Raw genomic sequence first — 57,671 nt, 5'->3', positions numbered from 1 at the left:
TTGGCACCGGGGTCGATGGATTTTATATCCTTAAGTGCTGCAATACCGTCTTTCTCAGGCATTGTGATATCCATCGTGACCAAATCAGGCTGCAATTCTTTATACTTCTCCACTGCTTGTGCTCCGTCTGCTGCTTCACCCACTACCTCAAACCCATTCTTTGTAAGAATGTCCTTGATCATCATTCTCATAAATGCTGCATCATCCACTATTAAAATTTTGTTCGCCATCGACGTCATCCTCCATCTATTAATATATTTATCTAAGTTTATTTAAACGATCACTCGGACTCACGATATCAGTGATTCTGACTCCAAAGTTTTCATCGATTACTACTACTTCACCTTTTGCAATCAATCTGCTGTTCACTAAGATATCCACTGGTTCACCGGCTAACTTGTCAAGTTCGATGATCGAACCGGATGACAATTCAAGGATGTCCTTGACTGAGCGGTTCGTCCTGCCAAGTTCAACCGTCACCTGTAAGGGGATATCAAGAAGCATATCAAGATTCTTGGTTTCCTGCTGGCCCATCGGAGCCGGCTCAAAGCTTGAAAATGATGCTGGTTGCACATTCACTGGCTGCTGTCCAGCATATTGATGTCCTCCATAGTGCTGAGGTGTTGCCTCTGTTTGCTGTGCATTCGATGAAGCCATCGACTGTCTCCCATCAACATGAGTGGGATGATGTTCCTGATGATTGCTGACAGGTACTGATTCAGGCTGCTTTACATCTTCCGGATACGGAACTACTTGTTCTTCTTCCTTCGTTGTATCAGTGCTTCCATTCATTAATTCGTCAACCAAGCTTTTCGCAAAGTTTAACGGAAGCAACTGCATGATGTTTGAATCAATCAGCGTACCGATCTTCAACGAGAAAGAAACCTTCACGAGTAAATCCTGATCTGGAATATTCTCTTGTCCCTCACCTTGTGGGATGTACATTAAATCAACAGATGGCGGAGAAATATCCACTTTCTTGCTAAAAACCGTCGACATCGATGTGGCTGCTGATCCCATCATTTGATTCATGGCTTCCTGGACTGCACTCAGTTGGATTTCACCAAGTTCGCCTGATGGATTCAATCCGTCTCCCCCAAGCATTAAATCTGCGATGATTGATGCATCCGATTGTTTGATGACCAGAAGGTTGGCACCCGAGAATCCTTCCGTATATTGCACTTCTATTGCCACATAAGGATGTGGAAATTCTTCCTCTAAGGAATTTTTATTCACAATGGATACTTTGGGCGTTGTAATTTCAACTTTTTGATTCAGTAAAGTTGACAGTGCTGTTGCGGAACTCCCAAAAGAGATATTACCGATTTCCCCTAAGGCATCCTGCTCCATGGAGCCGATATAATCTTCAATGTTCATCTCATTTAAGGTCTCTTCATCGGGTTCAGCAGAACCTCTCAGAAGAGCATCGATTTCATCTTGTGATAACATGTCATCACTCATCATCATCGTCTCCCCCCTTCATTGAGTCTAAAATTTGTATGGCCATTTTATTGTTGGATTTCCCTGGTTGTGCAATGAATTTAGGAATCTCACCGACCTTGATGATCAGTGGTTCATGGAGTGCTGTATTCAATTGAATGACATCACCTTCATCAAGCATCAGAAAATCTTCAATCGAAATTTCAGAGCTTCCGAGTTCCGCGACAACCGGGACAAATGCTTTTTTAATCCTTTTTTCTAAGTTCTCAGCTTCTTCCGGCTTGATGTCTTTTTTCTTGGACTCCATCCAGTAACTACCTGATAACTTGGGCAGTATCGGCTCGAGCACAACATGAGGAATACAGATATTGATCATTCCGCTTGTTTCCCCGATTGTTGTATTCAAGGAGATGACCACCACGGTTTCATTTGGAGAAACCATTTGAAGGAACTGCGGATTGACTTCAAATTCGGCAAAAACCGGTTCGATATCAACGACCGAGCTCCAAGCTTCCGTTAAGTTCTCGAATGCTCTTTCAAATAATTGAGACATGATGGTCGTCTCAATTTCTGTGAGATTGTCCACTTTGTTGACACTTATTCCCCTCCCGCCCATGACGCGGTCCATCATGGAGTAAGCGATATTAGGGTTGATTTCCATCAGGATCCTACCATCCAACGGGGGAAGTTCATAGACATTCAATATTGTCATCTTGGGTACTGAACGTATGAATTCTTCATACGGTATCTGGTCTGCAGAAGCAACATTAATCTGAACATATGTACGAAGCTGCGCTGAAAAATACGTTGTCAAAATCCTTGCAAAGTTCTCATGAATGCGAGTCAGGCTGCGAATCTGGTCTTTTGAGAACCGCAGGGCCCTTTTGAAATCATAAACTTTTACTTTTCTTTCTTCTTCTTCTTTCTTGAAATCATCCGCACTCATCTCACCTGTATTCAATGCCGACAACAAAGCATCAATTTCACTCTGTGATAATACATCTGCCATTACTTCACCTCCAGCACTTCCCGATTACCTACTGTTATTGAATCATCATAGAGGTGATGTACACTTTTTCCACCATGCCCTCTTGCATCAGGCCATTCACCTTTTCCTTGACCTTGCCTTCAATCAATTCTTTCCCTTTCTTTCCCTGCAGGTCTGCTGCTTTCATTTCCGAAAGCTCTTCAATGATGATGTTATTCACCTGAAAATCTCTTTTCTCCAATTCTTCTTTTGCTTTCTTGCTGTCTGTCTGGATTTTAAAAGAAATACGAATATAATCATTGCTCAATAGATTTGTTGTGATCTCTGGAATATCAACCGATGCTTCAATCACTTCTTCAATGGAAGGAGCCTTTTCTTCCCCTTCGTCATTGAATTTCAAGATGACGACCAAAGCAATGACACCCACAAGTGTGATCGTTACAAGCAAGATAAGCATGATCGTCAAAAATTTGTTCTTCAATCTGCGCTCCCCCCTTTCATCGCAGGATCGAGAAGGTTAACGTTACGAAAGAAAGAGAGGGATCTTTCCGTAACCTGTTCAACCGATTCTTTTACAACATATCGGCGTCCATTCGTTAGTAAAATTGTCGTATCTGGAAATGCCTCGACTGTTTCAATATATAGGGCATTGATGATGAAAGATTTTCCGTTCAACCTTGTTAACGTGATCATTCATTTACAGGGCTGACCATATCTTTTGGGATCTCTCCTCAGGTCAGCCCCCGACCTCCCTTAAATAAAATTATCTCTTTAAGTTAACCAGTTCCTGCAAGATCTCATCCGATGTGGTAATGATCCTTGTGTTTGCCTGGAATCCACGTTGAGCGGTGATCATTTCGGTGAATTCTTCGGATAGATCAACGTTGGACATTTCAAGTGAACCAGCTGCAAGAGTACCTCTGCCTTGCCCAGCTACATTAATATTTGCCGTACCTGAGTTAACAGACTCTTGAAAGGAATTCCCACCCATTTTACTCAACCCAGATGGATTACTAAATTTAGCTAATGCTAAACTACCGAGTGTTCTAATCTGGCCATTTGAATAGACTCCGTTGACTTCACCTAAAGATCCGATGTTGAAACTTTCTAATGCACCCTCTAAATTCCCATCAGGATTTACTAACCCTGTAATTGAGTCTCCGTCTAATTTCAAGTCTTCAACATTTAACTGAACAGCCGTGTTACCATCACTAATGCCTAAGTCTGTTAAGTTCAAAGTAGATGGAGTAGTAAATTCATCATCTGTACTATTATATGGAAGATTGATAGTAACAGGGTTTGTTGTCAAGCTTGGGTCAGCAGTTTGATTTGTGATTGTTAGTTGCCAACCAGTATTTCCTGTATTTGGAGAGTATTGAACGTCAAGCACATGCTCAATTCCATTATTGTCAACTATCTTCATTTGTTGAACGGCACCAGAAGTTCCATTTGTTAATCCAGCAGGATCCGGAAGGCTCCCTGCTAATTTCAAGTTTGATGTTGGTACAGAAGGTAAAGTAGCATTAACATTCACTACGATATCTTTCAATACTCCATTTTCATACTGTTGAACTTTCATTCCATCACTATTAACTAAAGTGCCATTATCATCTAAATAAAAGTTACCCGCTCGTGTGTATGCTTGAACATTTCCCTGTTTAACCACAAAATACCCATCACCACTTATAGCTAAATCTAATGACCTTCCAGTAGTCTGTAGACTTGATTGAGTATGGATTGTGTCTATAGAAGCAATTGTAGAACCCAATCCAACTTGCATAGGGTTTCTTCCTCCACGGTTATCCTGAGCAGCCGAAGCACCAGAGATTGTCTGGTTCATCGTGTCCTTAAACGTTACTCGGCCCTTCTTATACCCATACGTATTGACATTTGCAATGTTGTTTCCGATCACGTCCAGCTTTGTTTGAAAGTTTTTCATTCCACTGATACCCGAATACATTGAACGTAGCATGAATCATTTCCCCTTTCGTAATTGGCTGCTTCTCTCATTCCACAGCATGTAGGCCTCCTGTAAAGGTCCAGCCTATGAATCAATAATGATAGTCCCGTTAATATTGGTGAAAATCTGCGAATTTGCTTCTTGCCTGTCGAGCGCCGTGATGACTGTCTGATTTTTTGCACTGACGATCAAAGCTGCATCCTTCAAGAGTATGAGTGATTCCTTAACCCCTTTTTCTTTTGCTTCACTTACCTTTTCACCGATTGTCTCCCAAACCTGAGGCGGTATCGATATCCCCCTCTGCTCCATCCTTGCGCGGGCATGTTTACTCACCTGAATATCAACCGGACTATTCACTGCTCTTTTCAGTTGATCTGCAAAGGACGTGCCTGTATTTGAATGGCGCCTCCCCATCGGTTTAATAGAAGTTGCCATCGGCTGCTGAGGTAGTCGATGCAAGAATGTTTTATCCATTCAACCGCTCCTTGTCATGACTCAATTTTCATTAAGAGATCGCTCAATACCTTTACACCGGTATCAGTGTGTACATAGATACGTGAATCCTTAGTCGACACAGATTGGACAATACCACTCTGCTCTCCATCTCCTTCTTGATCTTCCCAAGTCACTTTTTTCCCGATTAACATCGATGCATTTACCAAGGAAATACCAGAATCTTTGTTTTCATTTACTTGTGAAATGTTGCCTGGTTCCAGAATTGTTCCATCTTCCAGGATGAACTCAACACGATCCGATTTAAAACGGATCCCGCTGACCATCCCTTGACCTTCTACAATCTCTGGCGTATCACCGGATTCTGCAATTTTATGCCATGTCACTTGTTTTCCAACGAATTGGTTATAAGAAATCATTTGGGCTTGATTTTGATTGTCAACGAATGTCTCCATTGTTTTGGTTAGATTGGTCATCTGCTCCAATGATGAAAAAGTAGCCATTTGAGCAATGAAGTCTTTATCCTGCATCGGATTCATTGGATCCTGATTCTGAAGTTGCGTCATCAGGATTTTCAAAAAATCATCTTTACCTAAGATGTCCTTACCCCCTTCACGGTTCTTGGACTGTAAGGTCGAATAGAGTAAAGTAGGATCTATTTTGGTCATTCCGGTACATCTCCCTCTGGATTCATGAAATATTCCCTAAAGGATGTCGGAACATCCCCCTCATCATCTTTAGAGCTTTCTTGATGACGATGTTCAGGTTGATCATTGGATTGTTGTTGTGATTGACCTTTGTTCTGCCGATCCGGATCGGATATCGCCTGTGAGACCTCAATCTTATCAACTTGAATGTTCTGAGCATTGAATGCATGCTTCAAGCCTTGAAGCTGTGAATCGATTAATTCCTTGGCAGTGGATGTCGCAGCCAGAATCTTCGCAGTCATGACGCCATTTTGCTGCAGCAATTCGATACGCAGCGAGCCTAACTGTTCAGGGTACAACTTGATCAACAACTTACTCATGTTGGGTTGGGTCTGCATTTGGGATTTACCCAGAATTTTTTGCAGTTCTTTGACAAATTGTTCAGTTCTAAGATGACCATCATCAACAGCTAAATTGATTGAAAATGATTCTGTTCTTGGTAACGTAAATTGTTGAGCCCCCAATATGGTCTGCAAGGGTTTTGATCCTTCTGAAGGCTTCATTTCAGCTGGAGCTTCCGGTTGTGTCCCTCGGTAGTATGCTGCCCTGACAATTCCATCCCATTTGGGTGCTTTATCAGTGACGGCGGTCATTGTCATCTCCGTTTTATGTAGAAGATCTTTCAACTCAAAGACCTTCTGAGCTTCCTTATGATGCATGTCTATTTGATTGGAGAGTAAATCAATCACTTTAGAAATTTTCAATAGATCTTTAAATTGTTTTAAGTGCTCAGATGGTAAGGTTCTTTTCCAAAGTCTTTCTTGCATTAGATGTATCATCACTCCCAGTGTATCAAGCGATGGTTCGTTTTTCCCTTTGTCCGATTCTTCCATTGTTAGTTTGGAACTCTGAGTCGTTAGCTCATTGTCAAGGTTCGGAATCTGAGTGGTGAGCTCCTTGTCAAGGTTCGGAATCTGAATCGTTAGCTCATTATGGAGGTCTATGATTTCAGAAAGGTCAATCCCCATTATCTCAGCAATCTCCTCCAGGTCTAACGCATCGATCTCCTGAAGTGCATTTATTGCTTCTTCCGAAAGACCCAACCCCTCAAGGTCCACGGCATTTAAAAGAAGCATTAAATCCCCGGAAACAGAAGTCCCGCCACTTTCTGTTACAGGAACATCTGGATTTCCGCTGCCGATGCTCCCCAATAAATGAAGTGAAAATGACGGATTAGAAGAATTACTCTGAGAAGAACCTGTCTGGCCCATCCCCTTTGGTTGAATGGTTTTTATTGATCCAATGTCCATTCCTTCACCTCCTCCCCCCGATTAAAATTATTGGTCATCCGCGGATAATAACCCCGTTAAACGCGCTGCATCTTCAGGCGGCATTTTCTCCAATATATCGGCAAGTTGATCGGGTTTGATATTGGATAAAATCTTGACTGCATCTTGACTTTCCATTTTCAGAAGAACCGGTGCAGCACTTTTTGCCGACATTGATTCAAATGTACTGACCACTTCTTTAAATGCACGTTTATTTTCCTCACCGATCTGCCTTAACTCTTCCATTTCGAGCTTCTGCTGATCAATCGTAGCCTGTAACTTTTCATTCTCTTCCTGGCTCGCATCCATTTCATTCTGAAGCTGAGAGATAGTACTTTCCTTATCTTCAATCGAAGCTTGCAAAGATGTTATTCGACTTTGAAGCTGCTCTTGCTCTTGCTTATGATCACTTGGCAGTACCTTTGCAACAATCGGGATGGACTGTGCTTTTTCGAAAACATTAATCCCCGCCACCGTCATGACGATCAACGCGATGGTGATGGCAAACAACAAGGGGATGAAGATAACGAATACAATCCACTGCAGCCGGCTGCCTGACTCTGTTTCTTTCCCTTCCAGTCCTTTTGGCACACTATCACCTAATCCCACGATTCATATATTGAACAACTGAAACTTCGTCCAATTGTTTACTCTCTGCTTCTTTGATTGTTTTTTGAAACAAGAGGAGATCTTTTTCTTTGATTTTTTCGTATTTTTTGACCTCAACATTCATATCAACAAGTTTTTCTTCATACCAGTTCATCCGATTTCGAGCCTGGATGACCAAGTCCTGATAATATGCAATCGTTTTGTCTAGATTGGAAATGAAATGTTGATGGTGCCTGATATCCTGCACCGAAAGTCCATTCATGATCTTGTCGGCCTGATAGCGCTCCAAGTCTTCCTTTTTCTTAAGAGACTCGTAGAGCTTTTCTGCGACTTTTTCAAATTTTGAGATTGCCCCTTTATACTGCTCGTTAACCTCATCTTTCTCTTTTTCCTTCAAGGTTAGGATCCGTTCAAACCGATACTGATAACTCATTGTCACACATCACCTTTTTCTGCTAACTGTATGAGTTGTAGAATGCTATCATCTTGGGTGATTTGCTCATAAACCCCTTGCTTCAATAAAGAAATGATCAGGGGATAATAAGCGATAGCCTCATCAATATCCTTAGATGAGCCCTTCTTGTAAGCTCCAATCTGAATGAGGTCTTCGGAATTGATATACGTACTCAGTAATTCCCTGATTCTCACAGCCGCTTCCAGATGTCTTTGTGATGCGAGATGGTTCATTAAACGACTGACGCTTTTCAATATATTGATAGCGGGGTATTGGCCTCTATTGGCGATATCTCGATCTAAAACAATATGACCATCCAGTATTCCCCTGACTGTATCGGATATTGGTTCATTCAGGTCATCACCATCGACCAGCACCGTATAAAAGGCGGTGATGCTGCCCTTCACATTTGTTCCCGTCCGTTCTAGGAGCTTTGGCAATATCGCAAATACGGAAGGTGTATATCCTTTCGTAGTAGGAGGTTCTCCAATAGCCAGTCCTATTTCCCGTTGAGCCATGGCTACCCGTGTGGCGGAGTCCATCATGAGCATGACATCCATCCCTTTATCACGGAAATATTCTGCAATCGCCGTTGCAGTGAAGGCACCCTTGATCCTCATAAGTGCAGGCTGATCTGAAGTGGCGGCTACTACGATCGTCTTCTTTAAGCCTTCCTCCCCCAAATCCCGTTCAATGAATTCCCTGACTTCACGGCCCCTTTCCCCTATCAAGGCAATGACATTCAAGTCGGCTTTCGTATTTCTGGCGATCATTCCAAGAAGCGTACTTTTACCGACACCGCTTCCTGCAAAAATCCCGACGCGCTGACCCTTCCCTACCGTCAGCATTCCGTCGATCGCCTTGACCCCGACTTCCATCGGTTCATCAATCGGCGGCCTGGATAATGGATTGGGTGGTTCCTGGTCCGTATAAACCGAAGCTAGACCGTTTGGAAGGATACTGCCGTCCAATGGATTACCCAATGAATCCACCACCTTTCCAATCAAGGAAGGGCCAATCTTCACCTCAAGCGGCTTTGAAGTCGCTTCGACCAAGCTTCCAGGCGAAATATCCTGCATATTTGAGTACGGCATAAGCAGGACGAGTTCACCATTGAACCCCACCACTTCAGCCGGGATGGTTTTTAAATGTCCCCTGCTTTGAATGTGGATATGACAGACCTCACCAACTGAGCTTGCAGGCCCTTGAGACTCGATCATCAGTCCGACGGCCCGTTTTACTTTTCCATATTTCTTGAATGTAGGAACTTTGGGGATTCTTGTGATCAGGTCCTTCGCCTTCATCCTTCTTCCCCTTTCAAGGCATCGAGCAGGCCTTGTTTTAATTCCTTAAGCTGGGAATCGTAACCCACGATGACCCTTCCCTGATTGGTTTCTATGTAGCATTCATCTTGTTGCAGATCGTCATTTGCATAAATGAAGCACTGTACATGCCCTGGGAACAGGGCTTCAATCTCTTGTTTATTGTCTATTAATAGTTGGAACTTTGATGGATGACAATGGATTTGCACTTCCGGTAACGTCCTTACTTCCTTTAAGCCTTGTCGGATGATGGAGAGGAACGTCTCGGGATGCTCGGAAACCTGCTGTCCGATGATCTTCTCTGCACTGGCAATGGCCAAGGATAGGATGACTTCTTCGGCATTTTCCAAGTAAGCATAATACTCCTGTTTATTGGTTTCGACGATTTCTTCCGCTTCCTTTATACGCTGAAGATAATCCTGGTACCCTTTTTTCATACCTTCTTCTTCACCTTGCTGGAATCCGGCATTGTACGCCTCTTGAAAGTGACGTTCCCGTTGCTGCAACCACTCGTCCTTTTCCTGTTGTATTTGATTTTGGACGATGCGCTGCTCTTCGTATGCTTGCATCACGATTTCATCGGCTGTTTCTTGAGCTTCTGCGAGCAGCTTATCGATTTCCTTTTGATGAACCCTTTTTTGATCGCTGATGGCCTCTTTAGGTTGGGGATAGTCCAATGTCAAGGTATGGACATGCTTCAATTCAACGACTCGATCTGTTGAACGAGCCATTGATGATTTAATGATCCTAGACAATGATATCGTCTCCTCCACCTCGGGCGATGATAATTTCCCCGCCTTCTTCCAACCTTCTGATGATTGCCACGATCCTTGACTGTGCTTCTTCTACATCACGGAGTCTGACAGGCCCCATGAACTCCATTTCTTCCTTCAATGTCTCTACCATGCGATTGGACATGTTCTTGAATACGATCTCCTTGACTTCATCACTGGATACCTTAAGCGAAAGGAGGAGATCTTCATTATCACAATCCCTGATGACTCTTTGAATCGAACGGCCGTCAAGCGTCACGATATCTTCAAAGACAAACATTCTTTTCTTGATTTCCTCTGCTAATTCAGGATCTTGTATTTCCAAGGCGTCCAAAATCGTTTTCTCAGTGGATCTGTCAACACCGTTCAGAACTTCGACCACTGCCTCGACACCGCCTGTTTGGGTATAATCCTGGGTTACGGTCGCAGAAAGCTTTCTTTCAAGGATGGCTTCAACTTCACTGATCACTTCCGGAGATGTCCCATCCATTACGGCAATCCTTCTCGCGATGTCCGCCTGAACCTCCTGAGGGAGTTCCGATAAAATCTGTCCGGACTGCTGAGGATCTAAGTAAGACAAAATAAGGGCGATCGTTTGAGGATGCTCATTTTGAATGAAATTCAAAATTTGGCCTGCATCCGCCTTCCTGGCAAAATCAAAGGGCCTGACCTGTAATGAAGATGTCAAGCGGTTGATGATGGCCGTCGCTTGATCCGAACCAAGGGCCTTTTCGAGGACCGTCTTCGCATAACCAATACCACCTTGGGAAATATAATCCTGTGCAAGGGCAATATTATGAAACTCTTCCACGATTTCTTCCTTCGCTTCTGTTTCTACCCTTCTAACACCTGATATTTCTAAAGTAAGCTTCTCTATTTCTTCCTCTGAGAGGTGCTTATATACCGAAGCGGAAACATCCGGTCCGAGTGAAATCAGGAGGATGGCCGCTTTTTGTTTGCCTGATAATCCTTTTTCTCTTCTTACCATGTACACATCCTCCTACTCATCAGCTAACCAAGTTCGAAGCAGCTTGGCGAACTCTTCCGGCCTTTCCTTCGCCATCTTCTCAAGCTGTTTTCTTCGAATGGTTCCTTCCGTTTCTTCTTTTGGTTCTATTTCAGGTATTTCTGCAGGGATGCGTTCTTCCTCTATAAGCAGTTCTTCTTCCTTCTTCTTTCGAGACCTTATTAAAAAGAAGAAGAGTAATAGAATGATAACGAGTAGCACTCCTCCAACTGCATAGATCCACCATGGAAGTGCCGTTTTTGGTTCCTCGTCGAATTCCATTTTCCCATTGAATTTCTGAACCGAGACGACCACCTTGTCCTCAATTGCTTCATCGGTCAGCTCAGGCACTTCTTCTTTATCAATTGAAGTGCGTACGATGGTCGATAAGATTTTCTGAATATCTTCAATACGGTCCGGCGGAAGTGAATTTTCGTCATCTGCGCTTGGAGGTTCGACCATTACCTGGATTCCAAGATCTCGGATTTTATATGGACTGTCCACGATTTCGGAACGTATACGGTTCACTTCGTTATTGATCGTTTCTTCTATCCGTTCATAATCGCCATTCGACCCTGTTCCTTCTTGATATGAGTCCAGGGTGTCATCGGCATCTTCCCCTGAGGGAACCCCTCCTGGACCCGCTCCCTCACCAGAGAACGTCTCCGTGATCCGCTGTGCGCTTACGGCGATCCCTTCCATATTTTCTTCATCAACTGGTTTGACTTCGTTTACTTCGCTTTTTTTCTGGGTAAAATCAATATCAGTTGTGACAGAAACAACCACTTTATTGAAGCCCATCAAGGTACCGAGCATGTTCTGGACCTGTCGTTGGAGATCGCGCTCGATTTCTTTCTTGACGTCCATTTGCTGAGCGATATTCCCGCTTCCTCCAGAATTATTTTGAGATTCTAAATCGAAATACTCAAAATATTGATTCATGATGACGATATTCTCTGTAGGGAGGTTCGGGACGCTTTTTGAAACGAGATGATAAAGTGACTTGATCTGGCGTTGATCCATATTGAAGCCTGGATTTGTATTCAATACGATCGAAGCGGTTGCTTTCTCTACATCATCATTAAGAAAAACCTGCTCCTGTGGTAGATTGATCATGACTTTTGCATCTTTTACACCATCTATTCCTTTGATCAACTCAACCAATTCTGTTTGCATGGCGTCAAGCTTCATCACGTTAAATTCATTATCGGTCATCCCGAACCCAGCATTTTTGCTGAAGAATGAATAATCGATACTGCCTGAGTTTGGAATCCCTTCAGCGGCTAGCTCAACTTTTAACGTATCCACCTGTTCAGCTGGTACAAGGATTGCCGTCCCACCCTCGGTTATCTCAGATGGTACTCCCCTACCGTCAAGGTTTTCCTTTATGGTACCTGTTTCAGAAGGAGATAGATTTTTATAAAGCGGGGCCATCGATGTTCTTGTTGAAAAAAAGACGGCGATGCTGATCAGCAGTATGACAGACAGCAATATGGCACCCATCGAGATTTTTTGCTTTTTTGTTCTGCTTGTCCAATAGGACTTTATTTGTTCTGTATAATTCTTAAGCGATTCATTCATTACAATCCTCCGGTACTCGACTGCATGCAGCTATTACATTGGCATTCTCATTATTTCTTGATAAGCTTCCACTACTTTATTTCGGACTTCAATCGTGGTTTGGAGAGTGATGCTGGCTTTTTGCGAAGCAATCATGACTTGGTGAAGATCAACGTCTTCACCACGCACCAATTTTTCAGTCATTTGGTCAGATTGGACTTGCGAACGGTTTACCTCATCAATTGATTTCTTGAGTAATTCAGCAAAGCTCCCGGTGCCATCTGAAGGTGAAATTTCTTTTTTTTCTAAAGACGGACTTAAAACGGACGGGTTCACCGAACTTATACTATGAATGGCCATAATTCTCTCCCTCCTTATTTACCAATTTCCAAAGATTTCATTAAGATTGATTTATTTGCATTGAAAACCGTGACATTTGCTTCATATGAGCGTGTTGCAGAAATCAGGTCTACCATTTCCCTCAATGGATCTACATTAGGGAGTAATACATATCCATCTTCATTTGCATCAGGATGTTCTGGGTCATAAGCCATTTTAAATGGAGTCTTCTCGTCTTCTTTGATCCTCGTGACATTGACACCCTGGCCGACTGAATTCTGATCGCTTTTATTTACAGCAGTCTGCAAGAAGGATGAAAAGCCCGCTTCTTTAGATTGCATCACAACCGATTTTCTTCGGTATGGTTCCCATTCACCATTCTCATTCACGGTGGCCCTCGTAGTATCTGCGTTCGCCATATTGGAAGATATGACGTCCATTCTTAACCTCTGCGCCGTCAGTGCAGAGGAAGTAGTATTCAAACTAGTAAAGATCGACACTATTATTTACCTCCTCTAATAACGGACTGCAAGGAATTGAACTTTCCGCTCATTCGATCCGAAAGCGCATTGAAATATATTTGATTAGATGCCATTTCGGACATTTCACGATCCAGATCGACTCCATTGCCGTTATGATTATATTGATACGCATTTTTTGTCCACAAAGCTGTATGACCACTAGAAGAACGGATTGTAATATGCCTCGGATCCGTTCGCTTACCTTCGAATCCAGTCATTGAATTTTGTAAAACAGTTTTAAATTCTACCTTCTTCGCTTTATAGTTTGGCGTATCAACATTTGCGATATTTTGGGAGATGGCCTTCTGTTTCATAGAGGAATAATTCAGTCCTTGTTCAATAGCCGTGAATGTATTGGAAAAAAGTTTCATAAAGAACACCTCTATCCATTAATTTAGTAAGATACGGATTGTTTTACAAAAATATCTACTATTCGTCCTTATTGTAATATTTAGGCTCCATAGTGTCTATGAATATTCAGTATTTTTTACCGAAAAACGTCGAAAAATGAAGAAATCATGACTATAAGCCTAATATTACCCCTTAATTTGGAAGTAAATAAACAGGATTTTTACTATAATGTTTCAATTATATTTTCATCACATTACAAGCTTTTACAATACTAAGTGTAACAACGCACTTTCATTTCCTCTAGCTGAATATTTTACCAATTTTATCAGGGAGATTTGTCGATTATTTGATTGAAGTATGTGCAATGTATGTTTAACGTCATATTTGTAATGCTGTCGAAAAAAGTCGTAATAAACATGTAACAACTTCATTTTACTATCCATATTCTAGAAGGCAAGTCTGACCATGTATACCTTTCTAGTTCTTTATGCTTATTTGTCTTCACAACGGTGATTATCAGCAGTTGAAGCATATCTGCGTCAAGTGGACATAAAAAAATCCGTCAGACCCTTAAGGGTCTGACGGATTAATATTTATAGCATCGCTCTAGCTATTAGTTAGTTCGTGCGAAGCTTCTCAAGTTCAAGGAGAAATTTATTGTTCAATACTTTGATGTATGTCCCCTTCATGCCAAGGGAGCGAGATTCGATTACGCCTGCACTCTCCAATTTACGAAGCGCGTTTACGATGACGGAACGGGTGATTCCAACACGGTCCGCAATTTTGGAAGCAACCAATAAACCTTCGTTTCCATTTAACTCTTCGAAAATATGTTCAATCGCTTCAAGCTCACTGTAGGACAGGGAGCTGATTGCCATTTGAACGACAGCTTTACTTCTAGCTTCCACTTCGATCTCTTCAGCTTTCTCACGAAGGATTTCCATGCCTACTACGGTTGCACCATATTCAGCGAGAATCAAATCGTCATCTTCAAAGCTTGCTTGTAAACGGGCAAGAATTAACGTACCAAGGCGTTCACCACCACCTATGATCGGAACAATGGTTGTTAAACCATTCTTGAATAACTCCCTATTTTCTACAGGGAATGCAGTATATTCACTTTCCACATCAAGGTTCGGAGATGTTTCCTGGATATTGAACAGATTTTGAGTATACTCTTCAGGGAATTGACGGTCTTCAAGCATCTGTTTCATTCTTTCATTCTCAATTTGCTGGTTGATCGCAAATCCTAATAATTTACCTCGGCGACTAACGACGAATACGTTCGATTCTATAACACCGCTTAGTGTTTCAGACATTTCCTTGAAATTCACGGGTTTTCCCGCAGCCTTTTGGAGCATGGCATTAATCGTTCTTGTTTTAGCTAATAAATTCATTTTCATTTCCTCCTAGTACAACTAAAGTGTATCTATTGTTATATTTGTTTTATAAGTAGTAATCATATTACCCCGTCTTGCATCACGGGAAACTTATAGGATGAATTGACTTAAATCCTTATCCTTCGAGATCGCACCCAGTTTATCATCAACATACTTCGGGGTGATTTGAATCGTTTCCAGCGTAATATCAGGAGCTTCAAACGATAAGTCCTCCAGAAGTTTTTCCATGATTGTGTGGAGCCTCCTGGCACCGATGTTATCCGTGTCCTGGTTGACCTCATAAGCAATTTCTGCCAACCTACGAATAGCATCGTCAGAAAATTCAATTTGTATACCTTCTGTTTCCATTAAAGCAATATATTGTTTAACAATGGCATTGTCAGGTTCAATCAATATCCGGACAAAGTCTTCAGTGGTAAGCTTTTGGAGCTCTACCCGGATTGGAAAGCGTCCCTGTAGTTCAGGGATGAGATCGGACGGTTTGGACATGTGAAATGCCCCTGCCCCGATGAAGAGGATATAATCCGTCTTGACAGAACCATACTTCGTGACTACGGTTGAGCCTTCGACAATCGGTAGGATATCACGCTGTACCCCTTCCCTTGATACATCTGCAGAAGATTGGCCCGACCCTTTACTTGCAATCTTGTCTATTTCATCTATGAAGATGATCCCCGACTGCTCCGCCCTGACAATTGCCTCCTGGGTCACTTCATCCATGTCAATCAGCTTCTGTGCCTCTTCATTCGTAAGGACACCCCTTGCTTCCTTGACCTTGAGTTTTCTTTTTTTCTTTTTCTTGGGCATGAATCCGCTGAGGGCATCCTGCATATTCATCCCCATTTGTTCCATGCCGGACCCTTGTAACATGTCAAACATGGAAGCTTGCTGCTCTTCCACTTCAATGGTGATGAACTCCTCTTCCAACTCTCCATTGGAGAGTCTTTGCTCAGCCCTTTTACGCTGTTCCCTTAGAGTGAGCTCTTCCTGTTTTTCTTCGTCGACATCATTGTTCTGGCCGGTCCCATTGCCTCCGAATATCATTTCGAACGGGTTTTTATAAGAGGATGCCTTCTTTTTGGACGGAACGATCAGTTCAACGAGACGTTTATCGGCATTTTCAGCAGCACGTTCCCGCACACCCACCATTTTTTCTTCTTTGACGAGCCTGACGGAGGTTTCGACAAGATCCCTTACCATTGACTCTACATCGCGTCCCACATACCCAACTTCTGTGAACTTCGTAGCTTCAACTTTGACAAACGGCGCCCTAACCAATTTAGCGATCCTTCTTGCAATCTCAGTCTTACCTACTCCAGTAGGACCAAGCATTAGGATATTCTTTGGGATCACTTCATCCTTCAAGCCATCCGGAAGCATGCTGCGACGGTAACGATTCCTCAGGGCTACCGCGACGGCTCTTTTTGCATCCTTCTGTCCTACTATATATTGGTCCAATCGTTCAACGATCTGTCTCGGCGTTAATTGCTCAGCGTTTTTTTTCATGTGGCACACTCCCATCTTTTGTATAGTGTGAGAAAATCATCTATTGAGCTCATAATTCTTCTACAATGATTTGTTCATTGGTATATACACAAATCTCAGCAGCGATTTCGAGCGATGCTTTCGCGATTTCCTTTGCAGAAAGGTGCTCCCCTGAATATTTCTTCAGGGCACGGCCAGCCGAAAGCGCATAATTACCGCCTGAACCGATGGCGAGGATTCCATCATCCGGTTCAATTACCTCTCCTGTCCCAGATATCAGGAGTAGGTGATTCTCATTCATAACGATCAGCATTGCTTCTAGTTTCCTTAATACTTTATCACTTCTCCACTGCTTGGCAAGTTCGACAGCAGCCCTTTGAAGGTTTCCGTTGAATTCCTGAAGCTTTCCCTCAAACATCTCAGAAAGTGTAAAGGCATCAGCAACAGAACCTGCAAAACCGGCAAGAACTTTACCGTTGAACAATTTCCGTACTTTTTTTGCCGTGTGTTTCATCACGACCGCATTCCCGAATGTCACCTGACCGTCACCGGACATCGCGCATTCCCCTTTATGCTGCACTGCGAATATAGTGGTAGCGTGGAATTGATCCATCTAATGACCTCCAATATTAAGCACGAGGATGATGTGCCATATATGTTTTTCTTAACTGATCCTTTGTCACATGGGTGTAAACTTGGGTCGCAGAGAGATTCGCATGTCCAAGAAGCTCTTGGACCGTCCTCAAGTCTGCACCGTTATTTAATAAATGGGTTGCAAAGGTATGCCTAAGCATATGTGGACTTATTTTCGACGTCAACGAAGCCTTTTCCACGATCTTATTAAGGATCAACCTTATCCCCCTCGGTGTAAGTGCACCGCCGCGATGATTGACAAATACAGATGAATGGGTTTGTCCTTTCAGTAGCGCAGGCCTCGATTGCTGTATGTATGTGTTAAGTGCGTCATGGGCAAAACTCCCGAAAGGTACATATCTTTCTTTGTTTCCTTTTCCCTTCACAAGAATCGTAGATAGTGACAAATCGACATCTTTCAGTTGCAGGTTGGCACATTCGCTCACCCGGATCCCTGTACCGTAAAGAAGTTCAAATAGTGCTTTGTTGCGGATATCCAATGATGAATCCCCATCACAAGCATCAAGCAGGACCTGGACTTCTTGTTCATAAAAGAATTTTGGAAGCCGCTGCTCTTTCTTGGGGAGGTTCACAAAAGAAAAAGGATTGGCGGTGACCATCTCTTCCCGATTCAGGAACCTGTAGAAGCTTCTTAAGCTCGATATCTTCTTTGATATTGTAGCCCTCATTAACTTCCTTTCATGAAGTCCGGTCAAAAATAGCCTCGCATCGAAATATTCCACTTCCTCCAATGATTGAATACCCTGTTCTTTCATAAATACGTAGAATTCCTCAATATCATGACGATATTGTTCAAAAGTATAGGTGGAATACTGCTTTTCTATTTGTAAATATTCTATAAATGAATGTAATTGATCGGTCAATTTATTTGACATTTAATTAACACCTCACAAGGGCTCCTAAATAGTAACACAACCATCAAACCCATGCAATTAATTTTACACTTTTTTCGCAAAGTTCTGAATTGTTTCCCGTACTATTTATAATACCTCTTGTCGTCCTCATTCCCCTCGATTCTGACTGCTTTGTGCTAGAGGCGATTTTGTCCCAACAAAGGACGGTATCCTTATTAACATGTTATCCATAAGAATTGTACAACAATACATTCTATTTAAAAAGTTTAAAGCATATTTCCATTCTGACAGGCATTATAATGACTGATTCTAACATCATATGTATTCCTGTAATAAATCTACAGATTTGAAAGAAGTTTTACAGCAACTAAAAAACAGAAAAGAACTGACCCTAAAAGACAACAGCATTTTTGCCTTTAGGGACAGTCCCTCGTTACATTGTATAAGCAAGGTATAAAAGAAGCAATCGTTTTTTTAGACGATCTGTGTTATTTCTGTGCTTCTTCCTTGTAGTCACAGTTGGTACACTGAATTTGATTCCCTTTTTTCAGCTTTTTCTCCACTAGCAATTCAGAGCATTTCGGACATTTTCTTTCAATTGGCTTATCCCATGAAAGGAAATCACATTCAGGATATTGATCACAGCCGTAGAAAATACGCTTCTTCTTACTTTTTCTTTCTATTATATTCCCTTTTTCACATTTAGGGCATTTAACTCCTATTTCTTTGACGATCGGTTTCGTATTTCGGCAATCCGGGAAGTTACTGCAAGCCATGAACTTTCCGTAACGTCCCATTTTATATACCATGGGATGTCCGCATTCCTCGCAGTCCTCTCCAGCGGGTTCATCCCTGATCTCGATCTTTTCCATTTCATTCTCCGCTTTGACCAAATGCTTTTCAAAATCCTGATAGAATTCATCAATGATTCTTTCCCATTTCACTTTGCCGTCCTCAATGTCATCGAGGCTTCTTTCCATATTTGCCGTGAACTCGACATCAATGATCTCTGGGAAGAATTCCCTGACTAATTCAAGGACGATTTCCCCAAGCTCAGTAGGGATGAAACGTTTATTATCAAGAGACACATATCCACGTCTTTGTATGGTATCAAGCGTTGGTGCATAGGTAGACGGGCGGCCGATACCTAATTCTTCAAGCGTCTTGACAAGCCTTGCCTCCGTATATCTTGGCGGTGGTTGAGTGAAATGCTGCTTTGGATCGATCAGTTCGCTCTTCACCTGGTCTTTCTCTTGAAGCTCGGGAAGGAGATTATCCTTCTCTTCCTTCTGGTCATCGGACCCTTCGACATACACTTTCATAAAACCTGGGAATTTCACTTTGGAGCCGTTCGCCCTGAAATATACAGGCCCATTTACCAAATCGACACTCATCGTATCCATAATGGCAGGGGCCATTTGGCTTGCCACAAAACGTTCCCATACCAATTTGTAAAGACGGTATTGATCCCTGGACAGGAATTCTTTTACCGATCCTGGATCCCTTAATGTGCTTGTTGGTCGGATTGCTTCGTGGGCATCCTGTGCTTTTTGCTGCTTCTTGTCTTTCCTCTCGGATTGCCTTACAAATTCATTACCGTACTTTGTGGTGATGTATTCACTCGCTTCTTTCTGTGCCACTTCAGAAGTACGGGTGGAATCGGTTCTCATATAAGTAATCAATCCGACGGTGCCTTCTTTACCAATTTCGATTCCTTCATATAGTTGCTGTGCAAGCATCATTGTCTTCTTTGCACGGAAGTTAAGTTTCCTTGCAGCTTCTTGTTGAAGGGAAGATGTGGTGAAAGGGGGAGCGGGGTTACGCTTCCTTTCCCTTTTTGTCACTTTGTCGACTTCAAAGGATTTCCCCTTGACCTTCTCAAGGACGGATTTCACTTCATCTTCGTTTTTCAATTCTACTTTCTTTCCATCCAGTCCATAGAAAGAAGCTTGAAATACCTCTTGGTCTTTTTTGAATTCGGCTTCAATGGACCAATACTCTTCCGGCTGGAAATTCTTTATCTCATTTTCACGGTCGATGATCAACCTGACTGCGACTGACTGTACCCTTCCTGCACTCAAGCCCTTTTTGACTTTCTTCCATAGTAATGGGCTTATGTTATAACCAACCAGCCTGTCTAGAATCCTTCTTGCCTGTTGCGCATCCACAAGGTCCATATTGATTGGACGGGGATGCTTGAAGGATTCTTTAATGGCATCTTTTGTGATCTCATTGAATACAACACGGCACTGGGATTCAGTATCCATGTCCAAGCTGTGCGCAAGATGCCATGCAATTGCTTCCCCTTCTCTGTCGGGGTCGGCAGCGAGAAAGATTTTTTTCGCTTTTTTTGCGGCCGTCTTAAGCTCTTTTAAGACTGGCCCTTTTCCTCTAATGGTTATATATTTCGGTTCGTATTCTTTTTCTACATCGACACCCATTTGACTTTTTGGTAAATCCCTCACATGTCCCATGGATGCCCTTACTTTATATTTTTTCCCTAAATAACGTTCGATGGTTTTCGCCTTGGCGGGCGATTCCACAATTACTAAATAATCTGCCATCCAATATGCCTCCTTGAAGAGGATAGTATTCACTGTGTATTTTTAAATAATCAGTATAGTAGTCTTCACCGGGTAAACGGTTTCACAGCGTCCTATACTACATTAAGTGTTTCATTCAGTGCGGAGTTTTCCACTCCTTTTATCTGTTTAACTTCTCTTCTATTGATTTCGATACCTGTTGCAAAATGTATAACAGTTTGAAAAGAATTGCAACCTTTTTGTATGATTTATTCCTATTTATTCTCTGTTTTCCAATCAAAAACCTACTTTATTAAAAGATTTTATATTATTTCCTTCAACTTTATACATGGAGCTCAGAAAAAATATCTTCTATTGATAGGACCATTTTTGCTCCTTCTTTGATTAATAAATTGGTCCCTTCTGAAAATTTATGATTTACCGACCCAGGGATGCAAAGAATTTCCCTTCCTTCATTCAATGCATAGTCCGCGGTTATGAACGTACCGCTCTTCTTCTCTGCTTCGGTTATCAACACGGCATGGGATAAACCGCTTATGATTCGATTCCTGAATGGAAACTGCCATTTCTGAGGTTTACTGAATGGGGGATATTCGGATATGAGAAGGTGATTCTCCATCATATACTCTGCTAATTCTTTATTTTCACGTGGGTAAATATGATTGAATCCTCCTGCTATAACACCGATTGTCGAGCCTCGTGATTTTATGGCCAGTTTATGAGCCATTGTATCGGCTCCTTTAGCAAGTCCGCTGACAATTGTAATGTCCCTTGCACTTAGGGCGGGCATAAATCCTTCTAGAATTTCTTCGGAATAGGAAGTGGCTTGCCTTGAACCCACAACCGCAAGTTTTCTCTTCGATTGAAGCAGCTCTTTTTTTCCTTTAAGGAAAAGGACGAGTGGAGGATCATATACATGTTTCAATAGTTCTGGGTACCCTTTATCATAGACGGATAACCAATGTATATTGTTTCTACGATAATATTCTTCGTATTCCTGAAATGGGAGTGTGTGTAGATCCTTGTGGAATAACCGTGAATTCTCTGAAGTGGTTTGTGATAATTGTTGGAGTGAGGCAGGTGATAATCGATAGATAGCTGAAGGAGACGAAACACGGGATAACAGCAGCTTGGTCCCTTTCAATCCAAGACCCCTGCAATGTTGCATAGTAAAGAGCAGCCGACTGAGTTCTTTCATTCAGACCTCCTGAAATATAGTTTAATAGAAAGCAGACGTGGGGGGCTGGGATTGACAAGACCAGCCTTCCACGTCTGTATGATTAATGAGTCTTACACTTATCGAAGATGCCTTCTTCTTTAAGTACCTTGATCAAGGTTTCACCCATATCTGATGGAGTTGGAGCCACTTGGATTCCACACTCGTTCATTACTCGGATCTTCTCATCCGCAGTTCCTTTACCGCCAGAAATGATTGCACCAGCATGCCCCATACGTTTTCCTGGAGGCGCCGTGCGTCCACCGATAAATCCTACTACAGGTTTCGTCATGTTGGCTTTGATCCACTCGGCTGCTTCTTCTTCTGCAGTTCCTCCGATTTCACCGATCATGATGACAGCGTATGTGTCTTCATCTTCATTGAATGCTTTTAATACATCGATGAAGTCTGTGCCGTTTACTGGGTCTCCCCCGATACCAACGGCAGTCGATTGACCGATCCCAGCTTGAGAAAGTTGATGAACTGCTTCATATGTCAATGTACCTGAACGGGATACAACCCCTACATGACCTTTTGTATGAATGTAACCAGGCATGATACCGATTTTACATTCTTCAGGAGTAATGACTCCAGGGCAGTTCGGCCCTACTAGGCGTGTTTTCTTGCCTTCCATATAACGTTTCACTTTGACCATATCGAGTACTGGGATATGCTCTGTGATACAGATCGCCAAATCAAGTTCAGCATCCACTGCTTCGAGGATTGCGTCCGCTGCAAATGGAGCAGGAACATAGATGACCGAAGCATTTGCTCCAGTGGCTTTCTTTGCTTCTTCAACCGTATTGAAGACAGGAACACCTTCCACTTCCGTTCCGCCTTTACCAGGTGTAACACCCGCTACGATCTGTGTACCGTATTCAAGCATTTGTTTTGTATGGAAAAGTGCTGTAGATCCAGTGATACCTTGTACAACAACTTTTGTATCCTTATTAATAAATACGCTCATTAGTCCCCCGCCTTTCTTAGCCTACTTGCTCAACGATTTTTTGTGCGCCGTCTGCCATTGATTCAGCTGCGATGATATTAAGACCTGATTTGTTCAGGATATCTTTACCAAGGTCAACGTTTGTTCCTTCAAGGCGTACAACTAATGGTACTTCAAGACCGATCTGCTTAGCTGCCTCAACGACACCAGTAGCGATGACATCACATTTCATGATCCCACCGAAGATATTGACAAAGATTCCTTTTACATTCTCATCAGAAAGGATGATCTTGAATGCTTCCGTTACTTTCTCAGCCGTTGCACCGCCCCCTACATCAAGGAAGTTTGCCGGGTCTCCACCGTAATGCTTGACGATGTCCATTGTTGCCATCGCAAGTCCTGCACCATTAACCATGCAACCGATGTTACCGTCTAGTGAGATATAGCTCAGGTCGTATTTAGAAGCTTCAATTTCTTTTGCATCTTCTTCTTCAAGGTCACGAAGTTCAATCACATCTTTCTGACGGTATAATGCATTTGAATCGAAGTTGAATTTCGCATCCAAAGCCATAACGTTCCCGTCACCTGTGACAACCAATGGGTTGATCTCAACGATTGATGCATCTTTTTGAACGTAAACGTTATAAAGACCAAGCATGAACTTTGCGGCTTTATTCACCAATTCTTTCGGAATATTGATGTTGAATGCAATTCGGCGTGCCTGGAATCCAGTCAGACCGACTACAGGGTCGATATACTCTTTAAAGATTTTTTCAGGAGTCGCTGCCGCCACTTCCTCGATTTCAGTTCCGCCTTCTTCAGATGCCATTAACACAACTTGTGAAGTCGCACGGTCCAATACTAGACCAACATAATATTCTTTTTTGATATCACAACCCTCTTCGATAAGTAAGCGCTTTACTTCCTTACCCTCTGGGCCCGTTTGATGAGTAACCAATGTTTTTCCCAGTAACTCTTCTGCATATGTACGCACTTCGTCAAGGCTCTTCGCGATCTTGACACCGCCAGCTTTTCCTCGACCACCTGCGTGGATTTGAGCTTTTACTACGTAAACGCTTGAGTCAAGCGTCTTAGCCGCTTCTACTGCTTCTTCAGCCGTGAAAGCCACTTTACCATTCGGTACGGACACCCCGTAATTTCTGAGGATTTCTTTACCTTGATATTCATGGATATTCATTTTCCATCCTCCTATCAAACTCTTCAAAAAATAGACTGCGCTTTCATTGTATAAAATGACAGATTATCTGTCTACCATTATGCTAAAAATATTATATTAATTTAAAAATTCCGAACAATCCCTGGGCTTTTTCACAATATTTAGCGGGTTGACATCTTAATTTTCATTCCATTTTATTATTCTTGTAAAATTATTTTGACTCAATTTCAAACTACTTTGACTTTCGTTTCTTTTCTCCCAGTTCTTTATCGAGTCTGTATACAAAAGCAAATACTTCCGCTACAGCTCCATACAGTTCTTCAGGTATGGACTCCCCGATATCAAGCTTGCCAAGCAACGATAGAAGGCTTTTATCCTCTTGAATGACAACCCCATGTTCATTCGCTTTAGAAATAATATTTTCTGCAACGAACCCTTTCCCTTTAGCCAGCACTTTAGGGGCTGATTCTCCGGACTGTTCATAACCAAGGGCGATCGCTTCTTTTCTTGGCTCTGATTTCATATCTTCAGATCAACTCCCGAATACGTAACATTCTGCATCTCTTGATCTTTTATCTGTTCTATATCCTTTTGATCAGCCGGTTTTTTCACTCTCACCGAAGAAAGTTGGTAATCCATTCTTTGAAGTGATTCTTTAAGGGCAGGAATGAAAGGTTGTACATATTCGTCCACTGATTCCTGTTCATTCCAGATCGATAATGAAATCACCCTATTTTGAACGTGCATATCAACGAGCGTTTCTTGGAGACTATCCAATTGAAGATAAAACAAGATTCTGCAATGATCACTGTCGATTTTCCCCTTTTCCTTCTCCTTACCCATCCACTGCACGGTTAGATCTGTTTGCCGCCCGAATAAAAGGAGAGGAAATTGTTGGACAATGTTCATGATGGAGGATTGCTCCCCTGAAATCAATGCTGGATGGTTCATTTTCAGCACGAGTCTTTCAGCAATATCCTGTATTTCCGCGTCAGGATGTTGAAGGATCAATTGTGTGAGTTTTTCTTTAAGTGTAGTCGAAGAAGAGATTTGCGACTGGGTGTGAAGCCGGGATTCTAAATTAAATCCGAATGTGCGGATCATCGTTTTCAAGGCCTGTCCCAATTCTTCTCCCCTAAGATTCGAGATCACTTCAGCCTCTATTCCTGCCCTTATCATGTTGAAGACTTTCCCCTCATTCGATTCAGGGACCGGCCCCCATTTCGAAAGAAGGTTGTCGAATTTGCTTTCCAGTCTTTTGATTCGCTCATCACCCATCAAATCAATCAATTGACCGCCGATCTTGGAAATAGGCAATTGCTTTATTCCAGATTCAAAGAGTAATTTCACTACCTGATCGATGGTTTTTTTATCCGCTGCGCCTCCAACGCTGATTTCGGCAGCTAGCTTCGAAATGACAGGTTCCAATTCATGAATGGCATCCAGAGGCTTCTGGTTGATCAAATCCTTCATATTCGACAAGAATGCATGGAGTTGTTTGGTTGTGATACCTGCCTGTAGCAATGAGCTCGAAAACGAATTGATCAGTGCTTCTTTCATCTGTTGAAACGGAAGCTCCACTGGAAGGATCCCCAACGACTTCAACAGTCCGAAGTTCGCGAGTCTGCTAGAAAAGGCTTCCCCCTGATTCAACGCATTCTCCATTGCTTTTACAGCCACTTGCTTGGCAAGTGTGAGTTGAAGCGGGCTTTGAATCTTTTTGATGAGATCGATCGTTTCCTCATCAGAACCAGACGCTGATAAGCGGGCACTAAGATCGTTCAACAGTCCACTGAATGTATCCTTTCCCTTTCCCGCTTCTAATGACAGCAGCACCCTTTCAGACAACGGCAAATGGGCTTTCAGCATGTCAATCAGTACGGGAAGGCGTGTGTTCAGGTTTCCTGAAGTAAGCTGTTCAGAAGCAAATTGAATCAGTTCTCCAGTGACTTGGATCTTATGATTGACCATTTCCATGACAGCTTTCAGCAGTACCTGATTGGCAGGCTGACTATGTAAGTGCTGAATCAATGCTTGCGCCACATTCTTGCTGGTTTTATCACCAGTGATTTTATGGATGAGACTGAGGCTTAACTGATCCTCGACTTGATTCACCCTCACCAAATAATTACTTCCTGCCTCAAGGGGTGCATCGAGCTTTGCAATGAATGTACGTCCTGAGGAAGATACCTCAGCCATGCCTGCTCCTATCAGCTTGTGGACCAAAACAGGAAGAACCTTTCCATTCTGCAAAGTAAACGGTTTTCCCCTTACTTGATAAGAAGGATGTGAATAATTGGCCCCTTGAATGTCATTCATCTCTTATTACTCCCTTGTCACTTCCGTTCATAGTCTTTAATCGGAGCGAAACTCCTTCTATGAATCGGCGTTACTCCTTTTTCTTGTAGCCCTTCCAGGTGTTCCCTCGTCCCATAACCGGCATTTTGTCCGAATCCATAGCCAGGGTATGTGACCTCATATTCTTTCATCAATTTATCACGTGTCACTTTGGCAACGATTGAAGCAGCAGCAATCGAGATACTTTTGGCATCCCCTTTTATAATTGACTCCTGAGGATACGGGGTTTGAAGCTTCATCGCATCGATCAGGAGATAGTGAGGGTTACAGCCAAGGTCCAGAATGGCTTGAAGCATCGCTTTCTTGGTCGCTTCATAAATATTGATCGAATCGATTACATCCGCTTCAATCATCCCGATGCCTACGGAATGAGCTTCCTTCATGATCACGTCGAAGTACTCTTCCCTCTTCGATTGGGATAGTTTTTTACTATCATTGAGACCTGCAAGGTAAAAGTCCTGCGGCAAAATGACCGCAGCAGCGACTACCGGTCCTGCCAGTGGCCCCCTTCCTACCTCATCTATGCCTGCAATCAATGAAAATCCTTCTCCGTATAATTTCTTCTCGAAAGCAGTCAGCTTCTCAAAGTCTTCTCTTTCTTTTATGAGCCTTTGCTGTTTCCGGTAAAAGTCGTTTATCGCTTTTTGAACACCTTTCCTTTTATCCTTCTGAAGTTGTTCAAAAATCGGATCTTCTTCTTCTAACTGTTCTACAAGCGTCTTGATTTCTTTGACTGTCATGTTATTCAGTTCCAATGTATGGGCTCTCCTTTTCTATATATCGGATCAAACTTACAAAAATAAAGAGGCATCCATAAAGGGTATAAACCTCTTTAGAGAGCCTCAATCTATCTTTTATTCCTCTTCTCTGTCCATTTCTTCAATCATATCGAAAGTCATAGGACCAAGCTGCACATTTCTAATATCGCGGATGATCACTTCTGAAGTTTTATCATAATCGACTTCGCCCCCAGCCATCAAGCACCCGCGCTTCTTACCTACTGCATCGAATTTCGCAAGGACTTCCTCGGGAATTTCTTCAAGACCGTATCGTTCTTTAAACCGTTCAGGATAGTGCGCCTCTAGAAACCTTAAACCATATAGGGCTATATCCTGTAAATTCAGGATGGTATCTTTGATTGCGCCGGTGAGGGCAAGTTTATAACCAACTTGCTCATCTTCGAATTTGGGCCAAAGGATCCCTGGTGTATCAAGCAGCTCAAGTTCTTTTCCGACTTTTATCCATTGCTGTGCCTTCGTTACACCTGGAGTATTTCCAGTCTTGGCGATATTCTTTTTTACAAGCCGATTGATCAATGTGGATTTCCCTACGTTCGGTATTCCTACAATCATGGCTCTTATTGCGCGCGGTCTCATTCCGCGGGACTTCATACGGTCAAATTTCTCTTTTAAGATATCCTTCGCTGATGCAACGATCGAATGGAGCCCTTTTCCAGCTTGCGCATTGACGGCAAGTGCCGTAACGCCTTGTTCTTCGAAATAAGAGATCCATTGGTCGGTTCTCACCGGATCTGCCATATCTGCCTTATTAAGCAGGACGAGCCTCGGCTTCTGTCCGATGATTTCCTCAATCATTGGATTCCTCGAAGACAACGGGATGCGGGCATCCACCAATTCAATCACGATGTCGACCAGCTTTAATTTTTCCGTAACCTGCCTACGGGCTTTAGCCATATGTCCCGGAAACCATTGTATCGTCATATGACCACCTCCAAACTGCTATTTTCTCTCATATTTTTTGCCTTATTGGAGACAAGCATTTTACTATTTATTATTCCACCAGACCCATATCTTTAACAGGCCAGTAGATGAATTTTGTATCACCGATCACTTCTTCAAAAGGGACCGTTCCGATATGACGGCTGTCCTTACTGAATCGACGGTTATCACCCATGACGAAGATCTGACCTTCTGGCACCGTCTCTCTATCAATGATGTCTTTCAGTGTGAAGTCTTTTGTTAAAGGACCATCGCTCACTTGATTTTTATACTCATCTAAATAAGGTTCTTTATATGCTTTTCCATTTACATATAACGTGTCATTCTTATATTCTATCTTATCGCCGGGCAATCCGATGACCCTCTTGATATAATCTTTATGCTCGGGTGCATGGAAGACCACAATGTCAAACCGATCTGGTTCACCCAGCTTACTGACGATCATACGATCTCCATTATGTAAAGTGGGCATCATTGATAATCCATCGACCACAATGGGTGCGAACAGGAAATACCGGATGATTGCTGCCATACCGACGGCAATCAACAAAGCTTTCATCCACTCCCACCACTCGTTTTTCTCTTTTGCCAACACATCCACCACCCAATGATTTTCTATTTCTGCTGTTATCTATTCTACTAAAAAACCATTCAATTCTCATCTATAATGAAGAGAATTACTCCTTTAGCCCCAACCTCAAATAGAGTTAGCAATACGCCTCTCATTTAGGAATGTCGTAAAAGGAAGGAAAAGCGTTAAAATGAAGAAAAGGAGCTTGTCTCCAAGCTCCTTTTCGTACATTCTTGATTATCGAATTTCTTTAATACGAGCCGCTTTACCGCGAAGGTTGCGCAAGTAGTAAAGTTTCGCACGACGGACTTTACCGCGACGTACAACTTCTAATTTAGCGATTTTTGGTGTGTGTACAGGGAATGTACGCTCAACACCTACACCGTAAGAAATTTTACGAACAGTGAAAGTTTCGCTGATTCCGCCACCACGGCGTTTGATTACTACACCTTCGTATACCTGAATACGTTCACGAGTACCCTCAACGATGTTAACGTGTACACGTACAGTATCACCAGGACGGAAAGATGGTAGATCAGAGCGAAGCTGTTCTTTCGTGATATCTTCGATTAATTTGTGCATCTTTTTCAACTCCTTCCAACAGATGCTCTTACAAAAGCGATTGATTGCAGCGGAACATCGGGATCAGTAGCATAGGGGATAACCCCTCAAGCCACAAAGAATATATTAACACACGGGAACCGAGTATGCAATAGATTATCAGGACTTTTTAAATTCTTCGATCCACTGTTTTTGCTTATCAGATAGTTCGATCTGTTCGAGTAAGTCCGGCCTTCTCATAAAGGTCCTTCTGAAGCTCTCTTTCTCTCTCCATTCGTCTATTAACTTATGGTTTCCAGAGATCAATTCATGGGGTACCTTCATTCCCCTGAAATCAGAAGGACGTGTATAGTGAGGGTGTTCCAATAGGCCTGAAGAAAATGAGTCCAGTACAGGGGAGTCTTCATTTCCGAGAACACCCGGAAGCAGCCTCACTACACTATCGATGACCACCATCGCTCCAAGTTCCCCACCAGTCAACACATAGTCGCCAATTGAAATCTCATCAGTCACGATATGTTCCCTGATTCTCTCATCATAGCCCTCATAGTGGCCACAGATGAAGATCAAATGCTCTTCTTTCGCCAATTCCTCCGCCTTCGCCTGGGTATAGCGTTCTCCCTGGGGACACATCAAAATGACACGCGGTTTTGTTTCCTGTTCCTTCGTTAGGCTTTCCACCGCATCAAAGATCGGCTGAGGTTTCAGCACCATACCGGCTCCCCCACCGTAAGGATAATCATCCACCTGATTATGTTTATTGTCAGCATACTCCCTGAAGTTGACAACATTATATGCGGCAGCGTTCTTTTCATTGGCTTTCTTCAGGATCGACTCTCCGAATACACCTTCAAACATCGAAGGGAACAGCGATAAAACATCGATCTTCATCATGAAAGCAGTCCTTCCATTGGATCAATGGTAATCAACCCTTTTTCAATATCGATTTCCTTTACAACATCCTCGATATAAGGGATCAAATGCTCCTTGCCCCTCTCTCCCTTGACGACCCATACATCATTCGCACCGGGGCTTAGGATCTCTCTCACGGTTCCGATTTCCCCACCGTCAGAGGTAACCACCTTGCAGCCAACGATTTCATGATAATAGTACTCGCCTTCTTCGAGTTCCTGCAATTGATCTTCCTTTACCTTGAGGACGCCTTCTTTAAATATCTCCACCTGATTGATATCGTGGTACCCCTCAAATGTTAAAAGATCAAAATTTTTATGAGTCCTGTGAGATTCAATGATCAGTGAAACGGGTTCTTTCTTTTTGGGCAAAAAAAGGTGAAGCTCGTTCCCTTTTTGATAACGTTCATTGGGAAAGTCGGTGCTTGAAACAACCTTCACTTCCCCTTTGACTCCATGCGTATTGACAATTTTGCCTACATTAAACCATTTTTCCATACTTCCACCTCTTGCTGTCACCGGATTTCTTTAACAATTCCATCTTCAATTACAATTGTTTTTGTCAACGCCTCTTCATCCCAATTGTCACCAACTTGGATATCTATCATACCTTGCACTTCCTTTTCTTTCAATTCACTGCCGATCGGAAGGATTTCAAGCTGCTCCAATTGAAAGTCCAAGAGTTTAATTTTCTCAAGTTTCTCGTCCATTTCCTTTTGAAAATGCTGACTTAATTTGTGGGAAGGATATTTCTTCGCTCGTTCGATCTTTTTCCATTCAAATTGCAATTGCTCATGCTCTCGCTTCAGTTGAATCTTTTGGTTTTCGTACCTCTTGAAAAGGAGTTCTTTCGTACTCCGGGTCAGAACCTGTTTGACCGTGATGGTATGTATGATATTCAACGCTTCGTCCCCCTCCTTATTTCACCCCCAGAGATGACTGATAAGGATGTTTCCCAAGGGAGTTCCCTAGATTGAATGAGTTTCGGATATGAAAAAGGGGACTGACTTTGATAAGGCTATATGAACCTTTTGGGTCAGTCCCCTATTCCCATAGATATGGTCGATCGCGGTTATAATCCGCTTCTACTCGACAATCTCCAAGAAAATTTTCTTTTGTTGTGAAGATCCTGCTGCAGCGTATACCACAGTTCGAATCGATTTAGCTACTCTCCCTTGCTTCCCGATCACCTTTCCCATGTCCTCGGGATGAACGGATAACTTATACGTTGTTCCGTTCGTCCCTTCCTCGATGTCGAGGTGAACATCTTCTGGATGGTCAACCAAGGGTTTCACAATCGTTAGAATAAGATCTTTCATCGATCGAATCGATTACTTGCTGTTTTTAGCATTGTGGAATTTTTCCATAATGCCTTGTTTAGAGAATAAGTTGCGAACTGTGTCAGATGGTTTCGCACCATTTGATAACCATTTAAGAGCTAGCTCTTCGTCGATTTTCACTTCAGCTGGTTTAGCAACCGGGTTGTAAGTTCCAACTGTTTCGATTTGACGTCCATCACGTGGTGAACGAGAATCTGCAACTACGATACGATAGAAAGGAGATTTTTTTGCTCCCATACGTTTTAATCTGATTTTTACTGCCATTATTAAAGCACCTCCGAATAGTTTCACACAAGTTAGTATGATATCAAATGTGTATTTTGTTTGTAAAGTGTTTTTTCTTAACAGTTCAATTTTTTTTAATGAAATTGAACAAATTAACCTACATGAATGGGAATTTCATCCCTTTTTTCTTACCTTTCCCCTGCATGCCGCTCATTTGCTTCATCATTTTTTTCATGTCTTCAAATTGCTTGAGAAGACGGTTCACTTCCTGAATGGATGTCCCGCTTCCTTTCGCAATCCGTTTACGGCGGCTTGCATTAATGGTTTCAGGGTGGACCTTTTCATTCTTAGTCATTGATTGAATGATTGCTTCGACATGACCAATCTGCTTTTCATCGACCTGAAGCTTATCCAGGCCTTTCATTTTGTTCGCGCCCGGCATCATCTTCAACAACTCATCGAGTGGTCCCATTTGCCTTACCTGTCCCAATTGTTCCAGGAAGTCATCGAATGTAAATGACATGGTACGCATTTTCTTCTCGAGTTCTTTGGCCTTTTCCTCATCCACATTGGCTTGCGCCTTTTCAATGAGAGATAGGACATCTCCCATGCCAAGGATCCTTGAAGCCATTCGCTCTGGATGGAATGGCTCGAGCGCATCCATCTTCTCTCCCATACCAACGAACTTGATCGGTTTATTGGTTACGGATCGGATGGATAGTGCCGCCCCTCCTCGTGTATCACCATCAAGCTTGGTTAAGACTACGCCAGTGATGCCCAGTGCTTCGTTGAAGCTATCTGCAACATTCACGGCATCTTGACCCGTCATGGCATCGACTACGAGGAAGATTTCGTCTGGGTTCGAGAGTTCCTTGATTTCTTTCAATTCCCCCATCAGGTTCTCGTCAATATGAAGGCGCCCCGCTGTATCGATGAGGACATAGTCGTGATGTTCTTCTTTTGCCTTCTCGATGGCCTGCTTCGCGATTTCGACCGGGCTCACTTGATCCCCAAGGGAGAAGACAGGTAAGCTCAGCTGCTTTCCGACCGTTTCCAGCTGTTTAATAGCTGCTGGTCGGTAAATATCTGCAGCAACGAGCAAAGGCTTACGGTTATGTTTCTTTCTAAGCAGGTTTGCGAGCTTTCCAGTGGTCGTCGTCTTACCTGCACCTTGCAGACCCACCATCATGATGACAGTTGGAGGCCTTTTGGCAACGGCAATCTGACTTTGCTCACCGCCCATCAATTCAGTAAGTTCTTCTTGTACCACCTTGATGACTTGTTGTCCGGGAGTCAGACTCTTCATGACTTCCTGTCCGACAGCACGCTCACTTACTTTTTTGACGAATTGCTTGACCACTTTAAAGTTAACGTCCGCTTCCAGGAGTGCCAGACGGACTTCACGCATCATTTCTTTAACATCCGCTTCTGAAATCTTACCTTTACCACGGATTTTTTGTATTGTACCTTGCAGTCGGTCGGCTAAACCTTCAAATGCCATTCATGCCGCCTCCTAATCCAATATTTCAAGATCATCAATGAGTTTCAGACAGAATGAAGAATCGATTGATGAACCTTCGAGACTGTTTCTGAGTTGAGCAAGAATCTCGTTCTTATCTTGAAATTTCTTAAATAATAAAAGTTTCTCTTCGTACTCCTCAAGCATGGACTCTGTACGTTTGATATTATCGTATACAGCTTGTCTCGATACGTTGTACTCTTCGGCAATTTCACCAAGTGAGAAATCATCGAGATAATAGAGGGACATATAACTTCGTTGTTTTGGTGTCAACAAAGATTGATAAAAGTCGTAGAGATAATTCATTCTCGTTGTTTTCTCTAGCACGATATCCCTCCTTGTTAAGTGAAAAACCTTTACATATGAAGAATACAGATTCTACGCGTATTTGTCAAGGTTTCATGACTATTTTTTCATTTTATTTATGTTCATGACGATAAAGAAAAAGCAGCCAACGAAGCTGCTTTTCTTCTTGTTTAGCCCTGATGAACACCGTCGCCCGATTCGTGCAAGACTTCGCTTTCCGCGGGTAACAAGCGAGACCCTCGTAGCTGAAAATCGGTTTGAATCAACAATATTCTTAAACAGAGCTTTTATTAACCTTCTTCTTGATCTACCAAATTCGAGAATAGTCCATATACATATTTCTCTGCATCGAAAGGTTGGAGGTCGTCCATCTTCTCTCCGAGGCCAACGTATTTGACTGGTACGTTCAGTTCGTTACGGATGGCAAGGACGATCCCACCTTTGGCAGTCCCGTCAAGCTTCGTCAGTACGATGCCTGATACATCAGTCGCTTCCTTGAATGTCTTTGCCTGTACCATCGCATTTTGACCGGTCGTCGCATCCAGTACGAGCAGGACTTCATGGGGTGCTCCCGGTATCTCCCTTTCAATGACACGCTTCACTTTTTCCAATTCTTTCATCAGGTTCACTTTATTTTGCAAGCGTCCAGCTGTATCGCAGATCAAGATATCCGCTTTTTTCGCTTTGGCCGACTGAACGGCATCGAACATGACTGCTGCAGGGTCGCTACCGGCAGCCTGTTTGATGACGGAAACACCGACTCTTTCTCCCCACACTTCCAATTGTTCGATTGCACCTGCACGGAACGTATCGCCAGCAGCAAGTACTACATTCTTTCCTTCTTCCTTGAACATATGCGCCATTTTACCAATGGTGGTGGTCTTCCCCACACCGTTGACTCCGACAAACAGAATTACGGTCAGTTCATTCTCCTGAATATTGAGTGAACTGTCATCATCGTGGTCCCCTTGATAAATTTCAACCAGCTTTTCTGAAATGACCGGCTGGATTTCTTGTGTATCCTGGATATTCCTTCGCTTCACTTCCATTTTCAGTTCATCGACAAGCTCCATCACTGTATCGAATCCGACGTCCGCGCCGATCAGGATTTCTTCAAGCTCTTCAAAGAAGTCTTCATCCACTTTTCGATAGCGCGCAACAAGATCGTTGACTTTTGACGTGAAGTTGTTACGGGTTTTACTTAACCCGTCCTTAAACTTCTCTGTCACATTGTCACTGGATTGAGTGAATTTATCTTTAAGTTTTTTGAAAAAACTCATCCTTAAACACCTCGCCTAATTAGTTTCAAGTAATTCGTTTGTTTCTTGGAGTCTTACAGATACAAGCTTGGACACACCCGATTCCTGCATCGTAACCCCATATAGTACATGTGCTTCCTCCATCGTTCCTTTACGATGGGTGATGACGATGAATTGTGTGTCATCACTGAAATTCTTCAGGTATTGACTGAATCGCTGAACATTCGCTTCATCCAAAGCCGCTTCGACTTCATCTAGGATACAGAACGGTACGGGACGAATTTTAAGGATGGAGAACAAGAGGGCAATCGCTGTCAACGCCCTTTCCCCGCCGGACATCAGTCCAAGGTTTTGAAGCTTCTTCCCGGGAGGCTGTGCGACGATATCCACACCTGTATGAAGAAGATCTGATGGGTCCGTAAGTTTGAGCTCGGCACGGCCGCCACCAAACAGCGCTTTAAAGACACCCTCGAATTCAACTTGTATGGAACTGAATGTTTGATCGAAGCGCCTGATCATCTCAGTATCCATCTCATTGATGACTTGATAGAGTGTATCCTTCGCTTCTGTAAGATCTTCCTTCTGTTCCAGCAAGAACTCATATCGTTCCTTCACACGATCATACTCATCGATGGCCCCTATATTTACTGTTCCGAGTTCTTCAAGAGCCAACTTGACAAGTTTCACTTTTTTGCGCGCTTCGTCAACTTCTATGGTCAGGGGATAGTCTTCCTTGGCAGCCTCAAACGAAAGCATGTATTCCTCTCTCAAATGATCGAGACGGTTTTCGAGTTCAACGTCCAAACGATTGATCTTCACTTCTTCGTCTTTCAGGGCATTCACAAGCCCCTTATGTTGGCGCTTGATTTCTTTTAACTCCAGCTCTTCTTCCTCGATGGATTGTTGAAGCTTCGATCTTTCTTCGCGTCTAACAGAGATTAATTCCGTCGTCTCTGACTTCTGGACGGCACATCGATCTGCTTCTTCTACAAGTTGTTTCTCCCCGGAGAAATTATCTTTCATTTCGGTCTGCAGCCACTCTAGATCTTCTCTAAGGGTCTTCAGCCTTTTGTCGGTTTCCACAACGGTTTCATTGACACGTTCCAATTGTTTCCTTGAATTTACGAGCTGTTCATTTCTTGCTGCCAAACGTGCTTTCATGTCGCTTATTTCATCTGACAGAGCTTCTTTAGAGGTTCTCTCTGAGTTCTTTTGAGCGGTCAGTTCTTCAATCTTTACATGAAGCTCCTCCACTTCATCCCCGATTGCTGCTAAAAGCTTATTCAATTCTTCTGTTCTGGAATCATGCTTTTCTTTTATCGATGTATAGTCTTTCTTTTCAAGATCATAAAGGGAAAGTCTTTCATCGAGATTTTGCTGAGAGAGTTCATTTTCCCTCAACTGGGATAAGAGTTCCTGTTCCTTTAAGCGCTGACGCTCTCCGGCCACTCTCATTTCCTCCAATTTCTTCTCCCTGAAAGTGGTTTCTTCCTTTAGGGATTTCACCTGTACCTGCAACTGTTCGGTTTTGCTTTCCATGTCTGAAAGCTTTTCTTTCATTTCTTCGAGCTCACCTTTTCTCGAAAGAAGTGAATTCTTCTTCTGCTTCGTGGTCCCCCCACTCATGGAACCACCAGGGTTGACAACATCCCCCTCAAGCGTGACAAGACGATATCGATATTGGATCAGTTTGGCAATTTCACCTGCGCCTTTCAAATCCTTCGTGATGAGGACATTCCCTAGCAGATTGGACATGATTTTGTCATAACGCGGGTCATAGTTGATGAGTTCCGATCCGACGCCTATGAATGATGGATGCCCCTTCAGCATATTCAATTGGCTTTCTGAGATGACTTTCCCTTTCATAACATCCATTGGCAGGAACGTGGCACGTCCATATTGATTTCTCTTCAAATACCCGATTGCTTTACGACCGTCTTCTTCGGTTGCCGTGACAATATGCTGCATGGAAGCTGCGAGTGCTGTTTCCATTGCGGTTTCATATTGCTTTGGCACCCCGATCAGCTCTGCCACTGCCCCTTCAATCCCAGTCAAGACACCATCACGTGCTTTCAGTACTTCTTTTACACCCTGGAAGAAACCGGAATAGTCATCCTCCATTTCTTCAAGCAATTCCTTTCTGGACTTAGCCTGCTGAAGGTATTGAAAAGCCTGATAGAGGGTTTTTTCTTGTTTCTCATACTTCAACCTTGCTGATTCGAGTTTCTTTTGTTCTTCTCTGAATAAGTGAATATGTTCTTCTATCTTTTCTTTTTGCTGTTGTAATTCCCTTGAAAGTTCACTATGTTGACTGTGAAGTTCTTCCCGTTGAATGACATATTTTTCATTCTCTGCTTCCAATCTTCCACTTCTGTTGGATTGCTGTTCAAGCTGCTGTTGAAGGTATTGAATTTCATTCTTAGCCGATGCCTGCTGATTAAGCTTCTCAATGTAATCACTTTTGTACGATTCAATGATTTCTTCAATGTTTTCGCTGTAGTGAGTCAGTTGCCTCTGTTTGTCGGATAATTCCTGTTTGAGGCTTGTGACCTCTGTCTCGATTTCATTGAATTCCTCTTGAAGGCTGCTTCTTTCCGCGGACAATTGGACCAACCTTTGCTCTGTTTCAGCGATTGACTGCTTCAATTGTGATTCATTCGTAGAAGAGTTCTTCTTGCGTTCAATAAGGACTTGCTTTCTCCCTTCGAGCTTCTCGAGCTCCTCGCTTGTAGAAAGCAATATCCCCTGAAGATCATTCACGGATTCATCAAGTGCGGCTATCCTATCCCGCGTCTGTGCGAGTGCAGCTTCTTTCGTCTGGATATGAGAAGAAAGAGCAAGTTCTTCATTCCCATGCTTCTCAAAGTCGACACTCAACCTTTCCCATTGCTTATGTAGGTCTTCAATGTCATGGACGGTAAGAGCCACTTCGAATTTCTCAAGCTCGTCTTTCTTCTCAAGGTAATCACGCGCCATCGACGCCTGGATCTTCAGTGGCTCAACCTGACCTTCTAATTCATGCAGGATATCGTTTACACGATTCAGGTTTTCCTGAGTCTCAAACAATTTGGACTCGGCTTTCTTTTTTCTTGATTTATATTTCAATACCCCGGCCGCTTCTTCAAATATCGTTCTTCTTTCTTCGGGTTTACTATTCAGTATTTCTTCGACTTTCCCCTGACTTATGATAGAGAAAGCCTCTTTCCCGAGACCTGAATCCATGAACAGTTCGATAATATCTTTCAACCTACACGGTTGCTTATTCAATAGATACTCGCTGTCTCCAGAACGATATACTCTTCTTGTTACACTTACTTCACTATATTCAATCGGCAGTGCTCCATCTTCATTGTCTAAAACAAGCGTGACTTCGGCTATATTCAGCGCCTTCCTGGAGTCGCTTCCTGCGAAGATGACATCTTCCATTTTCGAGCCACGGAGACTTTTGGCGGACTGCTCCCCCAAAACCCACCGGATGGCATCGATGATATTGCTCTTTCCACTGCCGTTCGGTCCCACCACTGCCGTGACACCTGGTACGAATTCTACTGAAATTCTTTCTGCAAAAGACTTAAACCCCATTACTTCCAATTGTTTGAGGAACATCTTCTTTCCCCCTATTTCACATCTAACGTTTGTTTTAACTTTTCAAGTGCTTTCTGGGCAGCCTGCTGCTCCGCTTCTTTTTTCGAGCGACCTTTCCCGATACCAAGTTCTTCATCATTCAAACAAACACGCGAGATGAACTGGCGATTGTGTGCTGGCCCACTTTCTTCTAGGATTCCGTATTCAATCATGCCTGCGTTCCCCCTTTGGACGAACTCCTGCAATTGACTTTTATAATCCATCACATGAGAAAAAGCACCGATATTTATTTTAGGATAGACAACTTTTTCAAGAACACTGACCACGGCATCCAGACCCATGTCGAGATAGACCGCTCCGATGAATGCTTCGAAGACATCTGCCAAGAGAGCGGGTCTTTCCCTTCCCCCCGTCATCTCTTCTCCCTTGCCAAGGAGGATCAATTCCCCAAAGTTCATTTCTTTAGAGAATTTGACCAGTGAAGGCTCACATACAATGGCAGCTCTCAGCTTAGTCAGTTCCCCTTCGCTCATCATCGGATATTTCTTGAATAAGAATTGTGAAACGGTCAGTTCCAATACTGCGTCTCCAAGGAATTCGAGACGTTCGTTGTCTTCGTATGGTTTTTTTCGATGCTCATTCACATAGGATGAATGAGTGAAAGCTTGTTTAAGAAGCTTTTCGTCTTGGAATTTCAATCCTAGTTCTTCTTGGAATTTCTTGAATTTCAAATCATTTTTTTGTTTTAACATTCCTTTGTTTCTACTATGCTTTCGCATAAAGCACTCCACCTTGCTCTTTAGGTTCTCGAATATACACTAATCAAGTTTATGATAAATGGTACAAATAATCAAAAGTTTATTTAATTCTAAAACATGAATTGCCTGCTTGGATGCCGCAGTTGATTTCTACTTTTAACGTTCTAGACGATTCATATAAAACGCGCTTGATAAAAACAGAAAAAACTTGGCAGAGGGACTCTGCCAAGTTTGAAATGGTGAATGCGGGTCCGTTTTAGGCCCTGCATTCAATCTAACGATTATGCGTTTGCTTTTATGTAGTTCACAGCATCACCTACTGTGCCAATTTTCTCAGCATCATCGTCAGAAATTTCCATATCGAATTCATCTTCAAGTTCCATAACCAACTCAACTACATCAAGGGAGTCTGCTCCTAAATCTTCTTTGAAAGAAGCTTCAAGAGTCACTTGAGATTCATCTACACCAAGACGATCAACAATGATTTTCGTTACACGATCTAATACTTCTGCCATATTTGTCACCTCCCCTCAAGTATTATAGTGTATTACAGCCTGCAATGAAAAGAATTTAAGGTATTTTCATTAAAATTCCTTCGAACAGCCTTAGTTGAACAGGGTTACATCACCATTCCGCCATCGATGTGAAGAGTCTGGCCCGTCATATAAGATGACGAATCTGATGCAATAAAGCCCACAACCTTGGCAATGTCTTTAGGGTCACCAAAACGATTCAAAGGAATCTGCTTCAACATTTCATTCCGGACATCTTCTGGAAGTTGATCTGTCATATCGGTGGATATAAAGCCAGGGGCAATGGCATTCACCGTGATCCCCCGTGGTGCAAGTTCCTTCGCAGCCGTCTTCGTCAAACCGATGACACCGGATTTGGCTGCTACATAGTTAGCCTGTCCCGGATTCCCACTCACGCCAACAATGGATGAGATGTTGATGATACGTCCGCTTCTTTGTTTCATCATCTGTCTTGTTGCCGCTTTTGTACAAAGGAATACTCCTTTGAGATTGATGTTGATGACATCATCCCATTCATTTTCCTTCATGCGCATCAATAAATTATCTTTCGTGATGCCGGCGTTATTGACTAGTATGTCCAATGAACCGAACTGACTGATCGTCTCTTTCACCATGGACTGAACGGATTCACCGTCCGCAACATTGCATTGGAAAGCGATTGCTTCACTTCCAAGAGATTTGATTTCATCAACCACTTCATTGGCTTTCGCTTCACTGCCGGAATAATTGACGACAACCTTGGCACCTTCACGTGCAAGTTCGAGAGCGATTTCTTTTCCGATCCCTCTGGAGGCACCTGTCACAAGTGCCACTTTACCATCTAAATTCATCTATTGTTCCCCCTTCAACTTTTCAATTGCTTCAGCTAGGGAGGCCTCATCCTGAACCGCAAATGTTTTCACACGGCGATTCACTTTTTTGATGAGTCCTGATAATACTTTACCTGAACCAATCTCCACAAATGTGTCGACTCCTAAATCCAATAGTTTTTCAACCGTATCTTCCCACAGTACAGGGGAATAAAGCTGCTCGATCAGTAACCGTTTGATTTCCTCTGCACCTTGGACAGGAGAAGCAGTCACATTGGCGATTACAGGGATACTTGCATCGTTAATGCTGACTGAATCAAGAATGCCGACAAACTTTTCAGCAGCAGGTTTCATTAGTTGAGAGTGGAAAGGACCACTGACTTGAAGCGGGATCACCCTTTTGGCTCCTCCGTCTTTCGCAAGGTTCGACGCTGCCTCCACTCCTGCAACTGTTCCTGAAATGACAATCTGTCCCGGACAATTCAGGTTGGCAAGTCCGACAGAATGACCTTCTTCACTCACTCGATCCGTGATTTCTTTAAGGGCTTCCCTATCCATCCCAAGAACAGCTGCCATCGTCCCTTCACCACTAGGAACCGCTTCTTCCATGAACTCCCCTCTTTTTCGGACAGCATAGACTGCATCCTCGAAAGAAAGTGATCCGGAAGCCACCAATGCGGAATATTCACCTAAACTATGACCGGCAGTGTAATCAGCTTGTATGCCTTCTTGTTTCAAACGATCAAGGATGGCTATACTCGTTGTCAATAATGCAGGCTGCGCATTCGTTGTTTGGGTCAATTCTTCCTGCGGTCCTTCGAATATGATGGAAGACAGATCAGTACCGAGCTTGCTATCCGCTTTTTGAAAATATCTTCCGACTTCCTCGTACTTGTCAGCGAGTTCCTTTCCCATTCCGACTGTTTGGGAACCTTGTCCAGGGAATACAAATGCTACTTTACTCATATGCATCTCCTCCTTTTACAGCTTCCTTGATTGTATTTGAAACATCGTTTTTCACCATTTCCCTAGCTTGCCTCATCGCATTGAATAAAGCTACGCTATTGGATGACCCGTGAGCCTTGATGACAGGTGCATTCAGTCCGAATAATCCTGCCCCTCCGTATTCTGTGTAATCAAGCATGCCTTTCAACCCTTTCAGGTCGTTCTTTATAAGCCCGGCAGCCAGCTTGTTTTTGACAGAGGAAGTCAATGTATCCTTTAATAATGAGAAAATCGACAATGCCGTTCCTTCGATTGTCTTCAACACCATGTTCCCGGTAAAGCCATCGGTTACCACGACATCCGCGACACCATTCAATAAATCGCGTGATTCTACATTCCCGATGAAATTCACTGGGGCATCTTTCATCAGATTGAACGTCTTCTTCGTCAGCTCGTTCCCTTTCTTATCCTCAGTACCGATATTCAACAGTCCTACCCTTGGCTGATCGACACCCCTTACCTTCTCGGCATAGATGCTGCCCATGATGCTGTATTGAACAAGGTGCTCCGGCTTCGCATCTACGTTTGCACCTAGATCAAGCATTAAGAAGCCGGTTCCATCTAAGGTTGGGAGTGTAGGGGCTAGCGCTGGACGCTCGATTCCTTCGATCCTGCCTACGATGAATAATCCCGCTGTCATCAGGGCACCGGTATTCCCCGCTGATATGCAGGCATCCGCTTCCCCATTCTTCACTGCCTGAGCCATCAATACCATGGAAGAATTTTTCTTCCTTTTCACAGCGCGCACCGGTTCATCAGTACCTTCGATCACTTCATCCGTATGGAAGATGGTTAATCGATCGTGCTCAGGTAGCCACTCCTTGATTTGATCTTCGTCGCCATAGAGCATGACCTCTATATCCTGAAACTCTTCCAGAGCTTTCTTGACACCAAGGACAATCTCTTTAGGTGCATGATCTCCGCCCATTGCATCAACGGCTAACTTCATCTATGCTTCATCCTTTTCCACTTTATTCGATCTGTACATTTCGAAGTCCCCTCTAAATACGAGTTCTCCTCCGACATAACTATTTACTTCTACCATTGTTCGATCCTTTAAATCTTCTATATGTATGACCTTCGCCTTTGCCACGACCCTCTCGCCTTCCGTTACCGGTCGCGTGAACCGGATCGTGGACTTGGCAGTCAGGGCAAGTTCATCATTTATGACTGCTACGGCCAATGAGTTCGCCTGCGCAAATAGATGATGCCCACGTGCAATCCTATTCCTGACAAAGACATGTTCGGCCTTTACGTCGAATATTGAAATTGCACTATCATCCAAGTCTATATCAATGATTTCCCCGATGACCTCTTCTATCGGCAGTGACTTCACTTCGTCTTCGAACGACTTTTCAGCTACGTTCTTGATGCGTTCCCGCAGTTCGGGTATAGAAAGCTCCATTCGGTCAAGACGGATAGTTTGAACGCTCACACTGAACCGTTCTGCCAATTCCTCATCCGTAATGAATGGGTTTTCGTTAATGGTTTCTATTAGATTTGATTGTCTTTCTTTTTTTGAAAGTCTCATTTATTAACACCGTCCGCTATTAGTACTAGGTACTAATAGTAGTATATAAGCTAAAAAGGCAGATTGCAAGAATTAATCCTGCAATCCGCCTTTCTAATCGAGCTTTTCACCTTCCATCACACCTGATTCAGATAAGGTTGCACGCAGCTCTTCCCATTCAGCATCCTTCCAGAAGTCATCTGAATTAATAAGCTGAGCCGCATCATCCCGTGCGACTTCAAGCGCCCGGTAATCATGCACCATATCGGCAACCTTGAATTCCGGCATGCCGCTTTGCTTCCTACCGAAGAAATCACCCGGTCCCCTGAGTTCAAGGTCTTTCTCACTGAGGACGAAGCCGTCATTTGTTTCGGTCATGATTTTCATCCGCTCTTTGCCGACCTCTGTCTTCGGCTCGGCTAACAAAATGCAGTAAGATTGATTCTCACCACGGCCGACCCGGCCACGAAGTTGGTGAAGTTGGGATAATCCGAATCTTTCTGCATCATAGATGAGCATGAAGGTGGCGTTCGGTACGTTGACACCGACTTCCACCACGGTCGTCGACACCAGCACTTGAAGATCATTTGAACTAAACTGCCTCATCACATCATCTTTTTCATCAGGATGGAGCCTGCCATGCATGAGTCCGACTTTATAGCGACCTTCAAAATACACAAGCAATTGGTTATAAACATCTATTGCATTCTGGACATCCAATTTATCGGATTCCTCAATCAACGGACAAATGACATACGCCTGTCTCCCTTGATCAAGCTCTTTATCCATGAAAGTCAGGACACGCGGCAGCATATCGGCCTTTGCCCAGTACGTTTCGATCGCCTTCCTTCCAGCCGGCATCTCATCGATGATGCTTACATCCATTTCACCAAACACGGTGATTGCAAGAGTCCTCGGAATGGGAGTCGCCGTCATGAATAATACATCAGGACTCTTTCCTTTCTCCCGCAACACCCTCCTTTGATTGACGCCAAAGCGATGTTGTTCATCTGTAACGACCAAACCCAGGGACTTGAATTCGACATCATCCTGAATCAAGGCATGTGTTCCGATCAGGATATCGATTTCCCCTTCTTTGAGCTTTTCTAACAGAAGTCTCCGTCTCTTCCCTTTTACAGAACTCGTTAGCAATGCAACGGATAACCCTGCAGGTGCCAAGAGCTCGCTCATCGAATCAGCATGCTGCTCGGCCAGGATCTCCGTCGGCACCATGAGTGCACCTTGATACCCAGCTGTAACCGTCGAGAACAAAGCAATGGCCCCAACGACGGTTTTCCCGGATCCGACATCCCCTTGGAGCAAACGATTCATGCGATATGGTGATTTCATATCGGACAAAATTTCGTTCACCACCCTCTTTTGAGCTCCGGTCAAAGGGAAGGGCAGCGAATCAGTGAATCCCTGGATCTTTTTCACATCGTAATGCTGCTGCACACCAGAAGATTGTTCCCGTTCGAACTTTCTGAGTGCTTGCATCTTAAGTTGAAATAGCAAGAACTCTTCGTAAACGAATCTTCTCCTTGCCTGTTTCATCCCTGATTGAGAGTCTGGAAAATGCAATGAGTATAATGCTTGTTCACGACTCATCAATTTGTACTTCTCAAGGATGGAAGCAGGGAGGTTCTCCTTAATGAGATCACCATAATCTGCAAAAGCCTTCTTGATGAACTTTCTTAGTGTATGGTTCTTCACATTCCCTTTTAAGGAATATACAGGCTCGAAGTCGCCATCTTTTGTGTGGGGGCCACTTTGAAAGTGCTGGACGGTGATGATTTGCCTGTTTTTATCCCATTTGCCCGTCACTGTGATCGTGTCATGTAGATTGATGTTCTTTTTAAGATAAGGCTGATTAAAGAATACAGCCTGAACCAAGTACCTTCCAACGAGTACCTTGAGTGTCAGCCTTGATTTCTTTCTGCCATAGTACATCAATGAAGGTTCGGAATGGACCTTCCCTTCAACCGTGACCCGCTCATCATGCGCGACTTCTTCCAAATCCCTTAATCGATAGTCCTCATAGCGATAAGGCAGATACTCCAACAAATCCAGAACGTTGTATATCCCCATTTGATTCAGCTGCAATGCAGTTTCCTCGCCGATCCCCTTAATGTTCTGGATTGTTAGTTCATCATTAGGAATCTTCACGTTTATTCAGGGAGACCCCGAAGATTTTCGCTTCTAATTCCCTGCCTGTAGGAGTTGCAGCTAATCCTCCCTGAGCTGTTTCCCTCAAGGCAACAGGCATTGTTTGACCGATTTTATACATCGCATCGATGACTTCATCACAAGGGATTCTGCTCGTAATTCCAGCAAGCGCCATATCTGCTGCGACCATGGCATTCGCAGCCCCCATGGCGTTCCGTTTGACGCACGGTACTTCCACCAAGCCCGCAACTGGATCGCATACCAGACCAAGCATATTCTTCAACGTAATCGCCATCGCTTCCGCTGATTGGCTCGGTGATCCACCAGCCATCTCCACAATGGCTGCAGCAGCCATTCCGCTCGCCGACCCCACTTCTGCCTGACAACCGCCGGCTGCTCCTGAAATCGAAGCATTATTGGCGACCACAAATCCGAATGCACCGGATGTAAATAAGAACCTTACCATGTCGTCTTTTGATGGGTTGAGTTTGTTTTTAACAGCGAATAAAGTACCGGGAACCACTCCAGCAGAACCTGCAGTCGGAGTCGCACAGATTGTACCCATCGCAGCGTTCACCTCGTTTGTGGCAACCGCCTTGCTGACCGCATCCAAAATGGTGTCACCTGATAGCGACTTCCCTTTTTCGATATATTTCTGTAATAGGACGGCATCCCCGCCAGTAAGGCCGGAGTGGGATTTAACCCCTTCAAGGCCGCGGGCAACGGCCTGCTCCATCACTTCCAGATTCTTTTCCATTTGTGCGTAGATTTGTTCGAATGTCTTTCCCGTAAACTCCATCTCTTGTTCGATCATGATATCTGATATTTTTTTATTTTGGCTTTCTGCGAGTTCAATCAACTCTGCAACATTTCTAAACATAAAGTAACCCCCTTACACCAATAATGTAAACGCTATCATAAAATCATTGCTTTAATCTGAAATCCTAGTAACTTGTGTAATATTCGGAAGAGACGTAATTTCAGCGATGACCGCTTCGTCAATCGGCTGATCCACTTCAATGGTCATCAGCGCCATCTTTCCTTTTTCCTTACGTGAAACGTCCATATGTCCGATATTCAACTGGTGTTTAGCAAGAATGTTCGAAACGGAGGCAATGGCACCGAATCGATCATCGTGAACAACGAGGATCGCAGGGTGATGACCTGAAAGCTTCAGCTCAAAACCATTCAATTCAATAATTTCCACTTTTCCCCCACCGATTGAAATACCGACTAGTTCAAGCTCACCCTGATCGTCACCCATAATGATCCTTGCTGTATTCGGGTGATCGGTCACGGCTTCTTCTTCGTGAAACTTCACTTTAATTCCCTTTTTCCGTGCTTGATCAATCGAGTGGATGATGCGTTCATCATCCGTATCATAATCAAGAATCCCACCTACAATCGCTACATCGGTTCCATGGCCCTTGTACGTTTTGGCAAATGAGCCGTAAAACGAAATGGTCATCCACTTCGGTTCACGCCGGAAGAGGTTGCGGGCAATCCTACCGATTCGCGCTGCTCCTGCAGTATGTGAGCTTGATGGCCCGATCATCACTGGACCGATGATATCAAATACACTTTTGTATTTCATGTGGATTTCCCCCTGTCTAAACAAGCAAACTACTTATATTTTAACATAAGATAAGGGGACTGGCGCTATCATGAGTGCCGTCCCCTTGTTCCTTTATTCGATTGAGAATATATAGGAGTAAAGTGGCTGTTTGCCATTATGAACTTCCACTTCAACGTCTTCATATTTATCTTCTACATATTCCTGTATCGTTTGTACGTCTTCTTCGGTTACACCTTCTCCGTAAAGAATGGTAAGGATCTCTGAGTCTTCATCCAACATACGGTCCAATAAATTCTTTGCCGCCTGCTGACGATCCTTCTCAGCTATTTCAATCTTCCCTTCGGAGATTCCCATGAAATCATCCTTGGAAATCGTTACGCCATCGATATTCGTATCCCTGACAGCATAAGTGATCTGACCAGTCTTTACAGCTTTAGAAGCTTCGCTCATCATCTTCTTGTTTTCTTCCACTGTGGCAGTGGGGTTGAAAGCAAGTAACGCGGCCATTCCTTGTGGGACAGTCTTGGTTGGGACTACCGCCACTTCTGCGCCTAGTACTTCAGCAGCCTGCTCCGCTGCCATGATGATGTTCTTATTGTTTGGCATGATGATGACTTTCTTGGCATTCACATCTTCAACAGCCTTGACAATATCCTCTGTGCTTGGATTCATGGTCTGTCCGCCTTCGATGACGGCCGTGGCACCGATACTCTTGAAGAGTTCGGATATCCCTTCACCCATCGCAACCGTGACGATTGCAAAATCGACCTCTTTTTTAGCAGGAATCTCTTTAGGCTTGACAGGCTTTGATTCACCCACGATGCTGCTATGCTGCTGCCTCATATTTTCAATTTTGATATTGATGAGACTTCCGTATTGATGCCCATACGATAACACATTTCCAGGCTGCTCAGAGTGGATATGTACTTTAGCAAGTTCATCGTCACTGATCACAAGGAGAGAATCACCGAATTCACTTAGATCATTCCGGAAATCTTCCTCATCAAAAGAATGTTTGCCTTCTTCGAATTTCACCATGAATTCTGTACAATAGCCAAATTCGATATCTTCAGTGCTCATGAAATCCTGAGCGGCCTTGTGGTGCTCTGCACTGACTAGGTCATTCATCGATGGAAGCGAAGCCTGATCTGATACTTTTTCACCTTTCAATTCAGCAAGGAAACCTTCATAAACGAATAGTAGTCCTTGTCCTCCGCTATCCACCACTCCAACTTCCTTCAGTACCGGAAGCAGGTCTGGTGTACGATCCAACGAAGCCTTTGCTTCATTGACGATCTCCTGCATCACTTTGACGAAATCACTTTCGTTTTGTGCAACAGTCACACCTTTTTTGGCAGCATCCTTTGCAACTGTCAGAATTGTACCTTCTACAGGTTTCATGACAGCCTTGTATGCCGTTTCCACTCCAGACTGCAATGCGTCAGCGAATTCCTTACTCGTCAATGCATCCTTGCCTTCAATCGCTTTACCAAATCCTCTAAACAACTGGGAAAGGATAACACCTGAGTTACCCCTCGCTCCCATCAATAACCCTTTTGAAAGTGCAGAAGCTACCTGACCAATATGATCATTGATGTTCTGCTTCACTTCTTTCGCACCAGAAGTCATTGATAAATTCATGTTTGTTCCAGTATCACCATCAGGAACGGGAAAAACGTTCAGCGCATCAACCAGCTGCGCATTTGAAGATAGGTTGGCAGCCCCCTGGATGACCATTTCGGCAAAACGTTTTCCTTCCAAAGATGTAATCGACACAAATCTTCCTCCTCACTACGGGTTCGTTACTCGAACCCCCTGCACAAAAATATTTACTGAATCTACCGCCAAGCCGACGGTCTTATCAAGGGTATATTTAACCTTGGATTGTACGTTATGAGCAATCTCAGAAATTTTTGTACCATAGCTCACAATAATATACATATCAATATGTACTTCCTCTTCATCTTGACGAACAATCACTCCACGAGTGAAATTTTCTTTACGTAAGATATCTGTAAAACCGTCTTTTATCTGATTCTTTGAAGCCATTCCAACAATTCCGTAGCAATCCACCGCTGCACCTCCAGCAATCATTGCAATGACATCATTTGTAATATCAATTTGTCCGTACTGCGTTTTCAATTCGATGGACATGGAATGTTCTCCCCCTTTAATTACATGCTTGGCTAAAAACATTTTACTATAACTATAGGCTTTTTAAAAGCTAAAGTATTGTAAGCGCATTATTTATAGAGTGATCTTTATCATTTTTCTCCAAATTTCCGTGCTTTACACTTCTAAATAGAAAAAAGACGCCCTTCTAGAAAGACGTCTCCTCATTTTTTAAGTATTATACACGCTCAACTTTACCTGATTTCAACGCTCTTGCAGAAACCCAAACTTTTTTAGGCTTTCCGTCCACAAGAATACGAACTTTTTGCAGGTTAGCACCCCAAGTACGCTTGTTCGCATTCATAGCGTGAGAGCGAGCGTTACCAGCGCTAGCTTTACGGCCTGTTACTACGCATTTCTTTGCCATAATCTATTCCCTCCTCACTAACAAGAAGCTGAAGTTACATTTCAGTTCTACATTCACTTTTTTCATAAAGATACTTTAATAATTTATCACACAAGCCACCATAATGCAACAGTTCAATTAAAAGGTTTCAAGAAAAAATACTTTACAGAAAGAAAAGCGGAAGGGCTTTGGTAGAAGCGGGTGGCATTAGACGAACCGGACGGGAAGGCGTTCTTTGCCTTCTTGGATGGTTTGGCTTATGACATGTGCTTCTAAGCCCTGGAGCTGGACAATTAGAAAAGCGGAAGTGGGCGTTTTGCTCCCTTTGAAAGATGTTCTTCGGCTTTAGAGGCGTTTTTTTGCCTCAAAGTGGTTAAACGGAAGCAAATCGTCGGAGTTGGAAAAGAAAAAATGCGGAGGCGGCATGTGAAAAGCATAAGATCAGCGGGTGGTACGGAGTGAATTCGGCCATTACGCCTGAATCTTCGAGTTTTGGTTGATAATCTTTTAGTTTTAACACTCAATCTTTCATTTTCAACCAATTATCTTCGAGTTCCACCCCATATTCTTTCGATTATTAAATTTATTCCGTCACTTGGAAAATAAAACCATTAAAAATAATATCATCAAGAATCCCTTACGAACAAAAAGCCCCCTCAGCAAAAACCTCATTATTACACACCAAAGGGGACGGCCAAACCTATAAAAATCACAAGCTATCACCCCCTAACTCAAAAAAACATATACCATAAACCCATCCCCAAACCATAAAAAAAGAAGGCAGCTCATGCTACCTCCAATGCGATCATTATTCCTTTTTGAATGTCCCCAGCATCGCTCGTACCAGACCACCCAAGAACTTTGGTAATTTAATTGTATAAAATCGCATTTCAGTCCCTCCCCGCAATCTAAAGAACGTATTGGTTCGCTTGACATCGATTCAGTCTATTCAAGCAGTTGCAATTAAGTACGTCTTCTTCCTCAATTGGGTCAAGAAGCCTGATCGCTGCTTCTTACCACCATTAATATGCCGTTTGTAAAAGAAAAAGTACCAGTGGATTGTATAAGTTCATTACTAATACATAGTGTGGAACCGCGGAAAATATTCCGATTATTTAATGGGTATTTGAATCCGGAGAGGGTGAGTTCCCCTACCGAATCGGTTACCGGGACAAAGGATATATACTTGCGGGAAGGGTTTTCATGGACTGTATATTCTCCTGCTTTCACGACTCGTAAATGATTTTGTACATCGATCACTTCGGTTTTTACACCGGACTGGAGTAGGTCACGTTGCATCAATAATTGAAGGTTGCCCATGAAATGGTCGAGGCGCCCTCCCGTTGCACCGAATATTTTTATGGAGTCTGGTATTTGGGTGAGCACCCAGTTCAAGGCAAGCTCTAGATCCGTTTCATCTTTTTCAGGCTGATATGTATTGACGGTTTTCACTCGCTCTTTGATCAATGACCATTCTTCTCCGCTCACTGAATCGAAATCCCCGAATGCAGCGGAGGGTTCTAGGCCACTTTCCAGGAGCGTATAGACTCCGCGATCTACGCCGATCCATTTTACGCCTGAAGAGTCATATGACTTTAGTTCTGGTATGTACTTTGTTGGTCCACCGGCTACGATACAGTACTCCATGTTCTTTCCCCCTTTTATAAAAATGGACTGACCCATTCTTTCGGATCAGTCCATTTCCTTTACTTCGTGATTGCCTTTTTCAAGCTTGCGATGGCTGCATGCCTGTCTTCCTGATTATAAATGGCAGAGCCCGCCACAAATACATCGGCACCTGCTTCTGCGCAGATGGAAGCCGTTTCCGGATTGATGCCCCCGTCCACTTCGATTTCCAGTGACGGATTGGTTTCATTTGCCCAATCCCTGATTTGTTTAATTTTTGGAACAACTGACGAAATGAAGGACTGTCCGCCGAATCCTGGATTAACGGTCATCAGCAAGACCATGTCGAGTTCTTCCAGGATCGGTTTGATGAATTCGGCAGGGGTGGCAGGATTGAGGACCACTCCCGCTTTCACGCCATGGCTCTTGATCAGTTGGATGGTCCTGTGCAGATGCGGTACGGCTTCTACATGGACTGTAATGTAATCGGCCCCCGCCTCTGCGAACTCACTGATATATCGATCGGGATTTTCGATCATCAGATGTACATCCAAAGGAAGCTCGGTGATGGGGCGTATCGCTTTCACCACCATCGGCCCGATTGTAATATTCGGGACAAAGTGACCGTCCATGACATCGACATGGATATAGTCGGCTCCTCCTGCTTCAACATCCTTTATTTCTTTTCCCAGTTCTGCAAAATCGGCAGATAATATGGATGGTGCAATTTTCATCTATCAATACCTCGGCTTTCTTTCTTTGATTTCTTGATGGAATGATAAGTAATGATCATATCGGTAACTTGGGATATCGCCTGTCTCAACCGCATCCTTCACGGCACATTTTGGTTCGTTGATGTGCAGGCATCCCCGGAATTTACAACTCTCTGATGCATTCACCATTTCCGGAAAGCATTGAGGAAGCTCTTCCACTTCAATCTCCGAAAACTCCAATGAACTGAAACCTGGTGTATCCGCGACCAATCCATCGTCGATATGGATCAGCTCGACATGTCTGGTGGTATGCTTACCCCTTCCCAGGTGGGATGAGATCATGGCTGTTTTCAGTTCAAGTTCCGGTTTGATTACATTTAAAAGCGATGACTTCCCTACTCCTGATTGCCCGGCGAAGACAGACGTCCTGTCTTTCATATAAGGGGATAATTCCGCAATTCCCTGCTCGGTCTTCGAGGAGGTGAGGACAACTTCATAGCCAAACGATCGGTAGTGCTTCACATATTCTTCTATTTCCTTTGATTCGTCTGAATCCAGCAAGTCCATCTTTGTAATGCAAATGAGGGGTTCGATTTCTTTGCTTTCGACTAAAACAAGAAATCGGTCCAGTAACGCCGTGCTGAAATCGGGCTCTTTCGCAGAGAAAACGAGTATCGCCTGATCCACATTGGCGATGGGCGGGCGCACCAGTTCATTCTTCCGTTCGAACACTTTAAGGATATAGCCGTCCGTTTCGTTTTCAGCCTGGAATTCAACATAGTCTCCTACAAGAGGGGTCACTTTATTTTTACGGAACACTCCCCTTCCGCGGCACTGTGTAATCTCCCCCTCCGAGAGAACATAATAAAATCCACTCAACGCTTTAATAATTTTCCCTTCCGCCATTAGGGACCTCCTTTAAACCAATAAACATTCCTGTATGTATACTTCATTTTATATCACAATTCCATTATAAAGGAAAATAAGAGGACTGTCCCCTTAGGTCTCATACCCTGGGTCACAGTCCTGCTCATTTCTTATTCATCCTTAGGATACTCAACGGGTACGGTTTTATCCTTCTTACCGTCGATCCAGATTTCATATTTCCCTTGTTTTCCTTCTTCCAATAAGAAGTCCAGCGTGAATTTGGTATCTTCTGTAATACCTGTTTTCACTTCACTATCTTCAAACGTGCTATCTTTATCTTCGACGAAAATTTCGATCATTTGCGGTTGAGCTCCGTCGCCCGTATAAGGAACCGTGACTTCTACCGGAAACTTTTTCTCTTTAACGGGTTCCGCCCCCTTGGACACTTTCACATATACCGTTTCACCAGAAAAAGTCGGTGAACCTGGCTGAGTCCCCTGAGAAACAACATGGCCCTTTTCGACCTCATCCGAGAATACTTCTTCTGATACTTTAATGTCGATGCCGTGTAAATCACCATACACTTTCAGGTACTCCTGGTCTTTGCCTTTGAGATCTTCCAATTCGAATGACACAGGACCGGTGCTGACCGTAAGCTTAATGGTCGTCTCACTCGGAACTACTTCTTCCCCTGGCTTTGGATCTTGTTCCATGATGAACCCGGCCTCATCTTCGTTTGAGTTTTCTTCTTCTTTCTCCACCGTAAATCCTTGCTCTTCAAGTTCCTTGACTATTTCTTCATATTTCTCTCCAACGTACTCATCCACTTCGACCTTTTCTTTTCCAGTACTGATATATACGTCGATCGAAGCCCCTTCGTTTGCCATTCTGCCGGCCTTAGGATTGGTTTTGATGACTTCTCCTTCTGGGATGGTATCATCGGGCTGCTTTTTCATTTCCCCTATTGCGAACCCTGAAGTGATCAGGATGGATGTCGCTTCCGCAGAATCTTTTTCCGTCACATCAGGCACTTTTATCTCTTTAGGACCAAGTAAATCGGGCACAACCGTCACGGCCGCAGCCCCTAACGCGATGAGCAGGAAGAACAGGCTGACAATAAGGATCGGCCACTTTTTCTTCTTGGCTTTCTTTTTGTCTTTTTGTTTTTTTCCTTTTTCCGGTTTCGGATCGACTGCTGACCCTACCACATGCGCCGGTTTTGTGTCTATGTTTGTCTGCGTATGAATGATGGTATCATCCAAATTGGATGAACTCTTATCGTCGGTTATGACGGGGATCGCTTTTGTCGCTTCATCATCCACCGGAACCGCGAATTTCGGCTCGTTCAAACGTTCCGGATCCAAGGCTGTGGTCAGATCCTCATCCATTTCTTCGAGGCTGTCATATCGTCTGAACGGATCCTTGGCAGTGGCTTTCAGGACGATATTTTCCACACTCTGCGGGATGTCCGGGTTCCACCGTTTAAGCGATGGGGTCTCCGACTGCAGATGTTTCAATGCGATGGATACAGCCGACTCGCCTGAAAAAGGGAGTCGCCCTGTCAACAGCTCGAACATGACGATACCGAGCGAATAGATATCCGATTTCTTGGTTGCCATGCCCCCCCTCGCCTGCTCAGGGGACAAGTAATGCACGGAACCGAGGACGGAATTCGTCTGTGTGATGGAGGTAGCGCTCAGTGCCATCGCAATTCCGAAATCAGTGATCTTAACCGTCCCATCCTCATCGATCAGGATGTTGTGGGGCTTGATATCCCGATGGATGATATGGTTCTGGTGTGCATGTGAGATCGCCAGGGTCAATTGTTTCATGATGTCCAGCGCCTTTTCGACGCCTACTGGCGAGTACTGCTGTATGTATTGCTTCAAGGTCATGCCTTTTACATATTCCATGACAATATAGTATAGATCATCTTCTTCACCGACATCGTAAATACTGACGATATTCGGATGAACAAGGCTTGTGGCGGATTGTGCCTCACGCTGGAATCGTTTGATGAATTCCTCTTCATTGGCAAAATCCATTCGGAGCATTTTGATCGCCACTTCACGATCAAGGATCATATCGTGAGCGAGATAAACGTTCGCCATGCCTCCGCCGCCGATCAGTTTAGTGATTCTGTATCGGCCACTGATGCGTTTTCCATTCATCATGTATTATCACCCGCTTTCCGTTTCAGCGGCATACTCTACGATCAGGACAGTGATATTGTCTTCCCCTCCATAATCGTTAGCCAAATGAACGAGCTTCTCGCCTTTGTCCCCGAGAGAGTCATCATTTGATAAGATCTCTTTCATTTCTTGTTCTGAAACTTTATTTGATAAACCATCCGAGCAAAGTAGCAGGATATCATCATCTTCAAACATGATCGTCTTGATGTCCATCGTAATCGATGCTTCGGTCCCGATGGCTCTTAAGATCACATTTTTCCTTGGATGATGCTCAGCGTCTTCTTTCGAGATTTCACCGCTTCTGACGAGTTCATTCACTAACGTATGATCCTCTGTCAGTTGGTGAAACCCATTTTCATTCAGGATATATCCCCTGCTGTCCCCAATATTTACAATCGTGGCAAATAATGGTGTGCAGATGGCTCCCACCAAAGTGGTCCCCATCCCTTCACATTCTGAATGGGATTGTGAATAACTATAAACCTCTTGATTGACTTCGTTAATAGTCGTTTTTAACCAATTTTCAGCCTGGTCTGCCGTTTGGAATTTTTCGGTGTTTTCCCAGAATCTTTTTAAGGTGGAAATAGCCAGTTGACTTGCTACATCCCCTGCCCGGTGTCCACCCATTCCATCAGCCACAACCGCAAGATAGTCTCCGTATGTATTCTTGAAAACATCGACACTATCTTCGTTATGTTGTCGCACTTTCCCTTTATCCGTATAAAATACAGTTTTCACTTCGGTCACCTCTTATCTTCATTCCGCTCCCCTTTACAGAGATTCCAGCATCTTTCCCCGTCAATCCTCACGATTCAAAAGACCCGGGAAAAAGATGAATGGAACTGAACACATTCGTATCATGAATGCTTGTTCTCTAGTACATGTACGACTTGAATCGAGTATTTTCCTGCTTGAAAATGACATATTCAAACATTTAACGATCTTTTTCTTCCGTTGAGGGACTACTTTGTTTTCACAAAGCAGGAAATATAAAAGCCGTCGCCACCGAAATCCTGTGGGAATACCTGCAGTTGATTCCCCTCGATGAACGGCTGTACAGTTCCGGGTAAACCTTTGAGATTGTAAGCTTCAAATCCTGGATGATCGCTCAGGAATGCCTTAACGGTCCCTTCATTTTCATCCCGATCGACTGTGCATGTACTGTATACAAGAATACCATTTTTTTTCAGTAATGGCGCAACGGAAGAAAGGATGTCCAGCTGGATCTTCTGAAGTGATGACAGATCGGACTCTTTTTTGGAGTATTTGATGTCCGGCTTTCTCCTTAGTACACCCAGTCCAGAACAAGGAGCGTCCACAAGTATACGGTCGAAGCTTTCCTCTTTGAACGTTTCCCCTGCTTTTCTGCTGTCCATAGTGGAAGTATGAATGTTTGAAAGGCCCAGGCGTGCGGCATTTTGATCAATCAGCTTCACTTTATGCTTATGCAAATCCAATGCATGGACCTCGCCAGTTCCCCCGAGCAGTTCGGCAATATGCGTTGTCTTGCCACCAGGTGCGGCACACGCATCCAACACCACCATGCCTTTCTCCAATTGCAGTGCATGTGCGACGAGCATGGAGCTTTCATCCTGTATGGTCAAGTCGCCATCATTAAAGGCATCCGTCTTCACCAGGTTCCCGCGCACGGTTTGTACGGCTTCATCAATCACAGGGCTCCGTTTTACCTCAACATTGCTTTCACTCAATTTATGTATAAGCTCTTCTCTCGTAAGCTTGGTTGTGTTCACTCGTGCCGTCTGTTTCGGCGCAACCAGATTCATTTCACACATTTCACGGGTCTTATCCAAACCGAACTGTTCGGTCCACCGTTTGACGAGCCAATAAGGGTGACTCGTTTCAATGGATAATCTTTCAACAGGGTCCGTGATGCTATCCAACGAAGGGACACCTTTCCTCTGGATTGAGCGGAGTACGCCATTGACCATGCCCGCAATCCCTTTATGACCTCTTTTCTTCGCTATTTCAACCGCTTCATGTAAAACAGCCCTCTCAGGAATACGGTCAAGGTACACGATTTGATAGAGGGACAATCTTAATAAATGGCGCACCCAATCATCCAGCTTCCCTTTGATGAAAGGGGCAAGGAAATAATCCAATGTTAATTTCCTCTGGATCGTTCCATACGTAAGCTCGGTCAAAAGCCCGATGTCCCTTGAAGGGAGCTCGTTCTTCTCGATGACGGAATTCAACAATAGATTACTATATGACTGATTCTTTTCGACCGCTTCTATGACATCAAGTGCCGCTTCTCTGACAGTTTTCTTTTTATTACCCATATTATTCTCCCAACACCGTTCCAGTTTCCAAATTCGATCCCGCTCCACGCAAGTAGTCCACGGCGCTCATCCTCTTCTTTCCAGACGGCTGCAGATCTGTAATCTTGATGGCTGTTCCGTTTCCTGTCGACACGATGAATCCATCCTTTTGAATACTCATGATTTTGCCTGGTTCTGAAGAATCGCTGCTCACTTTCTCTCCCCACCAAACCTTCATCACCGCACCGTCCAATGTGGTATAAGCAACAGGCCAAGGGTGCATACCTCTAATATGGTTGTAGATTTCCTCTCCCGGCTTCGACCAGTCGATTTTTTCCTGCTCCCTCTTGATGTTCCTGGCAAACGTCGCTTTTGAATCATCCTGCTTGACTCCATTCAATTTACCGGCCAACAAATCGGGTAACGTTTCAATCAATAGCTTCGAGCCTGCCACACTCAATTTATCATGCAGTGTACCTACGTGATCCTGTTCTTCTATTTCGACTTCAACCTGGCTGATCATGTCACCGGCATCCAGTTTTTCCACCATGTACATGATTGTTACACCGGTTTTCTTCTTTCCTTGAATGATTGAGTAATGAATCGGGGCACCTCCCCTTAGTTCAGGTAACAAGGAAGCATGAACATTGATGCATCCGTATCGTGGTGCCTCAAGTAATTCCTTCGGCAAAATCTGTCCAAAAGCAGCAGTGATGATC

At 43.5% G+C, this 57,671-nt stretch carries 61 protein-coding genes (2 of these 61 cut by a window edge); all 61 read right to left on the bottom strand.

Annotated features, from left to right (window positions below):
* Positions 1–230: the 5' portion of a response regulator gene (locus LCM10_RS00885; protein WP_224873946.1), read on the bottom strand. It extends 133 nt beyond the left edge of the window; the window shows 230 of its 363 coding nt (coding positions 1–230); the start codon lies at positions 228–230; its stop codon lies beyond the left edge, outside the window.
* A 28-nt stretch (positions 231–258) separates the two neighbouring features.
* A complete protein-coding gene (gene fliY, locus LCM10_RS00880; protein WP_224875559.1) occupies positions 259–1,464 on the bottom strand; it encodes a flagellar motor switch phosphatase FliY in 1,206 nt (401 codons plus the stop codon).
* On the bottom strand, positions 1,454–2,449 hold the full coding sequence (fliM, locus tag LCM10_RS00875; protein WP_224873945.1) for a flagellar motor switch protein FliM: 996 nt from the start codon (positions 2,447–2,449) through the stop codon (positions 1,454–1,456). Before fliM ends, fliY begins: the two co-directional genes overlap by 11 nt.
* Positions 2,450–2,483: 34 nt before the next feature.
* Positions 2,484–2,909, bottom strand: a complete 426-nt coding sequence (gene fliL / locus LCM10_RS00870; protein WP_224873944.1) for a flagellar basal body-associated protein FliL — start codon at positions 2,907–2,909, stop codon at positions 2,484–2,486.
* Positions 2,906–3,121 (bottom strand): flagellar FlbD family protein, encoded by a 216-nt coding sequence (locus LCM10_RS00865; protein WP_224873943.1) that lies wholly within the window; start codon positions 3,119–3,121, stop codon positions 2,906–2,908. The genes fliL and LCM10_RS00865 overlap by 4 nt, the downstream gene beginning before the upstream one ends.
* 70 nt (positions 3,122–3,191) lie before the next feature.
* On the bottom strand, positions 3,192–4,400 hold the full coding sequence (locus LCM10_RS00860; RefSeq protein ID WP_224873942.1) for a flagellar hook protein FlgE: 1,209 nt from the start codon (positions 4,398–4,400) through the stop codon (positions 3,192–3,194).
* A 72-nt stretch (positions 4,401–4,472) separates the two neighbouring features.
* Positions 4,473–4,862, bottom strand: a complete 390-nt coding sequence (locus LCM10_RS00855; protein ID WP_224873941.1) for a TIGR02530 family flagellar biosynthesis protein — start codon at positions 4,860–4,862, stop codon at positions 4,473–4,475.
* Positions 4,863–4,876: 14 nt separating this feature from the next.
* Positions 4,877–5,509 (bottom strand): flagellar hook assembly protein FlgD, encoded by a 633-nt coding sequence (gene flgD / locus LCM10_RS00850; protein WP_224873940.1) that lies wholly within the window; start codon positions 5,507–5,509, stop codon positions 4,877–4,879.
* Positions 5,506–6,798, bottom strand: a complete 1,293-nt coding sequence (locus tag LCM10_RS00845; RefSeq protein ID WP_224873939.1) for a flagellar hook-length control protein FliK — start codon at positions 6,796–6,798, stop codon at positions 5,506–5,508. The genes flgD and LCM10_RS00845 overlap by 4 nt, the downstream gene beginning before the upstream one ends.
* Before the next feature lie 27 nt (positions 6,799–6,825).
* On the bottom strand, positions 6,826–7,407 hold the full coding sequence (locus LCM10_RS00840; RefSeq protein ID WP_224873938.1) for a MotE family protein: 582 nt from the start codon (positions 7,405–7,407) through the stop codon (positions 6,826–6,828).
* A gap of 4 nt (positions 7,408–7,411) precedes the next feature.
* Positions 7,412–7,858: a flagellar export protein FliJ gene (gene fliJ / locus LCM10_RS00835; protein WP_224873937.1), complete on the bottom strand. Its 447-nt coding sequence runs from the start codon at positions 7,856–7,858 to the stop codon at positions 7,412–7,414.
* Between the two features lie 2 nt (positions 7,859–7,860).
* Positions 7,861–9,183, bottom strand: a complete 1,323-nt coding sequence (fliI, locus tag LCM10_RS00830; protein ID WP_224873936.1) for a flagellar protein export ATPase FliI — start codon at positions 9,181–9,183, stop codon at positions 7,861–7,863.
* Positions 9,180–9,956 (bottom strand): flagellar assembly protein FliH, encoded by a 777-nt coding sequence (gene fliH, locus LCM10_RS00825; RefSeq protein ID WP_224873935.1) that lies wholly within the window; start codon positions 9,954–9,956, stop codon positions 9,180–9,182. The genes fliI and fliH overlap by 4 nt, the downstream gene beginning before the upstream one ends.
* On the bottom strand, positions 9,949–10,962 hold the full coding sequence (gene fliG / locus LCM10_RS00820; protein ID WP_224873934.1) for a flagellar motor switch protein FliG: 1,014 nt from the start codon (positions 10,960–10,962) through the stop codon (positions 9,949–9,951). Before fliG ends, fliH begins: the two co-directional genes overlap by 8 nt.
* 12 nt (positions 10,963–10,974) lie before the next feature.
* Complete coding sequence (gene fliF, locus LCM10_RS00815; RefSeq protein WP_224873933.1) at positions 10,975–12,561, bottom strand: flagellar basal-body MS-ring/collar protein FliF; 1,587 nt, start codon at positions 12,559–12,561, stop codon at positions 10,975–10,977.
* Between the two features lie 33 nt (positions 12,562–12,594).
* Complete coding sequence (fliE, locus tag LCM10_RS00810) at positions 12,595–12,900, bottom strand: flagellar hook-basal body complex protein FliE (RefSeq protein WP_224873932.1); 306 nt, start codon at positions 12,898–12,900, stop codon at positions 12,595–12,597.
* A 14-nt stretch (positions 12,901–12,914) separates the two neighbouring features.
* Positions 12,915–13,379 carry a flagellar basal body rod protein FlgC gene (gene flgC, locus LCM10_RS00805; RefSeq protein WP_224873931.1) on the bottom strand — a complete coding sequence of 155 codons (465 nt, stop codon included), beginning with the start codon at positions 13,377–13,379 and terminating at the stop codon, positions 12,915–12,917.
* A 2-nt stretch (positions 13,380–13,381) separates the two neighbouring features.
* Positions 13,382–13,771 (bottom strand): flagellar basal body rod protein FlgB, encoded by a 390-nt coding sequence (gene flgB / locus LCM10_RS00800; RefSeq protein ID WP_224873930.1) that lies wholly within the window; start codon positions 13,769–13,771, stop codon positions 13,382–13,384.
* A 597-nt stretch (positions 13,772–14,368) separates the two neighbouring features.
* A complete protein-coding gene (gene codY / locus LCM10_RS00795) occupies positions 14,369–15,148 on the bottom strand; it encodes a GTP-sensing pleiotropic transcriptional regulator CodY (RefSeq protein WP_224873929.1) in 780 nt (259 codons plus the stop codon).
* A gap of 93 nt (positions 15,149–15,241) precedes the next feature.
* Positions 15,242–16,657: an HslU--HslV peptidase ATPase subunit gene (gene hslU, locus LCM10_RS00790; protein WP_224873928.1), complete on the bottom strand. Its 1,416-nt coding sequence runs from the start codon at positions 16,655–16,657 to the stop codon at positions 15,242–15,244.
* A gap of 49 nt (positions 16,658–16,706) precedes the next feature.
* Complete coding sequence (gene hslV, locus LCM10_RS00785; RefSeq protein ID WP_224873927.1) at positions 16,707–17,249, bottom strand: ATP-dependent protease subunit HslV; 543 nt, start codon at positions 17,247–17,249, stop codon at positions 16,707–16,709.
* 16 nt (positions 17,250–17,265) lie between these two features.
* Positions 17,266–18,165 carry a tyrosine recombinase XerC gene (gene xerC, locus LCM10_RS00780; protein WP_224873926.1) on the bottom strand — a complete coding sequence of 300 codons (900 nt, stop codon included), beginning with the start codon at positions 18,163–18,165 and terminating at the stop codon, positions 17,266–17,268.
* Positions 18,166–18,632: 467 nt separating this feature from the next.
* Entirely contained in the window at positions 18,633–20,708 is a 2,076-nt protein-coding gene (gene topA, locus LCM10_RS00775) for a type I DNA topoisomerase (protein ID WP_224873925.1), read from the bottom strand.
* A gap of 301 nt (positions 20,709–21,009) precedes the next feature.
* Complete coding sequence (dprA, locus tag LCM10_RS00770) at positions 21,010–21,885, bottom strand: DNA-processing protein DprA (protein WP_224873924.1); 876 nt, start codon at positions 21,883–21,885, stop codon at positions 21,010–21,012.
* An 82-nt stretch (positions 21,886–21,967) separates the two neighbouring features.
* Positions 21,968–22,870: a succinate--CoA ligase subunit alpha gene (gene sucD / locus LCM10_RS00765; protein WP_224873923.1), complete on the bottom strand. Its 903-nt coding sequence runs from the start codon at positions 22,868–22,870 to the stop codon at positions 21,968–21,970.
* Between the two features lie 16 nt (positions 22,871–22,886).
* Positions 22,887–24,047 carry an ADP-forming succinate--CoA ligase subunit beta gene (sucC, locus tag LCM10_RS00760; protein ID WP_224873922.1) on the bottom strand — a complete coding sequence of 387 codons (1,161 nt, stop codon included), beginning with the start codon at positions 24,045–24,047 and terminating at the stop codon, positions 22,887–22,889.
* A 211-nt stretch (positions 24,048–24,258) separates the two neighbouring features.
* Entirely contained in the window at positions 24,259–24,549 is a 291-nt protein-coding gene (locus LCM10_RS00755; protein ID WP_224873921.1) for an EscU/YscU/HrcU family type III secretion system export apparatus switch protein, read from the bottom strand.
* Positions 24,546–26,345: a hypothetical protein gene (locus tag LCM10_RS00750; RefSeq protein WP_224873920.1), complete on the bottom strand. Its 1,800-nt coding sequence runs from the start codon at positions 26,343–26,345 to the stop codon at positions 24,546–24,548. The genes LCM10_RS00755 and LCM10_RS00750 overlap by 4 nt, the downstream gene beginning before the upstream one ends.
* Before the next feature lie 17 nt (positions 26,346–26,362).
* Positions 26,363–27,133 carry a ribonuclease HII gene (locus LCM10_RS00745; protein WP_224875558.1) on the bottom strand — a complete coding sequence of 257 codons (771 nt, stop codon included), beginning with the start codon at positions 27,131–27,133 and terminating at the stop codon, positions 26,363–26,365.
* 105 nt (positions 27,134–27,238) lie between these two features.
* A complete protein-coding gene (gene ylqF, locus LCM10_RS00740; RefSeq protein WP_224873919.1) occupies positions 27,239–28,105 on the bottom strand; it encodes a ribosome biogenesis GTPase YlqF in 867 nt (288 codons plus the stop codon).
* A 70-nt stretch (positions 28,106–28,175) separates the two neighbouring features.
* Positions 28,176–28,715 carry a signal peptidase I gene (gene lepB / locus LCM10_RS00735; RefSeq protein ID WP_318247459.1) on the bottom strand — a complete coding sequence of 180 codons (540 nt, stop codon included), beginning with the start codon at positions 28,713–28,715 and terminating at the stop codon, positions 28,176–28,178.
* A gap of 216 nt (positions 28,716–28,931) precedes the next feature.
* Positions 28,932–29,276, bottom strand: coding sequence for a 50S ribosomal protein L19 (gene rplS, locus LCM10_RS00730; protein WP_175988950.1), 345 nt, complete (start codon positions 29,274–29,276; stop codon positions 28,932–28,934).
* A 138-nt stretch (positions 29,277–29,414) separates the two neighbouring features.
* On the bottom strand, positions 29,415–30,146 hold the full coding sequence (gene trmD, locus LCM10_RS00725) for a tRNA (guanosine(37)-N1)-methyltransferase TrmD (RefSeq protein ID WP_224875556.1): 732 nt from the start codon (positions 30,144–30,146) through the stop codon (positions 29,415–29,417).
* Positions 30,146–30,664, bottom strand: coding sequence for a ribosome maturation factor RimM (gene rimM / locus LCM10_RS00720; protein WP_224873918.1), 519 nt, complete (start codon positions 30,662–30,664; stop codon positions 30,146–30,148). The genes trmD and rimM overlap by 1 nt, the downstream gene beginning before the upstream one ends.
* A gap of 17 nt (positions 30,665–30,681) precedes the next feature.
* Positions 30,682–31,068, bottom strand: coding sequence for a YlqD family protein (locus LCM10_RS00715; RefSeq protein WP_224873917.1), 387 nt, complete (start codon positions 31,066–31,068; stop codon positions 30,682–30,684).
* Positions 31,069–31,251: 183 nt separating this feature from the next.
* Positions 31,252–31,485: a KH domain-containing protein gene (locus LCM10_RS00710; RefSeq protein WP_224873916.1), complete on the bottom strand. Its 234-nt coding sequence runs from the start codon at positions 31,483–31,485 to the stop codon at positions 31,252–31,254.
* Positions 31,486–31,497: 12 nt separating this feature from the next.
* A complete protein-coding gene (gene rpsP, locus LCM10_RS00705) occupies positions 31,498–31,770 on the bottom strand; it encodes a 30S ribosomal protein S16 (protein WP_032088859.1) in 273 nt (90 codons plus the stop codon).
* Positions 31,771–31,888: 118 nt separating this feature from the next.
* Positions 31,889–33,232, bottom strand: a complete 1,344-nt coding sequence (gene ffh / locus LCM10_RS00700; protein WP_224873915.1) for a signal recognition particle protein — start codon at positions 33,230–33,232, stop codon at positions 31,889–31,891.
* 12 nt (positions 33,233–33,244) lie between these two features.
* Entirely contained in the window at positions 33,245–33,577 is a 333-nt protein-coding gene (locus tag LCM10_RS00695) for a putative DNA-binding protein (RefSeq protein WP_224873914.1), read from the bottom strand.
* Between the two features lie 269 nt (positions 33,578–33,846).
* Positions 33,847–34,836: a signal recognition particle-docking protein FtsY gene (ftsY, locus tag LCM10_RS00690; RefSeq protein ID WP_224873913.1), complete on the bottom strand. Its 990-nt coding sequence runs from the start codon at positions 34,834–34,836 to the stop codon at positions 33,847–33,849.
* Positions 34,837–34,851: 15 nt separating this feature from the next.
* Positions 34,852–38,421 (bottom strand): chromosome segregation protein SMC, encoded by a 3,570-nt coding sequence (gene smc, locus LCM10_RS00685; RefSeq protein WP_224873912.1) that lies wholly within the window; start codon positions 38,419–38,421, stop codon positions 34,852–34,854.
* 11 nt (positions 38,422–38,432) lie between these two features.
* Positions 38,433–39,179 carry a ribonuclease III gene (rnc, locus tag LCM10_RS00680; protein WP_224873911.1) on the bottom strand — a complete coding sequence of 249 codons (747 nt, stop codon included), beginning with the start codon at positions 39,177–39,179 and terminating at the stop codon, positions 38,433–38,435.
* A gap of 260 nt (positions 39,180–39,439) precedes the next feature.
* On the bottom strand, positions 39,440–39,673 hold the full coding sequence (gene acpP / locus LCM10_RS00675) for an acyl carrier protein (protein ID WP_032088865.1): 234 nt from the start codon (positions 39,671–39,673) through the stop codon (positions 39,440–39,442).
* Between the two features lie 104 nt (positions 39,674–39,777).
* Complete coding sequence (gene fabG / locus LCM10_RS00670; RefSeq protein WP_224873910.1) at positions 39,778–40,521, bottom strand: 3-oxoacyl-[acyl-carrier-protein] reductase; 744 nt, start codon at positions 40,519–40,521, stop codon at positions 39,778–39,780.
* Positions 40,522–41,466 carry an ACP S-malonyltransferase gene (fabD, locus tag LCM10_RS00665; protein ID WP_224873909.1) on the bottom strand — a complete coding sequence of 315 codons (945 nt, stop codon included), beginning with the start codon at positions 41,464–41,466 and terminating at the stop codon, positions 40,522–40,524.
* The gene (gene plsX, locus LCM10_RS00660) at positions 41,459–42,454 is read right to left on the bottom strand and encodes a phosphate acyltransferase PlsX (RefSeq protein WP_224873908.1); all 996 of its coding nucleotides are present in this window, start codon (positions 42,452–42,454) and stop codon (positions 41,459–41,461) included. Before plsX ends, fabD begins: the two co-directional genes overlap by 8 nt.
* Complete coding sequence (gene fapR / locus LCM10_RS00655; protein ID WP_224873907.1) at positions 42,455–43,036, bottom strand: transcription factor FapR; 582 nt, start codon at positions 43,034–43,036, stop codon at positions 42,455–42,457.
* A gap of 93 nt (positions 43,037–43,129) precedes the next feature.
* Positions 43,130–45,181, bottom strand: a complete 2,052-nt coding sequence (recG, locus tag LCM10_RS00650) for an ATP-dependent DNA helicase RecG (RefSeq protein WP_318247458.1) — start codon at positions 45,179–45,181, stop codon at positions 43,130–43,132.
* Complete coding sequence (sdaAA, locus tag LCM10_RS00645; RefSeq protein WP_224873906.1) at positions 45,168–46,061, bottom strand: L-serine ammonia-lyase, iron-sulfur-dependent, subunit alpha; 894 nt, start codon at positions 46,059–46,061, stop codon at positions 45,168–45,170. Before sdaAA ends, recG begins: the two co-directional genes overlap by 14 nt.
* Before the next feature lie 51 nt (positions 46,062–46,112).
* On the bottom strand, positions 46,113–46,775 hold the full coding sequence (gene sdaAB, locus LCM10_RS00640) for an L-serine ammonia-lyase, iron-sulfur-dependent subunit beta (RefSeq protein ID WP_224873905.1): 663 nt from the start codon (positions 46,773–46,775) through the stop codon (positions 46,113–46,115).
* Positions 46,776–46,868: 93 nt separating this feature from the next.
* Entirely contained in the window at positions 46,869–48,533 is a 1,665-nt protein-coding gene (locus tag LCM10_RS00635; RefSeq protein ID WP_224873904.1) for a DAK2 domain-containing protein, read from the bottom strand.
* A 15-nt stretch (positions 48,534–48,548) separates the two neighbouring features.
* Positions 48,549–48,911 (bottom strand): Asp23/Gls24 family envelope stress response protein, encoded by a 363-nt coding sequence (locus LCM10_RS00630; protein ID WP_034755738.1) that lies wholly within the window; start codon positions 48,909–48,911, stop codon positions 48,549–48,551.
* A gap of 196 nt (positions 48,912–49,107) precedes the next feature.
* Positions 49,108–49,296 (bottom strand): 50S ribosomal protein L28, encoded by a 189-nt coding sequence (rpmB, locus tag LCM10_RS00625; protein WP_032088875.1) that lies wholly within the window; start codon positions 49,294–49,296, stop codon positions 49,108–49,110.
* 787 nt (positions 49,297–50,083) lie between these two features.
* Positions 50,084–50,164, bottom strand: a complete 81-nt coding sequence (gene spoVM / locus LCM10_RS00620; RefSeq protein ID WP_032088878.1) for a stage V sporulation protein SpoVM — start codon at positions 50,162–50,164, stop codon at positions 50,084–50,086.
* Between the two features lie 101 nt (positions 50,165–50,265).
* Positions 50,266–50,922, bottom strand: coding sequence for a thiamine diphosphokinase (locus LCM10_RS00615; RefSeq protein WP_224873903.1), 657 nt, complete (start codon positions 50,920–50,922; stop codon positions 50,266–50,268).
* A 59-nt stretch (positions 50,923–50,981) separates the two neighbouring features.
* Positions 50,982–51,635 carry a ribulose-phosphate 3-epimerase gene (rpe, locus tag LCM10_RS00610; RefSeq protein WP_224873902.1) on the bottom strand — a complete coding sequence of 218 codons (654 nt, stop codon included), beginning with the start codon at positions 51,633–51,635 and terminating at the stop codon, positions 50,982–50,984.
* A 3-nt stretch (positions 51,636–51,638) separates the two neighbouring features.
* Positions 51,639–52,520, bottom strand: coding sequence for a ribosome small subunit-dependent GTPase A (gene rsgA, locus LCM10_RS00605; protein ID WP_224873901.1), 882 nt, complete (start codon positions 52,518–52,520; stop codon positions 51,639–51,641).
* 131 nt (positions 52,521–52,651) lie between these two features.
* Entirely contained in the window at positions 52,652–54,655 is a 2,004-nt protein-coding gene (gene pknB, locus LCM10_RS00600) for a Stk1 family PASTA domain-containing Ser/Thr kinase (protein WP_224873900.1), read from the bottom strand.
* A gap of 6 nt (positions 54,656–54,661) precedes the next feature.
* Positions 54,662–55,411, bottom strand: coding sequence for a Stp1/IreP family PP2C-type Ser/Thr phosphatase (locus tag LCM10_RS00595; RefSeq protein WP_224873899.1), 750 nt, complete (start codon positions 55,409–55,411; stop codon positions 54,662–54,664).
* A gap of 224 nt (positions 55,412–55,635) precedes the next feature.
* Entirely contained in the window at positions 55,636–56,973 is a 1,338-nt protein-coding gene (gene rsmB, locus LCM10_RS00590; RefSeq protein WP_224873898.1) for a 16S rRNA (cytosine(967)-C(5))-methyltransferase RsmB, read from the bottom strand.
* Between the two features lies 1 nt (position 56,974).
* Positions 56,975–57,671, bottom strand: the 3' portion of a protein-coding gene (fmt, locus tag LCM10_RS00585) for a methionyl-tRNA formyltransferase (protein ID WP_224873897.1). It continues 245 nt past the right edge of the window; the window shows 697 of its 942 coding nt (coding positions 246–942); the start codon falls outside the window, past its right edge — the gene reads right to left on this strand; its stop codon occupies positions 56,975–56,977.

This window comes from Rossellomorea aquimaris (assembly GCF_020171925.1).
Classification (GTDB): Bacteria; Bacillota; Bacilli; order Bacillales; family Bacillaceae_B; genus Rossellomorea; species Rossellomorea aquimaris_F.
Note: the sequence above shows the minus strand (reverse complement) of the source record. Positions and strands in the feature narration are given on the sequence as shown.

Excerpts from the sequence above, each read along its gene's own strand:
- rpsP (WP_032088859.1), bottom strand. The coding sequence starts at position 31,770 with ATGGCAGTAAAAATCAGATTAAAACGTATGGGAGCAAAAAAATCTCCT.
- LCM10_RS00860 (WP_224873942.1), bottom strand. The coding sequence starts at position 4,400 with ATGCTACGTTCAATGTATTCGGGTATCAGTGGAATGAAAAACTTTCAA.
- fliY (WP_224875559.1), bottom strand. The coding sequence starts at position 1,464 with ATGATGAGTGATGACATGTTATCACAAGATGAAATCGATGCTCTTCTG.
- ftsY (WP_224873913.1), bottom strand. The coding sequence starts at position 34,836 with ATGAGTTTTTTCAAAAAACTTAAAGATAAATTCACTCAATCCAGTGAC.
- fliM (WP_224873945.1), bottom strand. The coding sequence starts at position 2,449 with ATGGCAGATGTATTATCACAGAGTGAAATTGATGCTTTGTTGTCGGCA.
- spoVM (WP_032088878.1), bottom strand. The coding sequence starts at position 50,164 with ATGCGATTTTATACAATTAAATTACCAAAGTTCTTGGGTGGTCTGGTA.
- rpmB (WP_032088875.1), bottom strand. The coding sequence starts at position 49,296 with ATGGCAAAGAAATGCGTAGTAACAGGCCGTAAAGCTAGCGCTGGTAAC.
- sucD (WP_224873923.1), bottom strand. The coding sequence starts at position 22,870 with ATGAGCGTATTTATTAATAAGGATACAAAAGTTGTTGTACAAGGTATC.
- fliF (WP_224873933.1), bottom strand. The coding sequence starts at position 12,561 with ATGAATGAATCGCTTAAGAATTATACAGAACAAATAAAGTCCTATTGG.
- rpe (WP_224873902.1), bottom strand. The coding sequence starts at position 51,635 with ATGAAAATTGCACCATCCATATTATCTGCCGATTTTGCAGAACTGGGA.
- LCM10_RS00710 (WP_224873916.1), bottom strand. The coding sequence starts at position 31,485 with ATGAAAGATCTTATTCTAACGATTGTGAAACCCTTGGTTGACCATCCA.
- LCM10_RS00855 (WP_224873941.1), bottom strand. The coding sequence starts at position 4,862 with ATGGATAAAACATTCTTGCATCGACTACCTCAGCAGCCGATGGCAACT.
- rimM (WP_224873918.1), bottom strand. The coding sequence starts at position 30,664 with ATGGAAAAATGGTTTAATGTAGGCAAAATTGTCAATACGCATGGAGTC.
- flgD (WP_224873940.1), bottom strand. The coding sequence starts at position 5,509 with ATGACCAAAATAGATCCTACTTTACTCTATTCGACCTTACAGTCCAAG.
- sdaAB (WP_224873905.1), bottom strand. The coding sequence starts at position 46,775 with ATGAAATACAAAAGTGTATTTGATATCATCGGTCCAGTGATGATCGGG.
- flgB (WP_224873930.1), bottom strand. The coding sequence starts at position 13,771 with ATGAAACTTTTTTCCAATACATTCACGGCTATTGAACAAGGACTGAAT.
- dprA (WP_224873924.1), bottom strand. The coding sequence starts at position 21,885 with ATGAAAGAACTCAGTCGGCTGCTCTTTACTATGCAACATTGCAGGGGT.
- fliJ (WP_224873937.1), bottom strand. The coding sequence starts at position 7,858 with ATGAGTTATCAGTATCGGTTTGAACGGATCCTAACCTTGAAGGAAAAA.
- rsmB (WP_224873898.1), bottom strand. The coding sequence starts at position 56,973 with ATGGGTAATAAAAAGAAAACTGTCAGAGAAGCGGCACTTGATGTCATA.
- fabD (WP_224873909.1), bottom strand. The coding sequence starts at position 41,466 with ATGAGTAAAGTAGCATTTGTATTCCCTGGACAAGGTTCCCAAACAGTC.
- fliE (WP_224873932.1), bottom strand. The coding sequence starts at position 12,900 with ATGGCCATTCATAGTATAAGTTCGGTGAACCCGTCCGTTTTAAGTCCG.
- LCM10_RS00865 (WP_224873943.1), bottom strand. The coding sequence starts at position 3,121 with ATGATCACGTTAACAAGGTTGAACGGAAAATCTTTCATCATCAATGCC.
- LCM10_RS00755 (WP_224873921.1), bottom strand. The coding sequence starts at position 24,549 with ATGAAATCAGAGCCAAGAAAAGAAGCGATCGCCCTTGGTTATGAACAG.
- LCM10_RS00615 (WP_224873903.1), bottom strand. The coding sequence starts at position 50,922 with ATGGAGTACTGTATCGTAGCCGGTGGACCAACAAAGTACATACCAGAA.
- sdaAA (WP_224873906.1), bottom strand. The coding sequence starts at position 46,061 with ATGTTTAGAAATGTTGCAGAGTTGATTGAACTCGCAGAAAGCCAAAAT.
- acpP (WP_032088865.1), bottom strand. The coding sequence starts at position 39,673 with ATGGCAGAAGTATTAGATCGTGTAACGAAAATCATTGTTGATCGTCTT.
- sucC (WP_224873922.1), bottom strand. The coding sequence starts at position 24,047 with ATGAATATCCATGAATATCAAGGTAAAGAAATCCTCAGAAATTACGGG.
- xerC (WP_224873926.1), bottom strand. The coding sequence starts at position 18,165 with ATGTCAAATAAATTGACCGATCAATTACATTCATTTATAGAATATTTA.
- hslU (WP_224873928.1), bottom strand. The coding sequence starts at position 16,657 with ATGAAAAAAAACGCTGAGCAATTAACGCCGAGACAGATCGTTGAACGA.
- LCM10_RS00845 (WP_224873939.1), bottom strand. The coding sequence starts at position 6,798 with ATGGACATTGGATCAATAAAAACCATTCAACCAAAGGGGATGGGCCAG.
- plsX (WP_224873908.1), bottom strand. The coding sequence starts at position 42,454 with ATGAAGTTAGCCGTTGATGCAATGGGCGGAGATCATGCACCTAAAGAG.
- LCM10_RS00630 (WP_034755738.1), bottom strand. The coding sequence starts at position 48,911 with ATGTCCATCGAATTGAAAACGCAGTACGGACAAATTGATATTACAAAT.
- trmD (WP_224875556.1), bottom strand. The coding sequence starts at position 30,146 with ATGAAGATCGATGTTTTATCGCTGTTCCCTTCGATGTTTGAAGGTGTA.
- rnc (WP_224873911.1), bottom strand. The coding sequence starts at position 39,179 with ATGCGAAAGCATAGTAGAAACAAAGGAATGTTAAAACAAAAAAATGAT.
- fapR (WP_224873907.1), bottom strand. The coding sequence starts at position 43,036 with ATGAGACTTTCAAAAAAAGAAAGACAATCAAATCTAATAGAAACCATT.
- rplS (WP_175988950.1), bottom strand. The coding sequence starts at position 29,276 with ATGCACAAATTAATCGAAGATATCACGAAAGAACAGCTTCGCTCTGAT.
- fliG (WP_224873934.1), bottom strand. The coding sequence starts at position 10,962 with ATGGTAAGAAGAGAAAAAGGATTATCAGGCAAACAAAAAGCGGCCATC.
- codY (WP_224873929.1), bottom strand. The coding sequence starts at position 15,148 with ATGAATTTATTAGCTAAAACAAGAACGATTAATGCCATGCTCCAAAAG.
- fabG (WP_224873910.1), bottom strand. The coding sequence starts at position 40,521 with ATGAATTTAGATGGTAAAGTGGCACTTGTGACAGGTGCCTCCAGAGGG.
- topA (WP_224873925.1), bottom strand. The coding sequence starts at position 20,708 with ATGGCAGATTATTTAGTAATTGTGGAATCGCCCGCCAAGGCGAAAACC.
- hslV (WP_224873927.1), bottom strand. The coding sequence starts at position 17,249 with ATGGATCAATTCCACGCTACCACTATATTCGCAGTGCAGCATAAAGGG.
- ffh (WP_224873915.1), bottom strand. The coding sequence starts at position 33,232 with ATGGCATTTGAAGGTTTAGCCGACCGACTGCAAGGTACAATACAAAAA.
- fliI (WP_224873936.1), bottom strand. The coding sequence starts at position 9,183 with ATGAAGGCGAAGGACCTGATCACAAGAATCCCCAAAGTTCCTACATTC.
- LCM10_RS00750 (WP_224873920.1), bottom strand. The coding sequence starts at position 26,345 with ATGAATGACATTCAAGGGGCCAATTATTCACATCCTTCTTATCAAGTA.
- rsgA (WP_224873901.1), bottom strand. The coding sequence starts at position 52,520 with ATGGCGGAAGGGAAAATTATTAAAGCGTTGAGTGGATTTTATTATGTT.
- smc (WP_224873912.1), bottom strand. The coding sequence starts at position 38,421 with ATGTTCCTCAAACAATTGGAAGTAATGGGGTTTAAGTCTTTTGCAGAA.
- pknB (WP_224873900.1), bottom strand. The coding sequence starts at position 54,655 with ATGATGAATGGAAAACGCATCAGTGGCCGATACAGAATCACTAAACTG.
- ylqF (WP_224873919.1), bottom strand. The coding sequence starts at position 28,105 with ATGACGATACAATGGTTTCCGGGACATATGGCTAAAGCCCGTAGGCAG.